Annotated in this window: 48 protein-coding genes (2 of these 48 cut by a window edge); 30 read left to right on the top strand and 18 right to left on the bottom strand. The window is 64.9% G+C overall.

The genetic code is table 11. From position 1 onward, the window contains the following. The 4 genes from ACRY_RS03180 to ACRY_RS03165 all read left to right on the top strand — a co-directional run. A protein-coding gene (locus ACRY_RS03180; RefSeq protein ID WP_011941312.1) for a DUF3971 domain-containing protein crosses the window boundary here: on the top strand, window positions 1–2,122 show its 3' portion. 953 nt of this gene lie to the left of the window's left edge; 2,122 of the gene's 3,075 nt are visible here — the last part of the coding sequence; its start codon lies beyond the left edge, outside the window; the stop codon is at window positions 2,120–2,122. Between the two features lie 104 nt (window positions 2,123–2,226). After that, window positions 2,227–2,976, top strand: coding sequence for an electron transfer flavoprotein subunit beta/FixA family protein (locus ACRY_RS03175; RefSeq protein WP_007422669.1), 750 nt, complete (start codon window positions 2,227–2,229; stop codon window positions 2,974–2,976). A 2-nt stretch (window positions 2,977–2,978) separates the two neighbouring features. Beyond that, the gene (locus ACRY_RS03170; RefSeq protein WP_007422670.1) at window positions 2,979–3,914 is read left to right on the top strand and encodes an FAD-binding protein; all 936 of its coding nucleotides are present in this window, start codon (window positions 2,979–2,981) and stop codon (window positions 3,912–3,914) included. A gap of 83 nt (window positions 3,915–3,997) precedes the next feature. Beyond that, entirely contained in the window at window positions 3,998–4,873 is an 876-nt protein-coding gene (locus ACRY_RS03165; RefSeq protein WP_011941311.1) for a 3-hydroxybutyryl-CoA dehydrogenase, read from the top strand. A 68-nt stretch (window positions 4,874–4,941) separates the two neighbouring features. On the opposite strand, the gene ACRY_RS03160 is transcribed toward ACRY_RS03165, so the two are convergent. The 8 genes from ACRY_RS03160 to ACRY_RS03125 form a co-directional block, all read right to left on the bottom strand. After that, window positions 4,942–5,832, bottom strand: a complete 891-nt coding sequence (locus ACRY_RS03160; RefSeq protein ID WP_231295324.1) for a DMT family transporter — start codon at window positions 5,830–5,832, stop codon at window positions 4,942–4,944. 45 nt (window positions 5,833–5,877) lie between these two features. Further along, complete coding sequence (locus ACRY_RS03155) at window positions 5,878–8,436, bottom strand: bifunctional acetyl coenzyme A synthetase (ADP forming), alpha domain/GNAT family N-acetyltransferase (RefSeq protein ID WP_011941309.1); 2,559 nt, start codon at window positions 8,434–8,436, stop codon at window positions 5,878–5,880. A 116-nt stretch (window positions 8,437–8,552) separates the two neighbouring features. Further along, entirely contained in the window at window positions 8,553–8,897 is a 345-nt protein-coding gene (locus ACRY_RS03150; protein WP_007422442.1) for a hypothetical protein, read from the bottom strand. Next, window positions 8,879–9,376 carry a hypothetical protein gene (locus ACRY_RS03145; protein ID WP_007422441.1) on the bottom strand — a complete coding sequence of 166 codons (498 nt, stop codon included), beginning with the start codon at window positions 9,374–9,376 and terminating at the stop codon, window positions 8,879–8,881. Before ACRY_RS03145 ends, ACRY_RS03150 begins: the two co-directional genes overlap by 19 nt. Before the next feature lie 5 nt (window positions 9,377–9,381). Next, window positions 9,382–11,274, bottom strand: coding sequence for a potassium transporter Kup (locus ACRY_RS03140; protein WP_007422440.1), 1,893 nt, complete (start codon window positions 11,272–11,274; stop codon window positions 9,382–9,384). Further along, a complete protein-coding gene (locus ACRY_RS03135) occupies window positions 11,271–12,062 on the bottom strand; it encodes a (Fe-S)-binding protein (RefSeq protein WP_007422439.1) in 792 nt (263 codons plus the stop codon). The genes ACRY_RS03140 and ACRY_RS03135 overlap by 4 nt, the downstream gene beginning before the upstream one ends. Next, on the bottom strand, window positions 12,059–13,261 hold the full coding sequence (locus tag ACRY_RS03130; protein WP_011941308.1) for a murein transglycosylase A: 1,203 nt from the start codon (window positions 13,259–13,261) through the stop codon (window positions 12,059–12,061). The genes ACRY_RS03135 and ACRY_RS03130 overlap by 4 nt, the downstream gene beginning before the upstream one ends. 3 nt (window positions 13,262–13,264) lie before the next feature. Then, window positions 13,265–13,930, bottom strand: a complete 666-nt coding sequence (locus ACRY_RS03125; protein ID WP_011941307.1) for a Tim44/TimA family putative adaptor protein — start codon at window positions 13,928–13,930, stop codon at window positions 13,265–13,267. Between the two features lie 126 nt (window positions 13,931–14,056). Between ACRY_RS03125 and ACRY_RS03120 the strand changes: the two genes are divergently transcribed. The 5 genes from ACRY_RS03120 to ACRY_RS03100 all read left to right on the top strand — a co-directional run bounded on the left by ACRY_RS03120 (window position 14,057) and on the right by ACRY_RS03100 (window position 23,601). Then, window positions 14,057–14,611, top strand: a complete 555-nt coding sequence (locus tag ACRY_RS03120) for a histidine phosphatase family protein (protein WP_007424623.1) — start codon at window positions 14,057–14,059, stop codon at window positions 14,609–14,611. Between the two features lie 130 nt (window positions 14,612–14,741). Further along, window positions 14,742–16,148 (top strand): efflux transporter outer membrane subunit, encoded by a 1,407-nt coding sequence (locus ACRY_RS03115; RefSeq protein WP_231295323.1) that lies wholly within the window; start codon window positions 14,742–14,744, stop codon window positions 16,146–16,148. A 2-nt stretch (window positions 16,149–16,150) separates the two neighbouring features. Further along, on the top strand, window positions 16,151–17,311 hold the full coding sequence (locus tag ACRY_RS03110) for an efflux RND transporter periplasmic adaptor subunit (protein WP_011941305.1): 1,161 nt from the start codon (window positions 16,151–16,153) through the stop codon (window positions 17,309–17,311). Then, entirely contained in the window at window positions 17,308–20,505 is a 3,198-nt protein-coding gene (locus tag ACRY_RS03105; RefSeq protein WP_011941304.1) for an efflux RND transporter permease subunit, read from the top strand. Before ACRY_RS03110 ends, ACRY_RS03105 begins: the two co-directional genes overlap by 4 nt. Before the next feature lie 3 nt (window positions 20,506–20,508). After that, window positions 20,509–23,601: an efflux RND transporter permease subunit gene (locus tag ACRY_RS03100; protein ID WP_011941303.1), complete on the top strand. Its 3,093-nt coding sequence runs from the start codon at window positions 20,509–20,511 to the stop codon at window positions 23,599–23,601. 7 nt (window positions 23,602–23,608) lie between these two features. On the opposite strand, the gene glgA is transcribed toward ACRY_RS03100, so the two are convergent. From glgA to tsaD, 4 genes are all read right to left on the bottom strand, one after another. Beyond that, window positions 23,609–25,048, bottom strand: coding sequence for a glycogen synthase GlgA (glgA, locus tag ACRY_RS03095; RefSeq protein WP_011941302.1), 1,440 nt, complete (start codon window positions 25,046–25,048; stop codon window positions 23,609–23,611). Window positions 25,049–25,050: 2 nt separating this feature from the next. Beyond that, a complete protein-coding gene (gene glgC / locus ACRY_RS03090; protein WP_011941301.1) occupies window positions 25,051–26,322 on the bottom strand; it encodes a glucose-1-phosphate adenylyltransferase in 1,272 nt (423 codons plus the stop codon). A gap of 58 nt (window positions 26,323–26,380) precedes the next feature. Further along, complete coding sequence (locus ACRY_RS03085; protein ID WP_011941300.1) at window positions 26,381–28,897, bottom strand: glycogen/starch/alpha-glucan phosphorylase; 2,517 nt, start codon at window positions 28,895–28,897, stop codon at window positions 26,381–26,383. 154 nt (window positions 28,898–29,051) lie between these two features. Continuing rightward, window positions 29,052–30,143, bottom strand: coding sequence for a tRNA (adenosine(37)-N6)-threonylcarbamoyltransferase complex transferase subunit TsaD (gene tsaD / locus ACRY_RS03080; protein ID WP_011941299.1), 1,092 nt, complete (start codon window positions 30,141–30,143; stop codon window positions 29,052–29,054). 23 nt (window positions 30,144–30,166) lie between these two features. Between tsaD and hemC the strand changes: the two genes are divergently transcribed. The 4 genes from hemC to ACRY_RS03060 are packed head-to-tail and all read left to right on the top strand — an operon-like array spanning window position 30,167 to window position 34,008. Continuing rightward, entirely contained in the window at window positions 30,167–31,168 is a 1,002-nt protein-coding gene (gene hemC, locus ACRY_RS03075; protein WP_011941298.1) for a hydroxymethylbilane synthase, read from the top strand. Further along, on the top strand, window positions 31,161–31,874 hold the full coding sequence (locus ACRY_RS03070) for a uroporphyrinogen-III synthase (protein ID WP_011941297.1): 714 nt from the start codon (window positions 31,161–31,163) through the stop codon (window positions 31,872–31,874). The genes hemC and ACRY_RS03070 overlap by 8 nt, the downstream gene beginning before the upstream one ends. Further along, window positions 31,871–32,824 carry a COG4223 family protein gene (locus tag ACRY_RS03065; RefSeq protein ID WP_007424612.1) on the top strand — a complete coding sequence of 318 codons (954 nt, stop codon included), beginning with the start codon at window positions 31,871–31,873 and terminating at the stop codon, window positions 32,822–32,824. Before ACRY_RS03070 ends, ACRY_RS03065 begins: the two co-directional genes overlap by 4 nt. Beyond that, complete coding sequence (locus tag ACRY_RS03060) at window positions 32,824–34,008, top strand: heme biosynthesis HemY N-terminal domain-containing protein (protein WP_007424611.1); 1,185 nt, start codon at window positions 32,824–32,826, stop codon at window positions 34,006–34,008. The genes ACRY_RS03065 and ACRY_RS03060 overlap by 1 nt, the downstream gene beginning before the upstream one ends. Here the strand turns inward: ACRY_RS03060 and ACRY_RS03055 are convergent. The 3 genes from ACRY_RS03055 to ACRY_RS03045 all read right to left on the bottom strand — a co-directional run bounded on the left by ACRY_RS03055 (window position 33,968) and on the right by ACRY_RS03045 (window position 36,509). Further along, window positions 33,968–35,149 carry an acyltransferase family protein gene (locus ACRY_RS03055; RefSeq protein WP_011941296.1) on the bottom strand — a complete coding sequence of 394 codons (1,182 nt, stop codon included), beginning with the start codon at window positions 35,147–35,149 and terminating at the stop codon, window positions 33,968–33,970. The two genes, ACRY_RS03060 and ACRY_RS03055, sit on opposite strands and share 41 nt — an antisense overlap. 43 nt (window positions 35,150–35,192) lie before the next feature. Further along, window positions 35,193–35,447 carry a GlsB/YeaQ/YmgE family stress response membrane protein gene (locus tag ACRY_RS03050; protein WP_007424610.1) on the bottom strand — a complete coding sequence of 85 codons (255 nt, stop codon included), beginning with the start codon at window positions 35,445–35,447 and terminating at the stop codon, window positions 35,193–35,195. A 69-nt stretch (window positions 35,448–35,516) separates the two neighbouring features. Continuing rightward, on the bottom strand, window positions 35,517–36,509 hold the full coding sequence (locus ACRY_RS03045) for a lysylphosphatidylglycerol synthase domain-containing protein (RefSeq protein WP_007424609.1): 993 nt from the start codon (window positions 36,507–36,509) through the stop codon (window positions 35,517–35,519). Window positions 36,510–36,722: 213 nt separating this feature from the next. Between ACRY_RS03045 and hpnA the strand changes: the two genes are divergently transcribed. The 5 genes from hpnA to hpnE are packed head-to-tail and all read left to right on the top strand — an operon-like array spanning window position 36,723 to window position 41,857. Further along, a complete protein-coding gene (gene hpnA, locus ACRY_RS03040) occupies window positions 36,723–37,799 on the top strand; it encodes a hopanoid-associated sugar epimerase (RefSeq protein ID WP_050751129.1) in 1,077 nt (358 codons plus the stop codon). Beyond that, a complete protein-coding gene (locus ACRY_RS03035; RefSeq protein WP_011941293.1) occupies window positions 37,796–38,923 on the top strand; it encodes a glycosyltransferase in 1,128 nt (375 codons plus the stop codon). Before hpnA ends, ACRY_RS03035 begins: the two co-directional genes overlap by 4 nt. After that, window positions 38,920–39,756 carry a squalene synthase HpnC gene (gene hpnC, locus ACRY_RS03030; protein WP_007424606.1) on the top strand — a complete coding sequence of 279 codons (837 nt, stop codon included), beginning with the start codon at window positions 38,920–38,922 and terminating at the stop codon, window positions 39,754–39,756. The genes ACRY_RS03035 and hpnC overlap by 4 nt, the downstream gene beginning before the upstream one ends. Next, window positions 39,756–40,628 (top strand): presqualene diphosphate synthase HpnD, encoded by an 873-nt coding sequence (gene hpnD / locus ACRY_RS03025; protein WP_011941292.1) that lies wholly within the window; start codon window positions 39,756–39,758, stop codon window positions 40,626–40,628. Before hpnC ends, hpnD begins: the two co-directional genes overlap by 1 nt. Continuing rightward, entirely contained in the window at window positions 40,625–41,857 is a 1,233-nt protein-coding gene (gene hpnE, locus ACRY_RS03020) for a hydroxysqualene dehydroxylase HpnE (protein ID WP_011941291.1), read from the top strand. The genes hpnD and hpnE overlap by 4 nt, the downstream gene beginning before the upstream one ends. A 355-nt stretch (window positions 41,858–42,212) precedes the next feature. Here hpnE and ACRY_RS03015 read toward each other — a convergent pair whose 3' ends face one another. Beyond that, window positions 42,213–43,460, bottom strand: a complete 1,248-nt coding sequence (locus tag ACRY_RS03015; protein WP_035186559.1) for an ROK family transcriptional regulator — start codon at window positions 43,458–43,460, stop codon at window positions 42,213–42,215. 403 nt (window positions 43,461–43,863) lie between these two features. Here ACRY_RS03015 and ACRY_RS03005 point away from each other — a divergent pair, with 403 nt between their 5' ends. Then, on the top strand, window positions 43,864–45,117 hold the full coding sequence (locus ACRY_RS03005) for an ISL3 family transposase (protein ID WP_011930454.1): 1,254 nt from the start codon (window positions 43,864–43,866) through the stop codon (window positions 45,115–45,117). 283 nt (window positions 45,118–45,400) lie between these two features. After that, on the top strand, window positions 45,401–46,852 hold the full coding sequence (locus ACRY_RS03000; protein WP_011941289.1) for a hypothetical protein: 1,452 nt from the start codon (window positions 45,401–45,403) through the stop codon (window positions 46,850–46,852). 93 nt (window positions 46,853–46,945) lie between these two features. Here the strand turns inward: ACRY_RS03000 and ACRY_RS02995 are convergent, their stop codons facing one another. Together ACRY_RS02995 and ACRY_RS20125 are read right to left on the bottom strand one after the other, a co-directional pair. Then, the gene (locus tag ACRY_RS02995) at window positions 46,946–47,707 is read right to left on the bottom strand and encodes a flagellar hook assembly protein FlgD (protein WP_007421308.1); all 762 of its coding nucleotides are present in this window, start codon (window positions 47,705–47,707) and stop codon (window positions 46,946–46,948) included. Window positions 47,708–47,755: 48 nt separating this feature from the next. Beyond that, the gene (locus ACRY_RS20125) at window positions 47,756–48,295 is read right to left on the bottom strand and encodes a flagellar hook-length control protein FliK (protein ID WP_231295322.1); all 540 of its coding nucleotides are present in this window, start codon (window positions 48,293–48,295) and stop codon (window positions 47,756–47,758) included. Between the two features lie 814 nt (window positions 48,296–49,109). Here ACRY_RS20125 and ACRY_RS20120 point away from each other — a divergent pair. The 10 genes from ACRY_RS20120 to ACRY_RS18865 all read left to right on the top strand — a co-directional run. After that, entirely contained in the window at window positions 49,110–49,565 is a 456-nt protein-coding gene (locus ACRY_RS20120) for a hypothetical protein (RefSeq protein WP_011941287.1), read from the top strand. 132 nt (window positions 49,566–49,697) lie between these two features. Next, complete coding sequence (gene flgE, locus ACRY_RS02985) at window positions 49,698–50,975, top strand: flagellar hook protein FlgE (RefSeq protein WP_011941286.1); 1,278 nt, start codon at window positions 49,698–49,700, stop codon at window positions 50,973–50,975. Window positions 50,976–51,017: 42 nt separating this feature from the next. Beyond that, entirely contained in the window at window positions 51,018–52,475 is a 1,458-nt protein-coding gene (gene flgK, locus ACRY_RS18890) for a flagellar hook-associated protein FlgK (protein WP_011941285.1), read from the top strand. Continuing rightward, window positions 52,472–53,533, top strand: coding sequence for a flagellin (locus tag ACRY_RS18885; RefSeq protein WP_081432863.1), 1,062 nt, complete (start codon window positions 52,472–52,474; stop codon window positions 53,531–53,533). The genes flgK and ACRY_RS18885 overlap by 4 nt, the downstream gene beginning before the upstream one ends. Before the next feature lie 95 nt (window positions 53,534–53,628). After that, window positions 53,629–54,513, top strand: a complete 885-nt coding sequence (locus tag ACRY_RS02975) for a flagellin (protein ID WP_011941284.1) — start codon at window positions 53,629–53,631, stop codon at window positions 54,511–54,513. Between the two features lie 71 nt (window positions 54,514–54,584). Next, window positions 54,585–54,983, top strand: a complete 399-nt coding sequence (locus ACRY_RS02970) for a flagellar biosynthesis repressor FlbT (protein WP_007423973.1) — start codon at window positions 54,585–54,587, stop codon at window positions 54,981–54,983. A 15-nt stretch (window positions 54,984–54,998) separates the two neighbouring features. Further along, window positions 54,999–55,340 carry a flagellar biosynthesis regulator FlaF gene (locus tag ACRY_RS18880; protein ID WP_081432862.1) on the top strand — a complete coding sequence of 114 codons (342 nt, stop codon included), beginning with the start codon at window positions 54,999–55,001 and terminating at the stop codon, window positions 55,338–55,340. A 16-nt stretch (window positions 55,341–55,356) separates the two neighbouring features. After that, window positions 55,357–56,229: a DUF1217 domain-containing protein gene (locus ACRY_RS18875; RefSeq protein ID WP_011941282.1), complete on the top strand. Its 873-nt coding sequence runs from the start codon at window positions 55,357–55,359 to the stop codon at window positions 56,227–56,229. 65 nt (window positions 56,230–56,294) lie between these two features. Further along, on the top strand, window positions 56,295–57,086 hold the full coding sequence (locus ACRY_RS18870) for a tetratricopeptide repeat protein (protein WP_011941281.1): 792 nt from the start codon (window positions 56,295–56,297) through the stop codon (window positions 57,084–57,086). Next, window positions 57,079–57,671, top strand: partial view of a tetratricopeptide repeat protein gene (locus ACRY_RS18865; protein ID WP_011941280.1) — the 5' end (the start) only. The gene runs 1,609 nt beyond the window's last position; the window shows 593 of its 2,202 coding nt (coding positions 1–593); it begins with the start codon at window positions 57,079–57,081; its stop codon lies off the right edge, out of view. Before ACRY_RS18870 ends, ACRY_RS18865 begins: the two co-directional genes overlap by 8 nt.

Here is a 57,671-nt window from a genome sequence, read left to right as displayed (position 1 = left end):
TGAGGTATTGCTGTCAGATGCGCGCATCGATCTTGCTGGACCGAACGGGACAGCGGGACCGGCGGTGCGGCTGCGGGGGCAGATCGCGCTGCGCGGCGCCCTGCCCGCCGCGATCGATGCGACGGTCGATCAGGTTTCGGCGACCGACCTGACGCGCTACTGGCCGCAGGGCCTGCTGCGCGACGCGCGGCACTATGTCACCCGGCACATCAAGGCGGGAGTGGCGCGGGACGGGCGGTTCCATGCTGTCTTCGACCTCGCGACCGGAAAACTGGCGCCGGGGGCGGTGACGGGCGAGTTCGCGGCCAGCGGCGTGACGCTCGACTGGTTTCCCGGTGCGCCGGCGATGACGGCCCTTGCCGGTAAACTGCATTTCGCAGCCGATGATTCGCTCGACATCGATGCGACCGCGGGGCGGCTCGACGGTCTCGCACTGCGTGGGAACATGCGGATCACCACGCTCAGCCGGCACGACCAGACGGCAACCATCGGCGCCCATGCCACAGGCGGGCTGGCCGACGCGCTGGGCCTGCTGCGCAAGCCGCCGCTACGGCTGAAGACGACCGCCCTGAAGCTCGACCGGGCAACGGGACAAATGGCGGCGACGATCCATGCGAGCGTGCCGCTGAAGCGCCGGCTGGCGCTCGCGGATATCGCGATCAGGGCCGATGCGGCTCTGACCGCCGTACATCTGCCGCTGCCGTTCGCGGGACTGGCACTCGAAGACGGCAGCGCGGCGCTGGAGGTCGATCCACACCATCTCGCCCTGCATGGCAACGGGCGCGTTGCGGCGACCGCGACGCGCTTCACGGCGGCGATGACGCTGCCTGGCGGGCCGCTCACGCTCGAGGCCAAGGCCAACGCCACACGTCTGGCTTTGGCGCGGATGGGCCTGCCGGTCGCCGCCTGGCGGTCGGGGGCGGCGCCGCTGACGGTGACCTATCGCGACCAGGCGGGCGGCGGTGTGTTGGAAATCGGCGCCGACCTGACCGGCGCGACGTTGGCCGCTCCCGCGTTCGGCTGGCACAAGGCGGCGGGGCAACCCGGCCGGGCGACGTTGCGGATCGGGTTGAGCGGTGGCGGCCCGTTCGGCGGGCTGGAAGCGGCGCATGTGGAGGCGCCGGGGCTGCTGTTCGACGGCGTGCGGCGGGCGGGGCGCTTCGCCGTTGCCATGGCACGGCTCGGCCGGTTGCGGGCGCGCGGCTCGGTGGCGCCGCCGGCCCGGCTCGGCGCGCCCTGGCGGATTTCGCTCTCCGGCGGAACGCTGGATCTTTCCGCGCTGATCGCGCAAGCCCGTGCGCAAGCCGGCACGGCGGCGGCCGCGCCGCGCCCGGCATCCGGCCCGGTCTGGGCGTTGAATGGAGCGTTCGCCCAGTTGCGGCTGCACGCCGCGCCAGCGCCGTTACTCGGCGCGACGCAACTCGCCGCGACCGGGGATGGCGACCGCCTCACCGGGCTCGAGGCGACACTTGCCCAGGGGCCGCGGCAAACCGGGCGGCTGACCTATCGCCGCGCCGGCGGGTTGACGCGGATCCGCCTCGACGCGCCGGACGCGGGGGCGCTGCTGGCGGCGACGGGTGCTACCGGAGGTGTGAACGGCGGCACGCTCACGCTCGATGCAACACGGCAGGGGGGTCTTACGAAAGGGCGCCTTGGCATCGACGATTTCCGCCTGACCGAGGTGCCGGTGATGGCAAAGGTGCTGCAGGCGCTGACCATCTACGGCATGCCGGCGGCGACCTCCGGGCCGGGACTCGCCTTCACCCGACTGGTGGCGCCGTTCACCATGTCAGGCGAGGTGGTGACGCTCGGCGGGGCGCGGGCATGGTCGCCCTCGCTCGGCTTCACCACCACGGGGCAGATCGACCTTGCGCGGAAGCGCTACGACCTGTCCGGGACGATCGTGCCCGCCTATGCGCTGAACACCCTGCCCGGCCGGATTCCGCTGATCGGCCGGCTGTTCAGCCCGGAGAAAGGCGGCGGGCTGTTCGCCGCGCGCTATACCGTGGTCGGGCCATTTGGCGCGCCAAGGGTCGTGGTCAATCCGGTTTCCGCACTGGCGCCGGGATTCATCCGCGACCTGTTCGGCATCGGGCCGCCGGAAGCGCCGGCGAAACCATGACGCAAACGTCAGGAAGCGTCCGCAAAGATTGACTTGCCGAACGACGCCCCATAGATCATCCAGCAAACGACAGCGACGCGAAACGCCAAACCTGTGGAGTGACCATGAAGCTGCTGGTGCCTGTAAAGCGTGTGGTTGATTACAATGTGAAGGTCCGGGTGAAATCGGATGGCAGCGGGGTCGAGCTTGCCGGCGTGAAGATGTCGATGAACCCGTTCGACGAAATCGCGGTCGAGGAGGCGGTGCGGCTCAAGGAAAAGGGCGTGGCAACCGAGATCGTCGCGGTGTCGATGGGGGTGAGCGCCTGCCAGGAGACGATCCGCACGGCGCTGGCGATGGGGGCCGACCGGGGCATCCTGGTCGAGACCGAGGCCGAACTGCAGCCGCTGGCGGTGGCGAAGATGCTCAAGGCGCTGGTGACGCGCGAGCAGGCCGACCTCGTGATCATGGGCAAGCAGGCGATCGACGACGACATGAACGCCACCGGCCAGATGCTCGCCGCTCTGCTCGGCTGGCCGCAGGGCACCTTCGCCAGCAAGGTCGCGATCGCCGACGGCACGGTGACGGTGACGCGTGAGGTGGATGGCGGGCTGGAGACGGTCGCGCTGAAGCTGCCGGCGGTGGTGACGGCGGATCTGCGGCTGAACGAGCCGCGCTACGCCTCGCTGCCGAACATCATGAAAGCGCGCAAGAAGCCGATCGAGACGGTGAAGCCGGAAGATCTCGGCGTCGACCCGGCGCCACGGCTGACCACGCTGAAGGTGGCCGAGCCGCCGCAGCGCAAGGCCGGGGTCAAGGTCGGCTCGGTGGCCGAACTCGTCGAGAAACTGCGCAACGAAGCGAAGGTGATCTGATCATGGCAGAGGTTCTGGTTCTCATCGAGCACGACGGCGCGCATGTGAAGCAGCCGGCGCGCAGCGCGGTTGCGGCGGCGGCGAAGCTCGGCACGGTGCATGCGCTGGTCGCTGGCGAAAACGTGGGGGGCGCAGCGCAGGAAGCCGCCGCGATCGCCGGGGTGGACAAGGTGCTGGTCGCGGACAGCAAGGCGCTGGCGCACGCGCTGGCCGAGCCGCTGGCCGACCTGATCGTGAAACTCGCCGGCAATTACACGCATGTCCTCGCCGCCTCCACCGCGACCGGCAAGAACGTGATGCCCCGCGCCGCAGCCCTGCTCGACGTGCAGCCGATCAGCGACATCGCCGGGGTGGTGGATGCCGACACCTTCGTCCGCCCGATCTATGCCGGCAACGCGATGGCAACGGTGAAATCCGCCGACGCGAAGAAGCTCATCACCGTGCGCGCGGCGAGCTTCGATCCCGCACCGGCCGAAGGCGGAGCGGCGGCGATCGAGACGATCGAGGTCGGGGTCGACGCCGGTGGTTCGAGCTTCGTCGGCGCCGAGCTTTCGAAGAGCGAGCGGCCGGAGCTGACGGCGGCGCGGATCGTGGTTTCCGGCGGGCGCGGCATGCAGAACGGCGAGAATTTCGGCAAGCTGCTCGACCCGATCGCCGACCGGCTGGGGGCCGCGGTGGGCGCCTCGCGTGCGGCGGTCGATGCCGGGTTCGTGCCGAACGACTACCAGGTGGGGCAGACCGGCAAGATCGTCGCCCCCGACCTCTACATGGCGGTCGGCATTTCCGGCGCGATCCAGCATCTCGCGGGCATGAAGGATTCCAAGGTCATCGTCGCGATCAACAAGGACGAGGACGCGCCGATCTTCCAGGTGGCCGATTACGGCCTGGTGGGCGACCTGTTCACAGTGCTGCCGGAGTTGCAGAAGGAGCTCGGCTGAGCCCTGCGGGCTTGAGCGACATCAAGGCGCCGGGCGGCCATAAAGGCTAGCCCGGCCTGTGTTTCAGGCGGAAGGAAAAGTAGATGGAGATCAGGACTCTCGGCGTGCTCGGCGCGGGCGCGATGGGCAACGGCATCGCGCATGTCGCCGCCCTGTCCGGGCTCGATGTCGTGCTCGTCGACACCGCGCAGGCGGTGCTGGAGAAGAGCATGGCGACCATGCGGAAGAACCTCGAGCGCCAGGTGCAGAAGGGCACGATCGACGCGGCGGCCGAGGCAGCCGCCCTCGCCCGCGTCTCGCCCATGACCACGCATGACGCTTTTGCGAAATGCGACATGGTGATCGAGGCGGTGCCGGAGCGCGAGGAGATCAAGCGCGCGGTCTATGCCCAGGTGATCCCGCATCTCGCGCCGCACGCGATCCTCGCCTCGAACACCTCGTCGATTTCGATCACGAAGCTCGGCCGGGCGTCGGGGATCGCGGAGCGGTTCGTCGGCATGCATTTCTTCAACCCGGTGCCGATGATGAAGCTTGTCGAGGTGATAAGCGGGCTGGAGACGGCGGATGCGACGGTTGCCGCGGTCGAAGACCTGGCAAAGCGGATGGGCAAGATCACCATCGCAGCACAGGACATGCCGGGCTTCATCGTCAATCGCATCCTGGTGCCGATGCTCAACGAGGCGATCTTCGCGCTGCACGAGGGGATCGGCGACGTGGTCTCGATCGACAACGGCATGAAGCTCGGTGCCGGGCATCCGATGGGGCCGCTGACGCTGTGCGATCTGGTCGGGCTCGATGTCGCGCTGGAAGTGATGCGCGTGCTGCATGCCGGGCTCGGCGAGGACAAGTATCGCCCCTGCCCGCTGCTGGTGAACTATGTCGAGGCCGGCTGGCTTGGCCGCAAGACCGGGCGCGGCTTCTACGACTATTCCACCAACCCGCCGACGCCGACGCGCTGAGGCTTGACTTTCAAGGGAAGACCCGGCGCCGCCCGGTGCCGGGTTTTTTGCGCTTACGGGGCGCGGCTTCAGGATTTCCACTGGCTGAGCACCACGCTGGCGATGATCAGCACGCCACCGAGCACCTGGGCAGGGGCAAATATCTCGCCAAAGGCAGCACCCACAAGCCCGGCCCAGACCGGCTCCAGCGTGTAGATCAGCGTCGCCCGGTTGGCCGGGATGCTGCGCTGCGCCCAGTTCTGCGCGACCAGGACGAAGGCGGTGGCGAGGCCCATGCCGGTCATCGCCGCGAAGGGAAAGGCACGGGTGGTGATCATGATGCCGCCGCGCACCGCCTCGACGGCGAAGGAGATCACGCTGACGGTGGCCAGTTGGACGATGGCGATACGGCGCGGATCGGCGGCGAGCGCGCTATGGCCGATCAGCACGATTTCGAGCGCCGCCCCCAGCGCGCCGCCGAGGGTGAGCCACTGGCCGCGGTCGAAGGCGAGCGACAGGCCGGTCATGCCGGAGACCAGGACGAGGCCGACGAAGGCGAGCACGAGGCCAGCTGTCGCGAACAGGCCGGGACGGCGGCGGAAGATCAGGAATTCGAGCAGCGGGACCATCGGCACGTAGAGCGCGGTAAGGAAGGCGGATTCGCCGCTCGCCACGGTGCGCAGCCCGTCCGCCTGCAGACCGTAGCCGAGGAAGAGAACAAGACCGATGGTGATGCCGCCGGTGATCTCCATCCGGTTGAAGCTCGCCGGATGCGGGCGGGTGACGAGCACGACGGCGAGTGCGGCAACGCCGAAGCGCCAGCCGACAAAGGCATACGGCCCGATGAAGAGCAGCGACAGGCGGGTGAGCAGGAACGTCCAGCCCCAGATCACGGTCACCGAAAGCAGGACGAGGACCGGGGCGTTCGGACGTGACAGGAAGCCGGAGACCGGCGATGACGGACGGGCGATGTCGCTCATGGCCTCCATCAACGCGATAAGCGGACCGGCGGCAAGCCCGCGCGATCAGGTGAGACGCAGCCTTGCTTCCACGACATCCTCCTCGCCGGGAACATGGGCGATCGCGAAGCCGAGATGACGGATGAAGGCGAGCATCGGGTGGTTGTCGGCCAGAACCTGACCGATGATGTCGACAACACCCTCGTCGCGCGCCCAGTCGATCAGGTCGCGCATCAGCGCCGAGCCGAGGCCGACGCCCTTCGCCGCACCCTCGACGAGGACGGCGAACTCGCCCTCGGTGCCGTCGGTATCGGAGCGGACCAGGCGGGCGACGCCGACTGTCTCGCCGGTGGCGGTTTCGACTGCGATCAGGGCGAGTTCGCGGCCGTAATCGACCTCGGTGAGGCGGACCACCTGCTCGGGCGTAAGCTGGCGCACGGCAGAGAAGAACCGGAAGCGGACATCCTCCGGCGTGAGGCGGGAGAACAGGCGCTGATGGGCGGCGGCGTCTTCCGGGCGGATCGGGCGGATCTGGAAGCCCCTGCCTTTCAGCGTCATCGTGTGGGCGAGATGGGCGGGATAGGGCGTGATCGGCAGCGGCTGGCGACGCTCGCCGGGCGCGTGCAGCGTGATCCGCACATTGGCGGCGATGACGCCGGCGCCGGTGGCGAAGAGCGGGTCGATTTCCAGGCGCTCGATTTCCGGCCAGTCGACGACGAGCTGGCTGATGCGGACCAGGGTGCCGGCGACCGCGGCGCGATCCGCCTCGTCCAGGCCGCGGGCGGGGCGCAGCAGCGCGTTGCCGCCGGCGCGGAGGATCAGTCCCTCGGCCAGTTTCAGGTTGAGGGGCGGGAGATCGAAGGCGAGGCGTGAGGTATCGGCGGCGTCGCCACCACCGGGGCCGAAGCCGATGGTGGGGCCGACGAAGGGCTGCTCGCCGACCAGGATGCGCAGCTCTCGGGCGCGAGGAAGCTGGCGCTGGACGAGGAAGCGCGCCCCCTCGGGAAATTCGCCCCTGCGGCGCAGGCGGGCGGTGATCAGCGTGGCGGCCGCGCTAGCGGAAGCGGCGTCCGGTAGGTCAAGCGAGACGCTGCCTTCGGGGCGGCGCCGCGCGAGATCGGGGTGGGAGACCTTCACCACCACCGGAAAGCCGAGCGACGAGGCCGCCGCCGCCACATGTTCCGGCGTGTCGACGATGCGTGTTGCGGCGGTTTCGATGCCATAGGCCCGCAGAATGGCGAAGCCGGCATCCTGCGGCAGGGCGGTGCGGCCACCATTGCGGGCGAGAGAAAGGGCGGCATGGACGGCGGCCCGGTCGGGGGCGACATCGAGCACCGCGGAGGGCGGCAGTTCGCGGGCGGCGGCGCGGATGGCGCGGTGGCGGAGCAGGTCGCCGAACCCTTCGACGGCACGTTCCGGCGTGGCGAAGGCGGCGACCCCGGCCTCGGCCAGCCGGCGGCGCTGCGGGGCGGCGGTGGTCTCGCCGAGCACGGCGGCGAGCAGCGGCGCCTTGATGCTGCCGGAACAGGCAATCAGCCCGGCGATCGCGGCATCGTCCGCCGGGCCGGAGGGGGCATGGATGACCAGCACGCCACCCACCTCGGGGGAAGCGGCCAGCATGGCGGCGACGTCGGCAAGGCGGGTGCCGGGTGCGTCCTGTAGCGCGATCGGCCCGGCTGGCTCGGGTGAAGCGCCGAGCAGCAGGCCGAGCACACGGCGGGTTTCGTCGGACAGCGCTGCAAGGCCGATGCCGGCGGCGAGCGCGGTGTCGGCGGCGAGGCGACAGGCGCCAACACTGTTGCCGATGATCGCAAGACTGTCGCTGCGGGCCGGACGGGCGCGGGTGAGCGTTTCGGCGGCTGCAAGAAATTCGCCGAGGCTGGTGGTCAGCATCACGCCAGCACGGCGCAGCGCGGCCTCGAACCCGGCGAGCGCGATGCCGCTTGGATCGCCAAGCCGGGCGCCGGGAACGATGGCGACGATGGGACGCAGGCGCGCCGCCGCGCGGGCGGCCGAGAGGAACAGGCGCGGATCACGCAGGCCGGCGATTTCCATCAGGATCGGGCCGGTGCCGGGGTCGCGCGAGAGATGGTCGAGCACCCGGCCGAAGCCGATATCCGCATTGCCGCCGATGCCGACGACATGGGAGAAGCCGATGCCGTTGGGCGCCGCCCAGTCGATCACCGCGCGGGCTAGCGCGGGGGACTGGCCGAGCAGCGCGACCCGACCGGGCGGCGGCGGTATGTGGCTGCGCAAGGCGTTCAGCCGCGCCCCGGGTGCGGCGATGCCGAAGGAACGCGGGCCGACGACCCGCACTCGGGCGGCCAGCGCTGCCTCCCGCAATCCGTCGACCGCGGCGTAGACCACTGCCGCCCCGCGGAGGCGGCCGGCGAGGCCGGCGATGACGCCGGGCACCGCCTCGGGCGGATCGGCGATCAGCGCAAGATCGACAGTTTGCGCGCCCTCCCCCGGTTCCCTGACGTCGCCCGGAAAGCCGGCGGCGTCCAGCGAGGCGCGCAGCGATCGGCCGACTGCCGTGTCGCCGCCCGAGAGCATGATGGTCTTCGGGGCAAACAGGGCCTCGGGGTCGAAGCGATTGACGATGGAATAGCCAAGCGGCTTCATCGCGGCTCCTCCTGATCTTCGGCGGCGCGCGGCAGACTAGATCGGTTTGGCGCCAACCGGAACCGCCCTGGGGTGACGATACCGCGTCATCCGATCGGACGAGGTGCGGCCCGGCGCTACCGGGCGGGGCCGACAATCGTGGGTTCGGGCAGGGCGGCGCCGCTGCCGACATAGGCCGGATTCGCATTGCGCACGCAGCGCGAGATCATGTCCCGCCGAGCGTGGATCTCTGCAAGGCGGTCGAACCGGGAGCCCTGGTCGGGCGTGCCCTGGAACGGGGTGGCGAACTGGTCGGTGCGCGAGAGATAGGCATAGTCGTGCGCGCGCTCATAGGCATTGGCCTGCTGGGTGCAGGCCGCGATGTCGGCCTGCTCGGCGGGCGAGGCGGGCGGCGGCGCGCCGAAGGTGCAGGCGGCGAGCGGCAGGATCAGCAGGGCCAGGGTCAGGATGGGGCGCGGCATGGCGGGTTTTCCTCGGATTCGCGCGGGAGCAGCTGTGCGCGCAGGGCGTTCTCGTCGAGAGCGCCCGTATCGGTCAAGCCAGTGCGGGCCGCGGCGCCGAGCAGCGCACCGTCGAGCTCTGCGGCTCCACGGTCGAACCGCACGAAACGGGCGGTCCAGCCGCCACCGGCGAGCAGGGCGACGAGGCCGAGCAGGCGGAGGCAGACGGAGACGCCATGCGCCGTCGAGAGATCGGCGATATGGTCGACCGAGGAGGCCCAGACCCTGGCATCGCGGTCGCGCAGCACGACATCGGGGCCGCCGGCGAAGCGGAAGCCGCGGCGCGGCCCCTCGGCGCCGGCGCGGGCGGCGCGGTGCGCGGCTTCCCAGGCCTGTTCAAGATCTCGCTTCTGCACGCGTGGCAGGCGTGCCGGCGGGATCGGCACGAGATGCAGTTCGGTGCCGTCGGCAGCGACGGCGCGGGGAATGGCGACGGCCATGCCCTTCAGATGGCGATCCGCACGCCGAGTTCCACGACGCGGTCGGACGGGATCTTGAAGAATTCGGTGGCCGATATCGCGTTGCGCAGCATGAACAGGAAGATCGCCCTGCGGATGAAGCCGAGCTTGGGCACGGTCGCGGCGACAATGGTCTCGCGGCCGAGGAAATAGCTGATCTGCATCGGGTTGAAGGGCAGCCCCTGCTCTCGCAGCAGGTCGAGCGCTCGGGGGATGTTGGGGCTTTCCATGAAACCGAAGGAAAGCAGCACGCGATAGACGCCCTCGGAGAGTTCCTCGACCTTGGCGCGCCGCGCATCGCCCACGAAGGGGACGCCGGGATTGCGCACGGTGACGAAGACCACAGTTTCGTGCAGTACCTTGTTGTGCTTGAGGTTATGCAGCAGCGAGGACGGCGTATATTCGGGGTTTCCGGTCATGAAGACGGCGACGCCGGGAACACGGACGATGCGCGATTGCGGCAGCCGGCCGAGGAACGAGGCGAGCGGCAGGCTATCCTGCTGCCAGCGCTGGTGAAGCAGGGCGCGGCCGCGGCGCCAGGTGGTCATGACGGTGATGAGGCTGAAGCCGATGGCAAGCGGTACCCAGCCGCCATCGAACACTTTCAGCACGTTGGAGCTGAAGAAGGCGAAATCAACCAGCCCGATGGCGCCGAAGACCAGCACGGTGCGGCGAAGCGGCCAGTTGAAATGCCGGCAATAGACGAAGGCAGCCAGCGCGTTCGTCGACAGGAAGGTGCCGGTGACGGCGATGCCGTAGGCCGAGGCGAGGGCGGAAGACGAGCCGAAACCGAGGACCAGCAGCACGACGACGACGAACAGGAAGCTGTTGACCGGCGGGACATAGATCTGCCCCTGCTCGGTCTCGTTGGTGTAGCGGATCGGCATGCGCGGCAGCAGGCCGAGCTGGGTGCTCTGCCGGGCAACCGAATAGGCGCCGGAGATCACGGCTTGACTGGCGATCACTGTCGCGATGGTCGCCAATATGACCATCGGCACCACCAGAGCATGCGGCAGCAGGAAGAAGAACGGGTTGCTCGCGGCGTGCGGATCGCGGATCACGAGGGCGCCCTGGCCGAAATAGTTGAGCAGCAGGCATGGAAGGACGAAGAACAGCCAGGAGACGCGTATCGGCTTCGCGCCGAAATGCCCCATATCCGCGTAAAGCGCCTCGGCGCCGGTGACCGCCAGCACGACCGAGCCGAGCGCGATGAAGGCGAGAAGATCGTGCCGCATGATGAACGCGGCGCCGTAGACAGGAACCAGCGCGCGCAAGACATTCGGATGAATGAAGATCTGGTGAAGACCAAGCGCGCCGATCACCACGAACCAGATCACCATGATCGGGCCGAACGCACCGCCCACCCGCGCCGTGCCGAACCGCTGGACGAAAAACAGCACAAGAATGACCGCGATGGCGATCGGGAGCACGAATTCCTTGAGCCCCGGGGAGACCACCTCCATGCCCTCGACGGCGGAGAGCACGGAAATGGCGGGGGTGATTGTCGCATCGCCGAAGAAGAGGCCGGCACCGCAGATGCCGATGATGCCGATGATCCATTTCGTCCGGTCGGACTGGGTGACGCGCTGGGCGAGCGCCATCAGCGAGAGCGTGCCGCCCTCGCCCTCGTTGTCGGCGCGCATGATCAGCAGGACGTATTTGATGGTGACGGTTATGATCAGCGCCCAGAAGATGAGCGAGAGCAGACCAAGGACGTCGGATTCCTGGAGTTTATTGCCAGGGAAATATGACAGCGAGGCCTGCACCGCGTAGAGCGGCGAGGTGCCGATATCGCCGTAGACGACACCGAGCACGCCGATCAGGCCAGCGAGACGGAGCTTCTCGCCGGGAGAGCCGTGTGGGGTCGCGCTTTCGCTCAAGCGGCGCTCCCGTCCCGGCCGCGGCCGATCGGCGCCACCTCGCCGGTCATGCCGGCGAGCACCTCGGCGACGTGGCGCACGGCAACCGGCTTGCCCTCGCGGGTCAGGCGGCCGGCCATGTTCAGCAGGCAGCCGAGATCACCGGCGAGCAGCAGCTCGGCGCCGGTCGCGGCGATGTCGGCGGTCTTGTCGGAGACCATGCGGGCGGAAATGTCGGGATGCTTGACACAGAACGTGCCGCCGAAGCCGCAACAGACCTCGGGCGTGTCCATTTCCACGATTTCCAGCCCCTCGACGCGGGAGAGCAGCACGCGGGGCTGGTCCTTGACGCCGAGTTCGCGCAGCCCGGCGCAGGAATCGTGATAGGTGGCGCGCTGCGGCAGGGCGACATCGAGCCCGGCAAAACCCATCACGTCGACCAGGAAGCTGGTGAGTTCGAAGGTTTTCGCGGCGATGACGTCGGCCTTGAAGCGCAGGTCGGGGTCGGCCTCGAACAGGCCGGGCATGTGCTTGCGAAGCATGCCGGCGCACGAGCCCGAGGGGGCGACGACGTAATCGTAGCCCGCGAGGGCGGTGAGCAGGCCCTCGGCCAGGGCGCGGGCGGTTTCATGATCGCCGGAATTGTAGGCGGGCTGGCCGCAGCAGGTCTGCGCCCGCGGCACCTCGACCGTGCAGCCGGCGGCCTCAAGCAGGCGGATGGCGGCGAAGCCGACGCTCGGCCGGTAGAGATCGGCGAGGCAGGTGACGAACAGGGCGACGCGCGGTGCGGCCGCGGCGGATTCACTCATGAGGACGCTCCCTTGGCGGATGTCGGCGCGGCGGCGGGCTGGCGGGGCAGGAAGATGAAGATCCGGCCTGTGCCGTCCTGGGCACTCGCCTGCGCCGCGGCCTCGTTGCCGATTCCGAAGAAGATCTGCGCGGCGGAGGTGCCGTGGGCACCGACATCGATGTCCTGCGCGGTGGTCAGCCGGGCGAGCGACTTCGTCGCGACATAGACGGGCGCGCCGAGCGGAATCGCCTTCTCGTCCACCGCGATCGAGCCTTCCGGCGCCAGCGGCACGTCAAGCGCGCCGGGTGTGCCGAGATCGTCGGGCACGCCGCGGATGCGCTTGAAGAACACGTAGTTCTTGTTCGCATCCATCAGGCCGCGCGCCTCGACGGGATGGGCGAGCAGCCACGCGCGGATCGAGGTGATCGAGACCTGGTCGGGCTTCAAATAGCCCTTCTCGACCATCAGCTTGCCGATCGGCGTGTAGGTGCGGCCGTTGGTGCCGTCGAAGCCGAGATCGATGAGCGTGCCGTCCGGCAGACGCAGGCGCGCGGCGCCCTGGAGCTGGATCATGTAGGCGTCGACCGGATTCTTGACCCAGGCAACTACCTTGGCCTCGCGGTTGATCTCGCCGGCCTCGATCTGGGCGCGGGTGTAATAGGGCACCATTGTGCCGTAGCGCAGGCGGCCGACGATACGGCGCTTGCCGGAGGAGTCGCGGAAGGCGGACAGGTTGGCGTTCACGAGATTGCGCGGACGACCGTAGATCGGGACATCGTAGCCGCGCTCGCGGATTTCCGAGCCGGGATAGACCGGCTCGTAATATCCGGTGATCCGCGTGGCGCCGGACGCTGCATAGGGCACCATCCATGCCTCGAAGAAATGCTGGGCCGCGGCCGCGTCGTCCGGCGGGACGGCTTCGGCGGCAGCACAGGCAGCGCGCCACTGGCCGGCCTTGCCGCCGAGCGCGCCAGCCACGCCGGCGCCGCCCAGCGTCTGGTCGACCGGCATGACCGCGATCACCTTGCATGACCTCTGGAAACTCGGCAGGCCGGCGACGGCAGCCTCAACGCTCCAGCCGGGGAGCGTAGCGAAGGGCACAGGGGTGAGGCCGGCATGATCGGCCTGGGGCGCGCCGGCGGGCGGCAAGGCACAGCCGGCGAGCAGGGTGATGGCGGTGAACGGCGCGGCAAGGCCGCGCAAGGTGGATCGGTGCATGGATCAGCCGCTGCGCGCCGCCGCCAGCCGCCAGGTCGGGTCGGCCGCGCCGAGGGATTTCTCGAAACTCCAGAGGTCGACGATCTCGGTCATCGCCTCGGTGCCAGCGATAACCTGCCCCTGTCGATCACGCGTGTAGTTCTGCTGGTCGGAGACGAAGCGGACGACGATCACGGCCTCGCCGCCGAGGAGTTCGGCCTCGTCGATCGTCGCCTCGACAATACGGACGATCTCGGTGTGCTGGGTTTCGCCAGCCTCGGCGCGCTGGGCCACCGCCTGCTCGAAGGTCGCGAACACGCCAGGCGTGAGCAGCGGCCGCAGGGCCGCGAGGTCGCCTGCGGCGAAGGCAAGCACGATGCGGCGGAAGCTGGCCTCGGCGCCGTCGAGAAACCGGGCCGGATCGAAGCCGCGCTCGGCCTGGGCGATGCGCGCGAGCGTCTGCCCGACGACGGTGTGAGGCGCGGGCACCGGGCGGGTGGACCGCGGCGGCTCGGCAACCCCCTCGATCACCGGGCCGCCGGGACGCTGCATGCCGCCGGCCGCAGTCGGCTCGGGCATGGGCGGCCGCTCGTAGCCGGTGCGACGGCCCAGCACGCTGCGCAAGCGCAGCACCAAGAAGCCCGCGACGAGCGCGAGAAGGACGATATCGACGGGAAATCCGGTATGCATGACGCTAAGACACCTGTTCTCGGGGCAAGCCCGCCCTCGTGATAGGCCGAGCGCGGCGCGCCCGCAACCGCGGCATGCCCGACGCGCGGTTTGCCGAAGCCCCCGGCGCAGGGTATCGCTGAAGGCATGATCCTGCTTCGCCACGGCCAGAGCGAGTTCAACCTCCACTTCACCGCGACGCGGCGTGACCCTGGAATCGAGGATCCCGGACTGACCGAACACGGGCACGCGCAGGCGGAGGCCGCGGCTTCGGCGCTTGAAGGGCACTCGCTGCGGCGGCTGATCGTCTCGCCCTATACCCGTACGCTGCAGACGGCAGCGCCGGTGCTGGCGCGGCGGCCCCTCGATGTCGAAATCTCGGCGGAGATCCGCGAGCGGTTCCACTTCACCTGCGATATCGGCAGCCCACCGGATCGCCTTGCCGAGAGGTTCCCGGATCACGATTTCGCGCACCTGCCGACTCGCTGGTGGCCTGACGAAACCGAGACGGAGGAGGCGGTGATCGAACGCGCGAATCGGTTCCGCGCGGCGATGGCGGCGCGGCCGGATTGGCGGGAGACGCTGGTGGTCAGCCATTGGGCCTTCATCCTGGCACTCACCGGACAGTCACTGACCAACGGTTCATGGATCAACTATGATCCGACCTCGCCGCCGCCGTCCGCCTTGCGCTGGCGTCCCTGACCGCGGCCGGCGCAGGAGGTCTTGAATCGTGCGTCAGACATCAAAAAATACGTCAGGCCTGAAGTCGTATCGGGACGAGAAGACGGGCGCGGAAAGGCCAGAGGCGCGTGACACGACGACCAATCACCGCATGAGGCGCCTCCGCCTCGCCGCCGCCGCGCTGCTGACGCCGGGACTTGCAGGCTGCGCCGTCGGTCCCGCGTTCCACATGCCGCAGACCAATGTGCCGGCGCGGTTTTCGGCCACCGCGGACGCAAAGCCGGCCTGGCCGAAGCCCGGATGGTGGCGCCATTTCGGCTCGCCGGAGCTCGACCGGCTGGTGGAAGCGGCGAAGGCACACAATTTCTCGGTGATCGAGGCGATCGACCAGCTCGAGGCGGCCAACGCGCAGGCACAGATCGCCGGCGCGCCACTGCTGCCAGCGATCACGGGCAGCGGCAGCGGGTCATTCCAGCAGATCCAGGCGAATGCCGGCAACGGGCTGCAGGCGGTGGATACGCGCAGCTTCACCGCGACGTTCCAGGCCTCCTACCAGCTCGATTTCTGGGGCAAGAACTATGACGCGCTGCGCGCGGCGCAGGCGAACGCGGCGGCGGCGGAATTCAACGCGGCGACGGTGGCACTGACCGCCGAAGCCTCGGTCGCCACCGTCTATTTCCAGGTACTGGCGTACCAGGACCAGCTGGGAATTGCGCAACGCAATCTGAAGGCGGCGGAGGGGCTGCTCGCACAGTTGCGGGCGGAACTGCGGGCCGGGATCGTCGATGCACCGACGGTGGCGCAGCAGGCTGCGCTGGTTGCGTCTGAGCGGGCGAACATTCCCAACCTGGTCTCGCAGATGCGCCAGGAGGCGATCGGCCTCGGCATCCTGACGGGGCGGGCGCCGGAATTCCTGCGCGTGCGGGGCGGCTCGCTCGGCGCGCTGACGGTGCCGGCGCTGGCGCCGGGACTGCCGGCCGGGCTGCTGGAGCGCCGGCCCGACATCGCGGAGGCGAAGGCCAACCTGATCGCCGCCAACGCCAATGTGCGTGGCGCGATCGCGGCGTTCTTCCCGTCGATCACGCTGACCGGCTCGGGCGGCTGGCAGAGCAAGGCGCTGAACCTTCTCTTTGCGCCAGGCTCGACACTGATCTCGGCGGCAACCTCGATCGCCCAGCCGATCTTCGAGGGCGGTGCACTGACCGGGCAGCTGCGGGTGAGCCGCGCGACCTATCGGGAAGATGTCGCAAAATACGAGCAGGCGGTGGTGCAGGCTTTCACCGATGTCGAGACCGCGATGACCGCGCTGCGCTACGCCACCGACCAGGAAGCGCTGCAGCAGGTTGCGGTCGCACGCGCCCGAGCCGCGCTGGATGGCGCCAGGGCGCAGCTCAGGGCCGGCGTGGTCGATATCGGCACGGTGCTGAACGCCGAGCAGACCCTGCTGTCGGACGAGACGACGCTGGTGACGACGCGGCTCACCCGGCTCGATGCCGCGGTCAATCTCTACAAGGCGATGGGCGGTGGCTGGACGGCCGGCGCCGGCAAGGATCACTGACGATGGCGAAACGGCGCGGACGGATCATTTTCGGGCTGGTGGCGCTCGCCCTTGTCGGCGCGGTGGCGTACCGGCTGGCGCACCGGACGAAACCCGCGCACGGCGGCGGGGCAACGGCGATTCCTGTGGAGGTGGCGAAGGCGACGCGGCAGAACGTGCCCGTCTACCTCGATGCGCTCGGCACCGTCGTCGCCTACCACACGGTGACGGTGCAGCCGATGATCACCGGGCCGCTCACCAGAATCCTGTTCACGCCCGGCCAGTTCGTGAAGAAGGGCGATCTTCTCGCGGAGATCGATCCCGCGCCCTATCGCGCGACACTCGACCAGGCGGAGGCGAAGCTTGCGCAGGACAAGGCGAGTCTCGCCAACGCGGAAATGCAGGCGCGACAATACGCCTCGCTGGTCAAGCAGAACTACACCTCGAAACTGCAGGCGGCGACGGCGCTCGCCACCGCCGCCGAGGATCGGGCGCTGGTGAAGCAGGACGAGGCCAGCATCGAGACCGACCGGATCAATCTCGGCTATACGCGGATCACCGCGCCGATTTCCGGACGCACCGGCATCCTGCAGGTGAATGCCGGCAATATCGTCAGCCCAAGCACTACCAGCGGCATCGTGGTGATCAACACGCTGCAGCCGATCTCGGTGCAGTTCAGCCTGCCGCAGCAGGATCTGCCGGCGATCATCGCCGCGATGAAGCGTGGCAAGGTTGACCTGCTCGCCACCGAGGAGGGCGATCCGCAGACCGCGAAGGTGCTCGACCACGGCACGCTCGCCGTTCTCGACAACACGGTGAATGCGAACACGGGAACGCTGACGCTGAAGGGCACGTTTGCAAATCCGGACCTCACGCTGTGGCCCGGCGCCTATGTGAACGTCCGCACGCTGGTCCGGACGATCGACAATGCGGTGACCGTGCCACCGGTCGCGGTGCAGCAGGGACCTTCCGGTAGCTTCGTCTTTCTCGTGAAGCCGCCGGCCAAGAAGGGGGGATCGTTCACCGTGATTGACCAGAAAGTGACGCTCGGCGTGCAGACGGCGCGCGTCGTGGTCGTCACCAGCGGACTTGTCCCTGGCGACGAGGTGGTGACCGAGGGCAATTCGCGCCTGAAGGGCGGATCGGCGATCCACATCGTCACGGGTTCCGCCGGCGCGCCGTGAACATTTCCGCCCCGTTCATCGCCCGGCCGGTCGCGACATCGCTGCTCGCGATCGCGCTGCTGCTGATCGGCGCGATGGGCTATCGGGCACTGCCGGTCTCCTCGCTGCCACAGGTCGATTTTCCGACGATCCAGGTGGTGACCAAGCTTCCCGGCGCCTCGCCGGATACCGCCTCGAAACTGCTGACCGCGCCGCTCGAGCGGCAGTTCGGGCAGATCGCGGGGCTGGCGGCGATGAGTTCGATCTCGAGCCAGGGGACCAGCGCGATCACGCTCCGGTTCGACCTCTCGATGCCGATGACGACGGCCGCCCAGGACGTTCAGGCCGCGATCAACGCCGCCTCGGGCACGCTGCCACCAAACCTGCAATATCCGCCGACCTATTCCGAGGTGAATCCAGCGGACGCACCGATCCTGACGCTGGCGCTGACCTCGCGCACGCTGCCGCTCGACGCCATCGCGGATGCGGCTCAGACCCGGCTTGTGCCCAAGCTCTCGCAGGTGAAGGGAGTGGGCAAGGTGACGGTCGAGGGCGGGCTGACCAAGGCAATCCGCATTGAGGTGAACCCGGCGCGGCTCGCTGCCTATGGCGTGTCGCTCGAGGATGTGCGCAACGCCATCGCCAATGCCAACCAGTCCGGCGCCAAGGGCGCGCTGGACGGGCATAATCAGGCCTACACGATCGGCGCCAACGACCAGATTACCATGCCGGCGCAGTATCGCGACCTGATCATCGCCTATCGCAATGGCGCGCCGGTGCGGCTGTCGGCGGTGGGGACGGTGAGCCCTGGCCTCGAGAACGACCTGCAGAGCGCGAGTTATGACGGCACGCCGGCGGTGGTGGTCGATATCCAGCGCCAGCCCGGGGCGAACATCGTCAGCACGGTGGCGGATGTGCGGGCTGCGCTGGCGGGGCTGCGCGCGGCGATGCCGCCGGGCATCGATGTGAAAGTCGTCGCCGACCGGACGGGGACGATCCGTGCCTCGGTGCGGGACGTGCAGATCACGCTGATCACCGCAGCCCTTCTCGTCGTGCTGGTGATCTTCCTGTTTCTGCCCAATCCGCGCGCGGTCCTGGTGCCGGCGGTGGCGCTGCCGCTCTCGATCGTCGCGACCTTCGCGGTGATGAACGAACTTGGTTTCCAGCTCGACAATCTCTCGCTGATGGCGCTTACCGTCGCTTCGGGCTTCGTGGTCGACGACGCGATCGTGATGATCGAGAACATCGTCCGCTTCATCGAACAGGGCGAGTCGCCGCTGAGGGCCGCCTATCTCGGCAGCGCGCAGATCGGCTTCACCATCGTGTCGCTCACCGTGTCTCTGGTCGCGGTATTCATTCCACTGCTGTTCATGCCGGGAGTGATCGGGCGGCTGTTCTCGGAATTCGCGGTAACGCTGTCGATCGCGGTGGTGATCTCGGCGGTGGTGTCGCTCACGCTGACGCCGATGATGAGCGCGCGGCTGCTGCGCGGCGCCGAGGCCTCGCAGCCGGGACGGATCGCGCGCGCGGCGGAGGCGGCGCTGGCGAGCGTGCGGGAGCGCTACCGCGCCGGCCTGGCCTGGAGCCTGCGGCACCAGCGGCTGATGCTCGCCACCTTCGGGGCGACGGTCGTGGCCACCGGCATCCTGTTCGCGATCATCCCGAAGGCGTTGCTGCCGCAGGAGGATACCGGCGCGATCGTCGCCGTGACGGAAGGCGCGCAGAGCATTTCGCTCGATGCAATGACGCGGCTGCAGGACCGGGCGATCAGGGCGATACGCGCCGACCCGGCGGTGGCGGGCGTCACTTCGCTGCTGGGGTCCGGCCTGACCAACCCGACGCCGAATACCGGCCGGCTCGGCATCACGCTCAAGCCGATCGGCCAGCGCCCCGCGATCGACACGGTGATGTCGCGGCTGCAGGCGCGGCTGGCCGGGATTCCAGGACTGCATGCCTACATGCAGCCGGTGCAGGACATCACGCTTTCCTCGCGTGTCTCGCCCACGCAATATCAATACACGCTCACCGACGCCGACCAGACGGAACTTGACGCATGGGCGCCGAAGATCCGCGCCGCCCTAGCCGCCCTGCCGCAGATTACCGACCTCGCCAGCGACCAGCAGAACCAGGGGCTGGAGACCTATATCGACGTCAACCGCGCCGCGGCGGCACGGCTTGGCATTTCGATGGCGACGATCGAGGCGACGCTCTACGACGCGTTCGGCCAGCGGCAGGTCAGCACGATCTATACGCAGAACGCGCAGTATCGCGTGGTGCTCGGCGTGGATCCCGCCTATGCACGATCGCCGCAGGCGCTGGCCAGCATCTATGTGCCAACCGGCAGTCTTTCGGCGAGCGTCTCGTCCACGGCGCTCGGCCCCGGCGGATCGGTGAGCGGAAACAGCACGACGGCAACGGGGGCCGCGGGCAGCGTCAGCACGTCGGTAGCCGGCGAAGTGCCGCTGCTGGAGGTGGCGAAGATCGACCAGCGCTACGGACCGCTCGCAATCACCCGGGAAGACCAGTTTCCCTCGGTGACGCTCAGCTTCAATCTCGCGAAGGGCGCGTCACTCGGCGCGGCCGAGAGCGCGATACGCAGTGCGGAGCAAAAACTCGGCGTGCCGGATACCATCAGCGGACGGTTCTCGGGGGCGGCGGCCGAGTTCGAAACCTCGCTCGCGCAGGAGCCGTGGCTGATTTTCGCGGCCCTCGTCGTCATCTACATCGTGCTCGGGGTGCTTTACGAAAGTACGATCCATCCGGTGACGATCCTCTCCACCCTGCCCTCGGCGGGGATCGGCGCGCTGCTCGCGCTGATGCTCTTCGGCGCGGATTTCACCCTGGTGGCGCTGGTCGGCATCGTGCTGCTGATGGGCATCGTGAAGAAGAACGGCATCATCATGGTCGATTTCGCGATCGAGGCTGAGCGCACGCGGGGGCTGAGCCCGGAGGCGGCGATCACCGAGGCGGCGATCCTGCGGTTCCGCCCGATCATGATGACGACGATGGCGGCCCTGCTCGGCGCGGTGCCGCTGGTGCTGGAAGGCGGCGCGGGCGCGGAACTACGCGCGCCGCTCGGCATCACCATCATTGGCGGATTGCTGGTCAGCCAGTTGCTCACGCTGTTCACGACACCGGTGATCTACCTCGCGATGGACCGGCTGCGGCCGGCACGGCGGGAAGCGCCGGCGGCACAGACTGGCCCGGCGGAATAGGCGGTGAACGTCTCATCGATCTTCATCCGGCGGCCGATCGGGACGACGCTGCTTGCCCTTGGCATCCTGATCGCCGGCGCGCTGGCCTATCTGCAACTGCCGGTCGCACCGGTGCCGAGCATTCCGATTCCCGCAATCGTCGTCTTCGCTTCCGATCCGGGGGCCTCGCCGGCGATCATGGCGAGCACCGTTGCGGCCCCGCTGGAACACGCGCTGGGCACGATTCCGGGGGTGAACGACATCCGCTCACAGAATTCGGTGGGTTCGACATCGGTCGTGCTGTTGTTCAATCCAGGGCCGGATATCAGCGTCTATGCCCACGCGGTGCAGGCCGCGATCAACGCCGCGCTGCCCAACCTGCCCGCCTCGATGCCACGACGGCCCTATTACAAGGAATTCAATCCGGCGTCGCGCCCGGTGATGTCGCTGGCACTGACCTCGGACACGATGAGCCTAGCGCAGATCTATAACGTTGCCGACACGGTGCTGGACCAGAGGCTGGCGCAGGTACCCGGGGTGGCGCAGGTCGGCATCTATGGCGGCGGATCGCCGGCCGTCAGGATCCGGCTGAACACACAGGCACTCGCCGCGGCCGGACTGACCAGCGCCGATGTCTACAACGCAGTACGCAGCGCCAATGTCACACAGCCGCTCGGCGTGATCGAAGGACCGCACCGAGCCTGGACGCTGGTTGCCAACGGACAGCTCACCAGCGCAACGCAATATCGCGACATCGTGCTCAAATCGGCGTCGGGCGCGCTGCTACGACTATCGGACGTGGCCTCCGTGATCGACGGCGTTGCCAACACGCAGCTTGCCGCGAGCGCGAACGGCAAGCCGGCGATCACCATCGAGATCACCAAGACCGCCGACGCCAACGTGATCAAGACGGTCGAGGGCGTGAGGAAACTGCTGCCAGACATCCGCACCTGGCTGCCGCCGTCGGTGAAGCTGTCGATCCTGAACGACCGCACGACAACTATCCGCGCGAGTGTGGCCGACATCCAGATCACGCTGCTGATCACCATCCTGCTCGTGCTCGCGGTGGTCACGCTGTTCATGCGCCGCATGACGCCGACCATCGCCGCCGGTGTCACGGTGCCGCTCTCGCTGGCCGGGACCGTGGGCGTGATGTGGGCACTGGGTTTCACGCTCGACAATTTTTCCCTGCTGGCGCTGACCATCTGCGTGGGCTTCGTGGTCGATGACGCGATCGTGATGATCGAGAATATTGTGACACAGCATGAGCGAGGCCTGAGCGGCATCGAGGCGGCTCTGGTTGGAGCGCGGCAAATCGGTTTCACCGTCATCTCGATCACGATCTCGCTCGTCGTCGTGTTCCTCCCGCTCACGCTGATGGGCGGTGTCATCGGCGACCTGTTCTACGAGTTCGCGATGACGCTTTCGGTGGCCATCCTGATCTCGGGCGCAATCTCGCTCACGGTCACGCCGATGGTTTGCGGGCATTTCATGGGGCGGACTCCGAAAGTGGGGCGTGACTCGCGGATCGCGCGTGGGATCGACCGGCTCTACCGGCGCAGCCTCGATGCCTACGCGCGCAGCCTAGACTGGGCGCTCGCGCATCGCTGGCTGATGCTGGCGAGCTTCGCGCTCACCGTAGCCCTGACCATCTTCCTCTACATCAAGGTACCCAAGGCGTTCATTCCCGAGCAGGATTCGGGGCTGATCATCAGCCATACGATGGCACCGTCAGACGTGTCATTCTCGCGGATGAAACGGCTGGAAGCGCGCGTTGTTGCTGCGATCCTGAAAAATCCCGCCGTGGATACGGTGAGTTCGCGCATCGGCGTCGCCAACGGATTCTCCACCGCCAATCGCGGTCAGATGTTCATCCAGCTCAAGCCGCTATCCGAGCGCACGGCGTCGGCACAGGAGGTCGTGCGCCAGCTTCAAGCGCGACTCGCGCGGATTCCGGGAATCACCACGTTCATGTTTGTGGCGCAGGACCTGTTTTTTGGAGGACAGTCGAATGGCGGAGAATACAGCTTCTCGGTCGTCGATCCCTCTCTTGCGGGATTGGATCAGGTTACAACAGAGATCGAACGGAAGCTGCGCACGCTAAAGCAGGTCGACAATATCTCGACCGATCAGAACAAGGCACAGACCCAGATCACGGTCGAAATAGACCGCAACGCGGCTGCGCGTCTCGGCGTCTCGATTGCGGCGATCGACGGCGTGCTGCAGAACGCCTTCGCGCAGCAGCAGATTTCTCGGATTTACGAGGCCGAGAACCAGTATTCAGTGATCCTGAAGGTGCCGGAGGGATTGGATCGCTCACCCGTCGATCTCCAGCATATCTATGTCGCCGGCACGAAAGAGCCGCTGCCGCTTTCGGCTGTCGCGCATTATGTCCGGGCGACGGCACCGCTCTCCGTCACGCATCTCGACGGCTTGCCAGCCGGGACGATCAGCTTCAATGTCGCAAAGGGAACGTCTCTCGGGCAGGCGATCACCGCGGTGAAACAGGCCATTGCCTCACTTCCGCTGCCCGCTTCCGTGAAGATCAGTTTTGGCGGTAACGCGCGTTATTTCATGAAGTCGGTGAACGACGAGCCGCTCCTGATCCTCGCGGCGCTGATCGCGATCTACATCGTGCTAGGCGTACTCTATGAAAGCCTCGTCCAGCCGCTGACCATTCTCTCCACGCTGCCGTCAGCCGGCGTTGGCGCCCTGCTCGCCTTGCTGGTGACCGGCACACCGCTCTCGGTCATCGGCATTATCGGCATTTTCCTGCTGATGGGGATCGTCAAGAAGAATGGCATCATGCTGGTCGATTTCGCGCTGAATGCCGAGCGTGAACATGACATGACGCCGGCCGAGGCGATCCGCGCCGCCTGCCTCGAACGCTTCCGGCCCATCATGATGACGTCACTTGCCGCCGCCCTCGGGGCGCTGCCCCTCGCCTTCGCAGTCGGCACGGGCGAACAGCTCCGCCGGCCACTCGGTATCGCGGTGATCGGCGGACTAATCGTTTGCCAGGCATTGACGCTCTACACCACGCCCGTGATCTATCTAGCGCTGACCGGGTTCGGCCGCCGCCGGGCCCGAAGGCTGGCGACCCTGCCGGCGGAATGAGCGTTATCTAACGCGACGTCAGGGACCGATAGAGAGCCGCATAGTTTCGCGCTGGCTCGGTCCAGGAAACGTCGAGCGCCATCGCGTTGCGCTGCATACGGCTCCACTTGTCGGGATCCGCATATAGTGCCGCGGTGCGTCGGAGGCCGTCCGAGAGGCCGGCCTCGCTTACAGGCCCGAACTGGATTCCCGTGGCGACACCGGCGGATATGGCGACGGGATTGGCGTCGATCACGGTGTCGACCAGGCCGCCGACCAGCGAGACCACGGGAATTGCGCCATAGCGCTGGGCCGCCAGTTGCGTAAGGCCGCAGGGCTCGAACCGTGACGGCACGAGAATCGCGTCGGCACCGCCCTGAATGAGATGCGAGAGCGATTCCTCGAAGCCGATGATCGCGGCAACGCGGCCCGGCCGAGCCGCTACCGCCTCGCGCAGCGAAGCCTCGATCCCGGTTTCGCCAGTACCGAGCACCGCGAGCTGCGCCCCCAGCGCGTCGAGAACGGGCAGGGCTTCGATGATCAGGTCGATCCCCTTCTGCCCGGCCAGGCGGCTGACCACGCCGAACAGCAGCGCGCGCGGATCCGGCGCGAGGCCCATCCGCGCCTGTACTGCGCGCTTGTTCACCGCCCGCGCAGCAAGATTTGCGACATCATAACGCGCGGCAAGATGTTCATCGGTAGCAGGATTCCACGTTGCCGTATCGAGGCCATTGAGAATGCCATGCACTGCGCTGCCACGCTTGCGAAGCAACCCGTCGAGCCCCATGCCGCCATCCTGCGTCGCGATCTCGGTGGCATAGCGGGGCGAGACGGTGGTGATGGCGTCGGCGAATTGCAGACCGGCCTTGAGGAAGCCGATGCCGCCGAAATATTCCACACCGTCGATGACGAAGGCGCTGGCCGGCAGACCGAGCGCGCCGAGAAGATGGGCAGGAAACCAGCCCTGAAATGCAAGGTTGTGAACGGTGAATACGCAGGGCGGCGCGGCATGACCTTCATAATGAAGATAGGCGGGCACGAGACCGGCCTGCCAATCATGCGCATGGAGCAGATCGGGCACGAAACCACCGACGGCACCGCGGGCGAGGAGCGCGCCCGCCCGGCAAAGCGCCGCGAAGCGCTGCGCGTTGTCGGACCAATCGACGCCGTTCGAGGCGATGTAGGGATTTCCCGGGCGCGCATAGAGATGCGGTGCATCCAGCACGAAGAGATCGTGCCTGCCAGCGGCCGCGGCGCGAATCTCCGCTGCACCGCCGAAGAGGTCGGGAATCCGCAGGACGGATTCCGCGCGATCGAGCGCGGCGGTGACGGCTGGATAGCCCGGCACCAGCGACCGCACCGTGATTCCTTCGGACGACAGGGCCGCCGGGAGCGCGCCCATCACGTCGGCGAGGCCGCCGGTCTTGACGAGCGGGTAGATTTCCGATCCGACCGAGAGGACGCGCATGATCAGGCGGTCATCAGCCGGTCGAGCATCGGCTGGGTGATCAGACACACCCCCTGCGCGGTGCGGCGGAACCGCCGCGCGTCGTCCTCGGGATCCTCTCCCACGACCAGCCCTTCCGGAATCCGCACGCCGCGATCGATCACCACATTGGCAAGCCGAGCATGGCGGCCGATATCGGCACCCGGCAGGATCACCGCGTCACTGACCTGCGAGAAGGAATTCACGCGTACTCCGGTGAATAGCAGCGAGCGGCGCAGCGACGCCCCGGAGACAATGCAGCCGCCAGAGACGAGCGACGATATCGCCTGGCCGCGCCGGCCCTCCTCATCATGGATGAATTTCGCGGGCGGCGTGCCTTCGGTGTGGGTCCAGATCGGCCAGGTGCGGTCATAGATGTCGAGCGCAGGCACGAAATCGGTCAGGTCGATGTTGGCCTCCCAATAAGCATCGATCGTGCCGACATCGCGCCAGTAGGGCTCCGGCTCCTGCGCCGAACGGACGCAGGAACGCGCAAAGTGATGTGCACAGGCGCGGCCTTCGCGCACCAGCGCCGGGATGATGTCGCCGCCGAAGTCATGTTTCGAATGGGGATCATCGGCATCGCGTCGCAGCACGTCGAACAGGAAGTCCCGCTGGAAGACATAGATACCCATGCTCGCCAGCGCGACTCCCTCGCGACCCGGAATCGGCGGCGGGTTCGCCGGCTTTTCGAGAAAGTCGATGATGCGGTCGGATTCGTCGACATGCATGACGCCGAAGCCCCGGGCGTCGGCAAGCGGGACTTCCACGCAGGCGATGGTGACATCTGCCTGCTGGGCAACATGCTGCTGGAGCAGCACCTCATAGTCCATCTTGTAGATGTGGTCGCCGGCGAGGATGATGATGTATTCAGGTCCAATGCTTTCGATGATGTCGATGTTCTGGTAGACGGCGTCGGCGGTGCCGAGATACCAGTTCTGTTCGGAAATCCGCTGGCTGGCGGGGAGGATATCGAAACTCTCGTTGCGCTCGCGCCGGAAGAACGCCCAGCCGAGCTGAAGATGACGAATGAGGCTGTGGGCCTTGTATTGAGTGGCGACGCCGATATGGCGGATGCCGGAATTCAGGGCATTGGAGAGAGCGAAATCAATGATGCGCCACTTGCCGCCGAACTGCACCGCCGGCTTGGCTCGCCGGTCGGTCAGTTCGTGAAGACGTGAGCCACGGCCGCCGGCAAGCACATAAGCCATGGCGCTGCGCGACAGCGGTGTGGTCCGTTCGGTGCGTCCGTTCATTGTTTTTCCTCCCTCATGCCGCCGGGACGTCTGGCGGACTTGTTTCAGTTGTATCGGCTCATCTCTCCAAGCCTGTTACATGCCAAATCTTTTCCGCGTATTCGCCGATCGCACGATCGGACGAAAACGGCCCCATGCCCGCCGTATTGAGCACCGCGGCACGCCACCAGGCGTCGCGATCGCGCCATAGCGCGGCGACGCGGCGCTGGGCCTCGGCGTAGGAATCGAAGTCGGCGGTGACAAGGAAGCGGTCGGTACGGCGCAACTCGTCGACGATCGGGGCGAAGCGCGTATCCTCGCCGGGTGAGAAGGTGCCGCGACCGATCGCCTCGATTGCGCCGGCCAGCGCGGGCGAGGCGACGATCGAGCATTCCGGATGCCAGCCGTCGAGCCGGCGCACAGCAACCTCTGCTGCGGTAAGGCCGAAGATGAAGATATTGTCAGCGCCCACGTGATCGCGGATCTCGATATTCGCTCCGTCGAGCGTGCCGATGGTGAGCGCGCCGTTCAACGCGAATTTCATGTTGCCGGTGCCGGAAGCTTCCATGCCGGCCGTCGAGATCTGCTCGGACAGATCGGCGGCGGGAATGATGATCTCCGCGAGACTGACATTGAAGTTCGGCAGGAATACGACCTTGAGCAAGTCGCTGGTGACTGGATCGTTATTGATCACGCTCGCGACGTCGTTGATCAGCCTGATGATCAGCCGCGCCTGCGCGTAGCTCGCCGCGGCCTTGCCGGCGAAGATCTTCACACGCGGCACCCACCCCGCCGCGGGTCGGGCGCGGATCGCCTGCCAGAGCGACACCGCTTCGAGAATGTTGAGCAGTTGCCGTTTATACTCGTGAAGGCGCTTGACGTGGACATCGAACAGCGCGTCGGGATCCAGGCCGATACCGAGTTGCTCGCCGACCAGGTTCGAGAGCGCCACCTTGTTAGCGCGCCGGCAGGCGATGAGCCGGGCGCGGAGACCGGGATCGCCGGCCAGCCCGCGCAGACCGGCAAGGACTGAGGGATCGTCGAGGACGGCGTCGCCAAGCACATCGACCAGCAGGCCGGTCAGTCGCGGGTTGGCCTCGAACAGCCAGCGGCGAAAGGTGATTCCGTTGGTGACGTTGGTGATCCGGTCGGGATGGAGCACGTGCAGGTCGTGAAAGACGGTCTCGCGCATCAGGCCGGTGTGCAGCGCGGAGACGCCGTTGACACGGTGCGAGCCGACAAAGGCAAGCGTGCCCATACGCACGCGGCGGCCCTGGGTCTCGTCGATCATGGACAGGCTTGCCTGCAGCGAGTCCGAAGCCGCCCCCTTCGCGCGGGCCGCTTCGAGATGGTCGGCATTGAGTCGGTAGATGATCTGCATGTGTCGCGGCAGCAGACGCTCCATCAGCGCGACTGGCCAGGTCTCCAACGCCTCGGGCAGCAGCGTGTGGTTGGTGTAGGAAAAGCAGCCACAGGTGATGCGCCAGGCTTCATTCCAGGCGGTTCCGTGCCGGTCGACAAGCAGGCGCATCATCTCGGCGATCGCGATCGCGGGGTGGGTGTCGTTGAGCTGGATCGCCGCCATGTCCGGCAGTCGGGAGAGATCGTAGCCTTCGGCGAGATGGCGGCGGAGGATGTCATGCAGTGAGGCAGCGGAAAAAAAATATTCCTGGCGGAGCCTGAGTTCCTGGCCAGCCGGCGTCGTATCCGACGGGTAGAGGACACGCGAGACTGATCGCGCCCGCACGTCGTCGGCGACGGCGCCGAGGTAGTCGCCAGCGTTGAAGGCGTCGAGTCGCAGCGGCGCGACGGCCCGCGCGGACCAGAGGCGAAGCCGGTTCGCATGCCGTGCCCGCCAGCCGATGACCGGCGTATCATGGGCAACGGCACGCACGAGTTCGGCGGGATGCCAGACGCAGCGGGTGGCACCATCATCGTCGCCAACCTGCTCGACATGGCCACCGAAGCCGATATCGCAGTCCCGCTCCGGCCGGCGGATTTCCCAGGGATTGCCGGCGGCGAGCCAGTCTTCCGGTAATTCGACCTGAACGCCGTTGCGGATCTCCTGACGGAACAATCCGTTCTCGTATCGGATTCCATAACCGCAGGTCGGGATCGCAAGACTGGCCGCACTCTCCATGAAACAGGCGGCGAGCCGACCGAGCCCGCCATTACCGAGGGCAGCATCGGGCTCGGCGGCTCGGACGCGCTCGAAATCTGCACCGAGTTCGCCAAGGGCCGCGCGCGTCAGGCCGGTCATGTCGAGATTGGTCAGGGTGTCCACCAGCAAGCGGCCGACCAGGAACTCAAGTGAGAGATAATAGACGCGCTTGTGCCCGGCCACGCGGGTGAGATCGTCCGAATCGAGGGCGTGCGCAACCACGCGGTCGCGCAGGGCAAGAGCGAGCGCCTCGAACCAGTCGCGATCGCTGGCCGTGCGTTGGTCCCTGCCAAGGGCATAGACCAGCTTCGCAAGAATTGCGTCCCGCCAGTCGGCAACGGAACGGATGGGAGCGAGCGCCAGCGGAACGGCAGGGCCCGGCGCGCGGCCGGATGCGGGAAGATCGGAGTGATCCCGCGTAGACACGTTACTCATCGGGAGCGCCTCTGTTTCCGGTTTTCATGTATGGCGCACTTCCCGATCTGTGGGGTCGGATACCGAGCGCCATCAGTCTGAAAGAGCGAGTATCCTGATCCGGTCAGATGAGGTCATTCGATCGGATTATGTACTAGCGTGGCACGAAACCCGCTCAGCCTGCAATCTGCATGTTCCGCACATGCTCCAGCGGCCAGCGCGGCCGGCAGCGCACGCCGAGCGGATCGGCGGCGTCGCCAGCGCGCAGGCGCTCGATCGCCGCCCAGGCGACCATGACCGCATTGTCGGTGCAGAGGCGGAGCGGCGGTGCGGCGAGGGGAAGGCCTGCGCCGGCAGCAATATCGGCCAGCGCGGCGCGCACCGCCTTGTTGGCGGCGACCCCGCCGGCGACGACCACCGCTGTCGCGCCGGGCAGCATCGCCAGGGCATGGCGCAGCCGATCGGCCAGGGCCGCGACCACCGCGCTCTGGAAGGCGAAGGCGAGATCGGCTGCGAAATCGCGCGGCAGACCGCCTTCCGGCTGCCGGGCGACAAGTTGAGCAACGGCGGTCTTCAGGCCGGAGAAGGAAAAGTCGCAGCCGGGCCGGCCAAGCATCGGCCGCGGCAGGTCGAATCGGCCGCCCTGCCCTTCGGCGGCAAGACGCTCCAGCGCCGGACCGCCGGGATAGGGCAGGCCAAGCAGTTTCGCGACCTTGTCGAAGGCCTCGCCGGCCGCATCGTCCAGCGTGGTGCCAAGCCGGCGATAGCGTCCGACCCCCTCCACCGCGATGAGCGCCGTGTGCCCGCCGGAGACAAGCAGCAACAGATAGGGGAAGTTCGGCGGGTTGCCGCCGGTGTCCGGCAGACGCGCGGTGAGCGCATGGGCTTCGAGATGGTTGATCGCGATGAATGGCACGTCGGCTGCTAGCGCCATCCCTCTGGCCGTATTGGCGCCGACAATAAGGCCGCCGATCAGGCCTGGGCCGGCCGTGGCGGCAATCGCGACAAGGCCGGACGGCGTAGTGCCGGCCGCCGCCAGCGCGCGGTGGATCATGTCCGGCAGCAATGCGAGATGGGTGCGCGCGGCAATTTCCGGCACCACGCCGCCGAAGGGCGCGTGGTCGGCGATCTGGCTGGCGACGAACTCGGCACGGATCCGCCCCGCGCCGTCGAGCACGGCGCAGGCTGTTTCGTCGCACGAACTCTCGATACCGAGGATCAGCGAGTCGTGGCCCAACGCGTCGCCGCTTGCGGCTTTTCTTTCCATCGCGATCCTTTTAAGCAGTGAAGATGCACCAGGAAAGCTCGTCGGGCAGCAAAGTCGCCCCCCATTCCGGCCGCCGGCTGCCGCTACGAGTCGGCACCCGCGGGTCGCCGCTAGCCCTCCGGCAGACCGACATGTTCCTCGCGGCGCTGCGCGAGATCTGCCCGGCCCTCGGTTTCGCGCCGGATGCCTTCGCGCCCGAGATCATCAGCACGACCGGTGACCGGGTGACCGACCGCCCCCTCGCCGAAATCGGCGGCAAGGGGCTGTTCGCCAAGGAAATCCATGAGGCGCTGCTCGACGGGCGGATCGACTTCGCAGTGCACAGCCTCAAGGATCTCGAGACCGCATTGCCGGACGGCATCATCCTCGCCTGCACGATGAAGCGCGAGGACGCCCGCGACGCGCTGATCCTTGCCGACGGGCTCGGGCCGGTGAACGACGGCGATATCTGGTCGAGCCTGCCGAAGGGCGCGCGGGTCGGCACCTCGTCGGTGCGGCGGCAGGCGCAACTGCTGCATGCCCGGCCCGACCTACAGATCGGCCTGCTGCGCGGCAATGTCCGCACCAGGCTGGATGCGGCACGCATTGGCACGTTCGATGCAACCTTGCTCGCTCTCGCCGGGCTGCGGCGGCTTGGATTCGAGGAGGAGGTGGCCGCAGCCATCGACCCGGAAGCGATGGTGCCAGCCGCCTGCCAGGGGATTGTCGGGATTACCGTGCGGGCGGCAGACAGCCGGCTCGCCGAACTGCTCGCGGCGATCGAGAATCACGAGGCGAAGGCAGTCTCCAAGGCAGAGCGGGCATTGCTCGCTGCGCTTGACGGTTCCTGCCGCACGCCGATCGGCGGACATGCACGGCTGCTGCCGGATGGCAATCTGCACCTGACAGGGCTCACAGCGCGTCCGGATGGCAGTTTCCTGCTGAAGCGCAGCGAGGTGGCGAACGCCGCCGATGCGGTGCGACTGGGGGCGGAACTCGGTGCCTCGCTGCGGCGCGACAGCCCGGCCGACATCTTTCTTGACTGACCCCGGTGCGACAGAGCCGCTCACCGTCCTGGTGACGCGCCCCGAACCGGGCGGCAGCGCCACCGCCGCCGCCCTCCGCGCGGCAGGATATGTGCCGGTTCTCGCACCCTGTCTTGAGATCGAACCATTGCCGGGGGCTTTGCCAACGCTGGTGGATGGAATCGTGATCGCCAGCACCCAGGCGCTGCCCGGCCTGCCACCGGCACTGCGGGCCGTGCCGCTGTTCGCGGTGGGTGATGCCACCGCCGCCCGCGCGCGGGCAGCCGGGTTCATCGACGTCGCGAGCGCCGCCGGAACGGCACGGGAACTGGCGGCGCTGTTGGGTGAGCGGCTCGATCCCGGCGCACGGCTGCTGCTGGCCTGTGGTGCGGGGCACAGTATGGATCTCGCTGCTGATCTTCGCGGCCGCGGCTTCCGGGTGACACGTCGGGTGGTATACCGCTCGCGCCCGGCCCGGCAGCTCGACGCGGCAGCCCAGGCGGCGCTGGAGGCAGGCGAAATCGACCGGGTGATGGTATTCTCACCAGCCAGTGCGCGGCGTTTCGTGACCCTCATCACTGAGGCGGGGCTCGACGGGGCGCTGGCCGGGGCGATTGCCGTGGCAATCAGCCCGGCGGCTGCGGCCCCGCTCACGCGCCTGCCCTTCCGCGACATCCGCAGCGCGGTTTCGCCCGATCAGGATCACATGATAACGATACTGGCATGACCGAGCACGACCCGAACCAGACCCCGACCGCTCCCTCCGCCACCGGCGAACCGGCGCTAGCCGCCGCGCCAGAGCCTCAGGCTGCCGACCCCGCGACCGCACAGGCCGCGACGGACGTGCCCCGGCACAGGCGCACGGCGCTCGGCCTCGTGACCGTCGCCATTCTCGCGCTTGCTGTCGGCGAGGTCTTTCTGCTTCGCGCCCAGTTCGACGCGGCGGGGCAGTCAGCCCGGATCGCGCAGCTGTCAACCCGGATCGGCGCGCTGCGAAATCGGGTGGCATCGCTGGAGCAGAAACTGACCACTGTTGCCGCGGAGGCGAAAAAGCCAGTGCCCGCCGAACCGGCGCCCGCCCTGCCCGCCGATCTCGCAGCGCGGATCGGCAAGATCGAGTCCAGCATCGCGGCGCTGTCGACCACCACCCTCGCCGATCACGCCGCGGTGACGCGGCTGCGGCAGCAGAGCGGCGACCTGCCCGCACTCGCGGCAAAGGCGAAGACCCTGGCTCTGATCGCGCAGGCGAGCCTGAATCTGCAGAACGGACTGCCGCTCGGCAATATTCCCGGCGCACCGGCTGCCCTCGCCGCCTACGCCACCGCAAAGCCACCGACGCTTGCCGGGCTGAAGGCAAGCTTCCCGACCTATGCGGAAGCCGCCACACACGCTGCCGGTGACGCCGCGCCGCAAGGCGGGTTCTGGCAGAGGACGAAAGCGCGGGTGGAAAGCCTCGTCACCGTGCGGCATGGCGACAAGGTCCTGATCGGCAGCCTGGCCGAGGGCATTCTCGGCAAGGCGCAGGCCGCGCTTGGACGGGATGATCTGAAGGCAACCCTCGCTGTCCTCGCGAAACTTCCGCCGGACGCAGCCACGGCAATGAAGCCTTGGACCGAAAAAGCCAGCGGGCTTCTTGCGGCGCGAACGGCGCTTGCCGGAATGGCGGAGAAGGCCTGATGCTGCGCGCCTTCCGCTTCGCCCTCGTCGCGATCACCCTGCTGGGCATCGCCTGGTTTCTTGCCGGCCTGCAAGGGCATGTGACTGTCGAGATCGGGACCTATGCCGCCACCGCATCGACGCCGGTGGCTATCCTGCTGCTGGTTCTGCTGATTGTTGTCGTTGTCCTGGTACTTGGCTTGCTGCGCGGGGCACTCAGCCTGCCCAGGCGGATATCGGTGAGGCGCGGCCGCGCGCGGCGTGATGCCGCCGATTCCGCCGCGCTGCGCGCGCTTTCGGCGCTCGCAGCGGGCGACACCGAAGCTGCCGCCGGCCATGCGCGAACCGCACGGCGGCATGCACCAGAGGCGCCGCTCACGCTTTATGTGAGCGCCGAAACGGCGCGACAGGCGGGCGACGCTGCGGGGGCCGAGGCGCTGTTCTCCAACCTGGCGAAACATGGCGATGCCGGATTCCTCGGTTGGCGCGGCCTGCTGACCGCACGCCCACTGCCCCAGGATGACCCAGACAGGCTGGCGCGCTCGGCAGAACAGGCCCGCCAGGCGGCGGCATCTTATCCTAATTCGGCGTGGTTGCGCGAGCAGCGGGTGCGGATCGCGCTGGGACAGGGACGGTTCAGCGAGGCGGCGCGGCTGGCGACCGATCCGGCGGCGCGCGCGGCGCTGGCTATCATGGCCTCACGCGAGGTGGCTGGCGAACCGCTGGCGATCGACTGGGCGCGGGACGCCGTGCGCTTGGCACCGGGCCTGCCGGAAGCGCATCTCGCACTTTTCGAGGCGCGTGCGAAGGCTGGCCAGGCCTGGCGGGCAAAGCGGGCGCTGAAGCGGGGCTGGCGGATCGCGCCGCATCCCGACCTTGCCGATGCCTGGCTGGCGGCGCTGACATCGCCGCTGGAACGGGCGACGGCAGCGGCCAAACTCGCCGAACTCAACCCCGGGCATCCGGAGAGCGAGGCGTTACTGGCGCGCACGGCCCGCGCTGCGAACCTGGTCGGCGAGGCCGAACGGCACGAACGGCACGGCGGCGGCAAAGGCGTATGGGTCTGCGCGACCTGCGACACCGAACACGAGGCGTGGCAGCCGACCTGCCGCAAATGTGGGGCAATCGGTTCGCTCGGCTGGTTGCGCCGGACGAATCCCGAGTCTACGCCCCGCCTGTTGCCGGCACCGCAACCGGCGGCCTGACAATCCGCCGGCGGCGCAGGAACCGGCGCTCGATGCCGTAGTGCAGCATAGCGGCCAGGATGATCGACCCAGCCACCGTCGCCCCGCCCCAGCAGAGCCCGAACAGGAGGGGGCTGCCGGATAGAATCGGGCCAAGCGCCAAGGCGAGCGCGCGGCCGACAGGTTCGTTCACCAGATAGAGTGGATAGGAAATCAGCCCAAGCCAAAGCACGGGCGGCGATCCGAGACATCGCGCCAGTAGCCTGAACGGCCGCCATGCGGGTACGCGCTGGGCGGCAACCGCAATCGCCCAGGCAAGAGGCGGCAAGAGCTTGGCAAGCCGCCCCCAACCCGCGCCGTGACTGGCGCCGAGTGCCATCGTCATGATGAGCATGATCACGAACAACCTCCACGCCCCTACCCGATCGCCGGACCAGAACCGCGAGGCAGCGACGCCGAGCGCGAAATAGGCGGCTTCGTTCGGCAGAAAGGCCCTGCTGAACCGCCAGGGAGCCGGGATACAGGCGGCATAGATCCGGGCAAGAACGGCCAGTCCGATGAGAGCCAGCGAAAGACGCACAAGGGTGCCATCGCGACCATCGCACCGGAGAGCGACAAGCGCGATTACCGCATAGAACTGCCATTCGGTCGAAAGGCTCCAGGCCGGGCCGAGGAGGGCGAAGGGGCCGTCCGGCAGCAAGCGGTGCGGCAACGCCCCGTGCAGGAAGACCAGATGAGCCAGTATCTCGAAGACAGGGTGCTGCGGCGGGCCAGCCGGCCAGATATCGGCCGCCGGGTCGCCGGGCGCGAGCCATGGCATGGTTGCGAAAGGCGAGCCCCCCTTGAGCATCAACAGAGTCGAGCCGACCAGTACAATCATATAGACGGGCAGAAGCCGGCGTGCGCGGGCGACGAGGAACGATCCCGGGCGGCGACCGAACCGGGTCATGGACTGCACGATCACCAGCCCGGACAGGGCAAAGAACAGGTCGACCGCAGCGAGACCGTGGCTCACAAGCCCTTGCGCAGCCCACATGGCCAGCGGCGGCAATGGCAGGAACGGTACCAGATGGCCGACCAGCACATATATCGCGAGAACGCCGCGCAATCCGTCAAGCCGGATCAGCCGGCCTATTGCAGAACCTTCCTCCCGCGCCACCATGGCGCGGAGAATATCACAACTTCAAATTGTATTGAACAGAATATTACAATCGGCGACGACCGAGCAGGGCATGATAGGCAACGAGTATGATCACCGCGCCGACGACCGAGACGAACAGGCTGTAGAGAAAGCCGCCACCGGGCGCGAAGCCAAGCGCAAGGAAAATCTGGCCGCCGACTAGCGCGCCGACGATGCCGAGTACGATATCGAGGATCGGTCCCTTGCCGCCGTTATCGACGATCTGGCTGGCGATCCAGCCCGCGATCAGGCCAAGAATGATAAAACCTATCAGGTGCATTCCCCGAATCCCTCTTTCGTTCGTGAGACAAGAGATGGGGGACCGCCTCAGTGCGGACAAGGCCGCCTGTCAGCCCAGGTCGCCGGAGACGGGCTGAAGCCGGCGCGCCTCGATGCCCTGCCAGGCAAGCAGGACGGGTACAGCGATCAGAAGGTCGCGCGCGCGCCGCAGCAGCGAGACCGAAAGCGCAATGTCGGGCGGAATGCCGAATACGGCGCCGAGCAATGTATAGGCCGCCTCCTGCACGCCGAGTCGGCCGGGAACGAAGAAGCCGGTGGACAGGATCGCGTGCAGAAGTGCCTCGATCGCCAGGGCATCGCGGAGCGAGATATTCTGGCCCAGCGCGCGAAAGGCGACGAAGGAGGCGACGCCGGTGCCGAACCAGCACAGAAGGTGCATCGCGCCGGCGGCGATGAGCCGCCCGCGGCGGGCATAGATCGTATCGAGCGCGGATTGCAGGCGCTGGATCCCGATCGAGGCGGCATCGGCCGATTGCCCGGCGATCCGCATCGCCAGCCCACTGAAAAGGCGGCTCATCCCCTTCTGCATCAGCAGGAAGGACAGGCCGGCGACCAGCGCCATGGCGAGGCCGATGCTCATCGGCAGCACCAGAGCGCTGTCCGGCACCAAGGCTACCAGCAGAATCACGCCGATGCCGACGAAGACGAGTTCGGCAAGGAATTCGAGAGTTACGTCGGCCAGCGTCGAGGCCGCCGCGTCGGCGAAGGCGACCCCACCCAGGGCGATGGCCCGGCCGCCGATCACGAACCCGCCGACATGCGAGAAGGGCAGAAATTCGCCGGCCGAGTCGCGCACCATCCGGCCCCAGTAGAGCAGGAGGAAGCTTCCGCCATAGCGGCGGCGCAGCAAAAGCCGCCAGGCCAACGCGAGTCCGGCGATGATCACCATCTGCACGCCGAGATAGGCGATGAAGCCGGGCAGGCTGATCCGTTCGAGCGCGCGAATCACATCGCCCCAGCCGAGCCATGCGATCGTGCCGGTGAAGAGGAGGAGTCCGACCAGCGCGAACACGGCCGGCCAGATGCCGAGACGGCGGATCACGACACGGCGCTCAGCAAGGAGAGACGGGCAGGATAAGATCCCAACACTTGATTTCACTCACTCCGCAAGCCGGAAAAAGGGCGCGGCCTGACACCACTGGTTCGCCCTTAGCAGATCGCGCGGGTCCGGGGTATTGCCATCGCCGGGGGGCCTGCACTTTGCCTCGGCGCCGGCAATCAAGTATGCCCTCGGCAGGATTTTTCCATGGCAGGCATGAGCAGCGATTCTTCTTCTCCGCTCGAGACGGTTGCGCGCCCCATCGCCGACGACCGGCCGGTTCTTGTCACCGGCGCGACCGGCTTCGTCGGCGCCGCCGTGGCCCGAGCGCTGGTCCGGCACGGTTTCAGGCTGCGGCTGATGCACCGCGCTTCGAGCGACATGCGCAATCTCGCGCAACTGCCCGGCGAGCGGGTGGTCGGTGACCTCACCGATCCAAACTCGTTGGCGCAAGCGGTCGAGGGCTGCGCGCACATCTTTCACGTGGCCGCCGATTATCGTCTCTACGTGCCCGATCCGACGGCGATGCGGGCGGTGAATATCGACGGCACCATTGCCCTGTTCCGCGCGGCACAGGCGGACGGGGCGTGCCGGATGGTCTATACCAGCAGCGTCGCCGCTCTCGGCCTGACTCACGATGGCAGCCCGGCCGACGAGGCGACGCCGCATGCGGCGGAGGATCATGTCGGCCCCTACAAGCGGTCGAAATACGAGGCCGAGTTGGCGGTGAAGAAGCTTGTCGCCGAGGGGTTGGATATCGTCATCGTCAATCCGGCCGCCCCGGTTGGACCAGGCGACATCAAGCCGACGCCGACCGGCCGCATGGTGCTGGACGCCGCTCGCGGCCATATGCCAGCCTATGTCGAGACCGGCATGAACATCGTGCATGTGGATGACGTCGCCGAGGGTCATGTGCTTGCTCTGACGCGGGGACGGCGCGGCGAGAGCTATATTCTCGGTGGCGAGAATCTCATGCTCTCCGAAATCGGGCGAATGATCACACGGCTGGCCGGCAAGCCGCCGCCACGGGTAAAATTGCCGATCGGCCCGCTGATGCCGGTTGCGGCGCTCATGGAAGCCTGGGCGCGGATCTCGGGCCATGAGCCGCTGATGACGCGCGACATGCTGACCATGGCGCGAAAGCGGATGTTCTATTCTTCGGAGAAGGCCGTTCGGGAACTCGGCTATCATGCCCGCCCGGCAGAGGAAGCGATGCGCGATGCGCTCGCCGATTTCTGCCGCCGCGGCCTACTGCCGAGCCTCGCCTTCGAGCCGGATGGAGCGACCGCATGACCCTGCTTGCCCTGCTCGCGCTGCTGGCTTGGATCTACCTATATCTGCTGCACGGCCAGTTCTGGCAGAGCGGCCCGGAACTCGCCCCGGCGCGGCCGGCAACCGCGGTTCCGGTAGACATCATCGTGCCGGCGCGCGACGAGGCGGAAACGATCGGGGCGGTCGTGCAATCGCTGCTGGCTCAGGATTATGCCGGGCCGTTCCGGGTGATCCTGGTCGACGATGGCAGTACGGATCGTACAGGCGACATCGCGATCCGGGCGGCGAACGGCGATCCGCGCTTTGCCCTGCTGCGCGGCGGCGAAAAGCCAGCCGGCTGGTCGGGCAAACTCTGGGCATTGGAGCAGGGAGTGGCGCACGGCGCGGCGCCAGTGCTGCTGTTCACCGATGCCGATATTGTTCACGATCCGCGGCATCTGGCGACGCTGGCCGCGAGGTTGGTGACACCGGAGCGCGGCGCGCGGCTCGACATGGTTTCGGAAATGGTGCGTCTGAACTGCGAAAGCGCCGCCGAACGCGCGCTGGTGCCGGCTTTCGTCTACTTCTTCCAGATGCTCTACCCGTTCGCCCGCGTGAACGATCCGCTCGACGGCACCGCCGCCGCGGCCGGCGGCACGGTGCTGATCCGGCGCGAGGCGCTGGAGCGGGCTGGCGGGCTCGCGGCGATGCACGGCGCGCTGATCGACGACGTCACGCTGGCCGGCCGGGTCAAGCGCGGCGGCGCCGTGTTCCTCGGGCATTCCGGCCTCGCTCGCTCGATCCGCCCCTATCCGCGGCTTGCCGACATCAGGGCGATGATCTCGCGCACTGCCTTTACCCAGCTGCATTATTCCGGGCTGCTGCTCGCGCTCACGCTGGCTGGGCTGGCGGTCGTCTGGCTGGTGCCGCCGCTTGCCCTCGTTTTCGGGCATGAAGTCGCGGCCTTGTGCGGGCTGATTGCCTCGCTGCTCGCGGTGCTGAGCTATCAGCCGACGCTGCGGCGCTACGGACGCGGCTGGTATTGGGGGCTGGCACTACCGCTGATCGCGCTTGTCTATATGGAGGCGACGTTGGCCTCCGCACTGCGCTATTGGCGTGGCACGGGGGCTGCCTGGAAAAGCCGCGATTATGGAGCCGACGCATGAGTGCCGCCGCGAGCATCGAACACGCTTCTGGCAAGGACCGCGGTGACGAGAATTTCCCGGTCGGCTCTTGGCTGATTCGCGCCGGGCTGCGCCGGCACGTGCATGCCTATTACGCGTTCGCGCGCAATGCCGACGACATCGCCGATCATCCCGATCTTGCTCCGGCGGAAAAGATCGCCCGCCTCGATGCAATGGAAGCGGTGCTGGACGGCGACGATCCGACGCGTTCGCCTTCGGCGGCACGGCTTCGCGAGAGCCTGGCGGAGACCAACGTCGATCCGGTCCATGCGCGCGAATTGCTCGTTGCCTTCCGGCAGGATGCGACCAAGACACGCTATGCGAGTTGGGACGAGTTGATGCGCTATTGTCGCTATTCGGCGGCGCCGGTCGGACGTTACGTGCTCGATCTGCACGGCGAGAGCCGCCAGAGTTGGCCTGCCTCCGACGCGCTGTGCGCCAGCCTGCAGGTGCTCAACCACCTTCAGGATTGCGCGAAGGATTTCGACACCCTCGACCGGTCCTACATCCCCGGTGACTGGTTGCAGGCGGTCGGGCTCGGGCCGGACGCCGTCACCGCGAAGGCGACTCCCCCGGCACTGCGCTCGGTGTTCGATGCGATGCTGAAAAGGACGGCGGAGTTAAACGCGAAGGCGGCGCGTCTTCCGGGATTCGTGGTCGCCCGCGGGTTGCGGGTGGAGACGGCGATCATCGTTGGCCTCGCCCGCCGGCTGCACCGCCGCCTACTGCGGGAGGATCCGCTGGCCGGGCGCGTGAAGCTGCGCCGTAACGACGCCATCAGCGCCGTACTCGCCGGCCTTCCACGCCTGCTCTGATGTTCATTCCCGCCAACGCCGCGCGCTTCGCCGATGACGCCGCAACCGTCGCCGCCGCGACGCGCGCCGCCGGCACGTCCTTCTATCGCGGCATGAGTGTTCTCCCTGCGCCGCGCCGCACCGCGATGTATGCAATCTACACGTTCTGCCGGATCGTGGACGATATCGCCGACGAAGAGGCGCCGCTTGCGGCGAAGCGCGAAGGGCTCGATGCCTGGCGCCGGCGGATCGACGCGCTGCCCGAAGGCGGTGATGACCCGGTCACCCGCCTGCTGCGCGATGCCTCGCTGCGCTACGCGTTGCGGCGGGAGGATTTCCACGCGATCATCGACGGGATGGAGATGGATGCCGGCGCGCCGATCATCGCGCCGGACATGGCCACGCTCGATCTTTATTGCGACCGTGTGGCCTCGGCAGTGGGCCGGCTGTCGATCCGGGTGTTCGGCGAGGTTTCGGCACAGGGCGACAGGGTGGCACATCATCTCGGCCGGGCGTTGCAACTCACCAACATCCTGCGCGATGTCGGCGAGGATGCGGCGCGGGGGCGAATATATCTCCCGCGCGAGGCGCTGGAGGCTGCCGATGCTGCTGCCAATCCGGCAACGCTGCTGGCCGATCCGGGACTGAAGCGGGCAATGGCCGAGATCGCCGGGCTGGCCGAGCAACATTTCGCTGAGGCCGCTGCCGCGATGCGCGGCTGCGACCGCCGCGCCGTGCTGCCGGCACGAATGATGGCGGATGCCTATCGGCCGTTGCTGGGGGTGATGCGCGCGGCGGGTTTCGCCCATCCCGAGCGCCGGCTCAGCCTGCCAGCCTGGCGCAAGCTGCGCCTTGCCGCCGAGCTTCTCATCCGGACTGACCGGCACCGATGACCCGCGTCCATGTGATCGGCGCCGGCATGGCCGGGCTGTCCGCGGCGACAACCCTCGCCGCGCGGGGGTGCCGGGTGGTGCTGTACGAGGCGGCGAAATGGGCCGGTGGGCGCTGCCGCTCCTATCACGACGCCGCACTTGGCTGCCGCATCGACAATGGCAACCACCTTCTGCTGTCGGGCAACCGCAGCACGATGGCCTATCTGCGGCGGATCGGCGCCGAGGAAACACTGACCGGGCCGAGCCGCCCGCTTTTTCCGTTCATCGACCTTATTTCCGGCGATGCCTGGACGCTGCGGCTCAACCGCGGCAGGCTGCCTTGGTGGGTGCTGCGCCGGGATTGGCGCGTGCCTGGCACTGACGCGCTGGACTATCTCGCGCTGCGCCGGCTCGAACGCGCGGCGGTAACAGACACAGTGGCCGGGATGCTTGGCGGATTGGGCACGTTGTATGATCGGCTGCTCGAACCGCTGGCGATCGCGGCGCTCAACACGAAACCGGAGACGGCCTCCGCTGCGCCGCTGGCCGCGGTTGTCCGGGAAAGCCTCGCGCGCGGAGGCGCCGCGACCATACCGCGTATGCCGAAGATCGGGCTTTCGGAGAGCCTTGTCGATCCCGCCCTCGCCTTTCTGCGCGCAAGCGGGGCCGAATTGCGCTTCGGTGCGCGGATCGCCGGACTGACGATGACCGATGCGCGGGTGACCGGCCTGGTCGGCCCCAATGTCGATGAGATCGTCGGGTCCGACGAACGGGTCATCTTGGCCACTCCACCCTGGGTCGCGGCCGAACTGCTGCCCGGCCTCACCGTGCCCGACGCTCACGAGGCGATCATCAACCTGCATTTCCGTGCCGGCATCGATCCGGGGCCGGCCGGCTTCTACGGCCTGATCGGCGGTACCGCCGAATGGGTGTTCGAGAAACCCGAAGTGGTTTCCGTGACCATCAGCGCGGCGAATGACCGTCTCGAGCAGGAGACCGATCGCCTTGCCGCCGAAGTGTGGTCCGATCTGCGCCGTGGTTTCGGTCTGCCACGCGCCATGCCTCCGTGGCGCGTTGTGAAGGAGAAGCGTGCAACCTTCGCTGCGACACCGGAACAGCTTGCGCGCCGACCGGGCTCAAGCACCCGGCTCGTCAACCTGCGCCTCGCCGGGGACTATACCGCGACCGGCCTGCCCTCGACCATTGAAGGGGCGATCCGATCAGGCGAATCTGCAGCGCAGCATATCTGACGCCATAACTTTCGACATCGCCGAAACTCGAAACCAGATTGCCCGTTGACCTCTTCCACGCATTGGGCCAACGCCTCATTTCTGGAGGAAAATCAGACATCTGGAACAATCTCGATGCCTTCTTGCAACCTTCAAATTTCCTGCCGCCAGGTTTGGCAAATCTGCAACACTCTTCATTAGTTGCTCGCCAGCCGACGCAATTCTGTTATTTACACTTGACCCACCTGCCTGCACCCGGAAAAACTGCCCAAAATATGTAAGAGTCATGCGGCGCTCGGCTCGGGTGCCGTCAACTGGGAGGCAACTGAACGGCGACATGCTGGGTTTTTGCGTGGCCGGAGAGTCGATCGGGATTTCAGGGCGAAGGCGTGGGGCGCGCGCGATCGAGGCGAACCGGCGGATCATCGAGAAATTGCTGGAGCGCGAGGGCTATGCCGCCCATCGCCGCCGCACTGCCGCTCATCTCGGAGACGACGATCTCGACATCTCTATAGATCGCCGCAAGCGCATTGGCTTCCAGCGTCTCCATCGCCGCGGGCAGCAGGAACGGCGCGAGCTGCGCGAGGCTGCCGCCGAGTACGATACGGCGCGGACTGATAATGTTGATCAGGTTCGCCAGGGCGAGCCCGAGATGACGCCCGGCCTCGGCGAGCACGGCGCGTGCCACGGGGTCGCCAGCCTCGCAGGCCTTGCGAACGGAAGCGACATCTCTCGCCCCGTGGCCTCGGGCGGCGAGATCGCTCAGGATTGCCTTTTCGGATACATAGGCTTCGAAGCAGCCCTGACCACCGCAACCACAGGCACGTCCGCCGGGCACAATCTTCATGTGGCCGATTTCGCCAGCCAGTCCATGAGGGCCGCGGTAAAGCTCACCCATCAAATAGAGCCCGCCGCCGATGCCCGAACGACCCATCACGTAAACGAAATCGGCTATGTCGCGGCTTGCTCCGAAGAGGTGCTCCGCCAAGGCTGCCGCCTTCACGTCGTTCTCGACACGGACCGGCACCTTCAGTTTCTGGGCGAGATTTTCGGCGACATCGAGATCACGCCACCCGATATTGGGCGCGAAGACGATACGCCCGCCGGTCGAGACGAGCGCCGGCATGGCGACTCCCGCGGCAAGAAGCGTGGCACGCGTGGCGCGCAACGAGCGCAAGGCCGCGGTAACGCCGCTGCGGGCGGCGGCGATTGCAGCCTCTGGCGCCGTGCTGCCGGGCACCGCGAGATCGGCGCAGGCGGTACCGTCGATGGTCGAGATCACGATGCGGATGGCGTCCGGTTCGACGCTGATACCCGCGAGATATCCGGCTCGCGGATCAAGGCTCAGCGCCGTGGTTGGCCGCCCGGCTCGGCCGGTCGGCGCATCAGTGTCGCGCCGAACAATGCCGCCCGATTCAAGATTGTTGATGATGATCGAAATGGTCGCAGGATCGATACCGGAAATCTGCGAAAGCTTCTGCTGCGAGATGCCTGGATTCTGGCGGATCATGTGGAACAGCCGCGCCGAATTGATGCGCCGCACCAAGGCAGAATTCACGCGCGCGCGGGTCATCCGCGCCCCCTCGCCGGCCGAATCATCGCGCCGTCCGAGCCGCGACGCCACCGATATGAATCTTTCTTGACATTGAAAACGCTCCTCTCTAGTGGTTTCTTAAAGAGTAAAAATAAGCCTCCTCGACGCCGCGAGTGGAACTTCGGCGGTTCCTGAAAGTGGCGTGACCACCACCGCAGGTAGCAGCCCTGCCACGCTGGGGCCAGTTTCTTGGTTCGGCTGGAGTGCCGTTTCTTCGTCCCGGCCTGATCGTGCGCGGGGCGTCGTGCACAGCCGCGGTCAAGAATGGCCGCAGGCCATCGCGTAGCGACGCGCAGCGTTCTTGACGGCGGCGAGCACGGCGCCAGTCTTGAGGCAGACGGGCCGAGCAGCCGCATCCCGCAGTCCGATCGCGCATTGGCGCGGCATGCGGTGCCAGCCCGCACGGGACACTCTGATTGCGCGGAGCACCGCCATGGCAAGCAGCGACATCTTCACCCTCGGCCTCGGACTGACCCCACCCTGGCGCGTGGTCGACCAGCGGTTGGAAACCGACTACCAGCCGCATGAGTTGCATCTGGCCGTCGCCGCCGACCCAGGCGCCCGCTTCCCCTGCCCAACCTGCGGCCGGCTGTGCAAACCGCACGACTGGAAGGAACTGAGCTGGCGGCACCTCAACTTCTTTCAGCACGCCTGCATCATCGAGGCCCGTGTGCCACGCACCGACTGTCCGGAGCACGGCGTACTCCGCATTGCTGTGCCTTGGGCACGTCCCGACAGCGGCTTCACGCTGTTGTTCGAGCAGGCCGCGCTGGCTCTGATGCGCGAGATGCCGGTTGCCGCTGCCGCGCGCATCATCGGCGTCACCGACCAGCGGCTGTGGCGCATTCTGCGGTACTATGTCGGCCGGGCGATCGAGCGGCTCGATCTCAGCGGGGTCGAGGCGATCGCACTCGACGAAACCGCGGCCAAGCGAGGCCACAGCTACGTCACCGTGTTCATTGACCTCGATGCGGCCGAGCGCCCGGTGCTGTTCGTCACCCCCGGAAAGGGTAAGGAATGCATGACCGCCTTCCGGGCCTTCCTGGCGGAGCACGGCGGCGAGGCCCGCCGCATCGCCGAGGTGGTGTGTGACATGTCGGCGGCCTTCCTTGCTGCTGCGGCGGAGAGCTTCCCGCAGGCCTCGGTCACCGTGGACTGGTTCCACGTCGTGCAGATCTTCACCACCGCGGTCGAGCAGGTGCGGCGCGCCGAGGCGCATCAGCACAACCTGCCCAAGGGGGTACGCTGGGCCACGTTGAAGCGACCGGAAAACCTGACCATGGCCCAGCGGCAGGCGCTCGACCAGTTGGAGAACAGCGGCTTCGCCACAGCCGAAGCCTATCGCGCCAAGGAGATGCTGCGCTGGGTTCGCCTGGCCGCAACGCCACAGGCCGCGCGCTGGCGGCTGACCAACTTCCTCAACCACGTCACCGCCCGGCTGGACGATCCCGACCACCTGCTCGATCCTGTTCGACAGGCCGTCGATACCGTACGGCGCAATGCCAAGCGGATCATTCGACGCTGGAAGTCAGGCCATTCCAATGCCCGCCTCGAAGCGCTCAATGGGCTGTTCCAGGCAGCCCGCGCTCGCGCCCGAGGCTATCGCAACACCGCTACCTTCGCGTGCATCATCTACCTGCTCGGCGCGCCCATCAACGCCATGCTCGACGTCTTCCATTCCACTTGAGACGTCGAAGAGCCAAAAATAATTCGTGCAAGCGAGCTCGGGGCAGCGCGGCACAGAAATCAAACGGGGACGGAACAATGCCGACGTCGGCGACTGAAGCACATCATCCAGTTTGCACAATTTCGCGCGCGACGCAGTTTCCGCGCGTCTTCCACGTGGCGTGGCCCGGCGCGGTCAATGCCCCCGTCTACCCGTTGCAGATGGCGAAGCAGCGGGCAGGATCTGCGCGCAAGGCGCGGATTTCGCCAGCAAAAAAGTCTTTCAACATGGAGGTTCAACCATAATGCGAAACATTAGCAACCAGGCGGGCGACGTCCCGGCCCGGTCTGCGACGCGGAAGCTGCGCCGCGCAGCATGCGCCGCAGGCGTGATCAGCCTTTTCGGCCTCGCACCGCTCGCGCACGCGCAGAGCCTGGGCGACGCACTGCGGCAGACCACCTTCCAGGGCATGATCGGGGCGATTCACTTCGATTATGCAAATAATGGTCACACTTCGAAGAGCACTCACTCCTTCGCGATCGGCGGGCATCTGATTGCCCACACCGGATCGTTCAACGGGTTCAGTGTTGGCCTTGGCGGTTACACGGCGCAGTCGCTCGGCCTCTACAGCAAGAACGACACACACTACGACAGCGAACTGACCGGTTCGTATTTTGGCATCCAGTCGTTCCGGCAGGCTTATCTGCAGTATCAGACGCCGAAAGTGGAAATCCGTTTCGGCCGTCAGCTGATCCAGACGCCCTACGCCAATCAGGACTACTACACGTTCAACCCGCGCGCCTTCATGGGCGTTGCCGGTGTTGTGAACGTGCTTGGCAATGGCTCCGACAAGGTCGATGCGGGCGCGCTGAGTCTCGAAGATAATCCCGCTGCGTTCAGCGTCTTCATGACCCGGATGTTTGATTACGAAAGCCGCTACAGCAGCTCATTTACTGCAGCCAACCGCTACTCCGGCACGAAGCCGACCAACGGCTTTATCGCCATCGGCGCCCGGTATCACGGCGACGTCGGCTCTATGCAGTTGACCGCGCAGGCCTGGTATTATGATTTCTATCAGTACGCGCAGATGGTTTATGGCCAACTCGACGTAGTGCAACCCTTGAGCAATGGCCAGGCCATCTTCGGCGCAGTCCAGGCCCTGACGGAAGGCAATTCCGCTGGAAATTCTAACAATATCGCCGCTCTGACGAATAATAATGTTGGTAGCGTCAATGCACATGTCTATGGTGCAAAATTAGGATATTCCTTCGGCGATGGTAGCATTGCGCTGGTTGGCGACTACGCGCCGACCGAGTACAATTCGTTCCACCATGGCGGTGTTGTGCACCCGTACAACGATAATACCGGCACTTCCTTTACAGATACCATGCAAACCGGCATCGCGAATCTGGGGCCAGGCTATGCATATGGTGTGACGACGAGCTACGCTTTCCTCAACAAGAAGCTGAAGGTTGACGTCTCGTACATTCGCTACCTTGCACGCTATGGGTTCGGCGGCGACTCCAGAAACTATACGTATGGTGGCGCTTACGGTTTCTCGAGCACGAACTATATTCCGAACCAGCAACTTTGGGCACTTGATGCTAGCGCATCGTATGATCTCTCATCGGTGCTGAAAGGGCTCTCGGTCGCCGAGGATACCGATATAGCGCAAGCAGAAAACCGGGCTGGCTACACGCAATACAATCATAATCCCTATTTCAGCAGCCGCTTCTATCTCGAATATAACTTCTGAGACAGTCGGCCACTAAAAATGCGCGCCCTGGCATCGTTCCCGGGCGCGCTTCTTTTTGTGCGTCGATCCTCAGCCGTAAGCGCCGGCCGACCGTTACTTTGTGACGTTGGTAACCGCGGTGAAAGGTACCGAAACGCCGCCCATCTGGAGAGAGACGCTGTTCGACCCGCTGGTGACACCGGTCGCGGTTCCGGTGACCGTGAACGGCAGGGTCGTCGTGCTGCCATTCGCGCCTCCTTCGACCACCGCAACCTTGTAGGCACCGTCCGGCACCGTAGTGCCGCTTGCATCCTTGCCATTCCAGGTCCAGGAATTGCTGCCGGCTGTCGCGTTCATCGACGTATCGAGAATCTGTTGCCCCGCACCGTTATACACCGCGATGGCGACCGGCCCCGAAGTCGGCGCGGTGAAATTGAGCGTCCCGGTTCCGTTCTGCAGCGGCAACTGGCTCGATGTAGCGGTCACCTTGCTTCCCAGCATCGAACTCGCCTGGGTCAGGTCGCCGGCCTGGGTCAGCTGCAATAGCTGGGTCAGGCTCTGGTTCGTGCTGATCTGCTGTTCGACCTGAGAGAACTGTACGAGTTCCGAGGTGAACTGGCTTGAACTCATCGGACTGGTTGGATCCTGGTTCTGCAACTGGGTCGTGAGCATGGTCAGGAAGTCATTGTAGTTCGACGACAGGGCGCCGAGCGCGCTCGTCGTGGAATTGCCACTCGTGCCGGATGTGCTGCTCGTGCCAGACGCACCACTCGTACCGCTTGATGACGTCGACGAGCCGATGCCTGCAGCGGCGGCATTCGCGGCTGCCGTGAGCTGACTCTGCTGATAGGCAACTGATGCGACGCTGCTGGTCATGAAGATCTCCTTTTGGATTGAATTCGGCGCTGCAAATGAAGATTTGGGTCAGGCCACGACGTTCACGCCGAAGCGACGCAACGTCACGGCCGGAACGGATGATACCGTGTCCACGGCTGGTGCAATGCCAGCTGCGGCAGCGGGACTCCGTACGTAGACGGGCAACCGGCCACTTCCCTCGCTACCCGATGAACCACCGTTAGGCCCGCCTCCGGCAAGGGAGAAGCCGCCACCAAATCCGTTCGCACCGGCGCCAACGCTAGCCTGATGCGAACCAGAAGCGTCTGCGTGCGGCGCAATCAGGTCGAACGTAACTGTTCGATGGGTGTCCGGCAGACCGGCCTGCGTCAGGACCTGATTTAGAGTATTTCGATCGTTCTGCAGTTGCTGGAGGGTGTCAGCATGCGATGCGCCGATCGCAACAGTCAAACTCCCATCAGCATGGCGGTCGATCTGAAGCGTTACGGTTCCGATGGCAGGGGGCGCCAAAGCGATGGTGAGACGTGTGCCTGGCGTCGCGCTTGAGCTGCCCTGAGGCGGCTGGATCTGGCTGACGCCGACCAACGCGGCCGCGATCTGTCCCGACACGGAATTCGAAGAGGCGCTACTGGCCGCACCATTCGTCTCCCCTCCCCCTGGAAGTGCCGGAACTGCAGATGACGAGATACTCACCACTGGAGCCGGTCCTGCCGACGACATTGCCGGTTGAACCTGTCTTGCAACCGTCGAATTGGCTGATGTCGCAGATATCCGTGTCTCGGCACTCGCATGAGCGGTCGCGGATGATGACGGACCGGCAGCAGCCGTGTGGTGGGCCTGCCCGCCTGCCGCCGATTGGAGACGGCCGATGGCCTCACGGGCCAGGGAGTCGATTGTTGAATGGGGGACGCCCGAGGTCGTGCTTCCTGAAGATGCCGCCAGTTGAGACGACGACCCGGTAGTGGCTGACCCGGGCGAGCCTGCGGAACCCTCAACAGGGACCGACTGTGCCTTGGCGTCGGTAGCCGGTGTCACTTGCCTCGCCAAACCGGGCACCACGGGCGCATGAGAGTCAGACTGTGGAGCAATATCGGCGACCTGATGCGAAGACAATGCTTGGACGGCCAACGCGGCGGAGGCCTGAGCCGATAGGCCTGCCGATACGGGCGTTGGCTGCGAGGTCTGCACAGCCTGCGCCTGCTGCGCCTGGCCCGAAGAGGGCCCCGCGTTGGCCCGGGCAAGATCATGATGGCCGCTCTTATTCGGCGCCTTGCCGTGTTCCGTGGCGACTGGAGCCATGCCCTGCGCATTGGCATAAGCAGCGCCCGGCGGTGATGCCGTCCGATCGCGCATCAGGGCGGCGGATGACGTTCCATTGCCGTTGCCATGATGAGCATGTGGATCGGACGCAGATTTCGCGTCCGTGGCCGAGCTTGGTGACTGGGACGCATTTCCCGCCGCGTGCTGGGACGATGATGCCGATGCGCCGGCGAGAGCCGCGCTAAACGAGCCTGAAGCGGCCTTACCGGCACCGCAATCCGCACTCCCCTGCCCCGCGCTTATGGTGCGAGTACCTGAAACACTCGCGGGCCCGGACGAATCCGACGTCGGCACGGCGCTTGTCGACGCCGGCGCTGCAGTTCCGCATCCTGAAGTCGCGCCGGCGGCTGCGCTCGCAGTCGACGTAGCCGGCACGGCGGAAATGGCGGTTCCAATGCTCATGCCGCCCCACATGCAAGATATCGGCCAAACAAAAATACGCGACGAAAGGCGGCTGGCGCTGCATTCTCGGAGGCAAGCCGGCAAAATTTGCAGGGCTATATCCATGAAACCCGGCCGATTCTGCCGGGTAGGCAATTTCAACTATGGGACCGAATGACTGCAAAACTCAGTTCCCACACTTGGCACGCTTCGTGCAAGACGGTCAGCGAACGGATACAGCCCGTTGCGGCACAAGACATGTGCGATAGTGCCACGGGCAAGCCCCCAACCCTATGGAGCTGAGGACAGGATGTCGATTTTCGGTGCTTTGGATACTTCGGTCAGCGGCCTTCAGGCCCAGTCCAGCGCGTTCACCAATATCAGTGATAACATCGCGAACTCCCAGACCATCGGCTACAAGGGCGTCAATACTCACTTCACCAACTACCTTGTTCAGAGTACGGCCTCCAATAATGGACCCGATTCCGTTGTTGCCAATCCCGAATACACAAATACGGTTGAGGGGACGATAACGCAGTCGAGCAATCCACTCTCTCTGGCAATAAACGGCAATGGATACTTCAACGTCAGTCTCCCAGGCCCGACCACAACGACGGCCGGAAAGACAACGCAGACATTCGACGCTCAGCAATATTACACTCGCGCAGGCGATTTTACCCTGAATTCATCCGGATACCTTGTAAACGGCGCCGGCGCCTATCTTGACGGGTGGTCCGTCAACCCGACGACAGGCACCGTCAACACTTCGTCGCTCGCACCGATCCAGGTTTCGCAGGGGGCGTCTCCGCCGGTTCCGACCTCCAATGTTACACTTTCGGCCACGTTGCCAACCACACCGAGTTCGACCCCCGTCACCACTCAGGTTGATGTCTACGACTCGCTTGGCAACATGCAGCCACTCAACCTAAGCTGGTCTCCGGTCACTGGTTCGGCAAATACGTGGACACTGAACGTCTCCTCACCGAACGCGACACCCTCGACTGTGGGTTCCGCAACTATGGCTTTCAATACGAACGGAACGCTGAGTTCGATCACAGCGGGCACTGGGACAACGTCCCCTGCTGCCGGGCAACTACAGATCTCGCCGAGCTATAATGGCAGCGCGCAACCCATCACGCTGGATTTTGGAGCGCCCGGGAGCACCGCCGGCCTCACCCAATACGCCGGCACGAGTCTGAATCTCCAGGGCGTAAGCCAGAATGGCTCACCTTCCGGTGCATTCAGCAACCTGTCGATCGACACACAAGGCAATATCACCGCAAACTATACAAACGGCTTCTCCAAGCAGATCGCCCAGATTCCCCTCGCCTCCTTCGCGTCACCCGACGCGCTGCAAAACAAGAGCGGACAGATCGAGACGGCCACCCAAGCCTCCGGAGCCGCGACAATCAATGCAGTAGGTGGCAGCGGAGGCGCTCTGGTCACCGGCTCCGTCGAGAACTCAAACGTCGACATCGCCACACAGTTTACCGATCTAATCAACGCCCAACAGGCATATACGGCAAATACCAAGGTCGTCACCGCTGCACAGCAGATCCTCACGACCACTGTGAATATGGTTCAGTAACAATTTACCCTTCCGTAATTTTTTCACGGGATCATACAACGCATGAGTGTGGGCACGGGACTCGCGATCGCAAGCAGCGGCCTAAGTGCGATCGATCAGCAATTGGCCGTAGTTTCGCAAAACATTGCGAACGCGAATACGTCCGGCTATTCAGTTGAAACCGCAAATCTGTCCGCCGCGACAGCGGGCGGCCAAGGTTCCGGCGTGATCAGCGCCCCGGCGACCCGTCAGGTCAACACCAGCATACAGACACAGGTCAACAACTCGATCGCTCAGCAATCATATCAAGCCGTCATATCAACGACACTATCGGGCATTGATCAGGTAATGGGCACGCCAGGTCAAGGCAACGACCTGCCAAGCCTGCTCGCCAATGTCCAGTCTGGCTTCCAGACCTTGATGACCGACCCATCGAATGTCGTACAGCAGAACACGGTCGTAAGTGCAGCAAAGACACTGACGGGGCAGATCAACTCAATTGCCAGTACCTTGCAATCGGCTGGCCAATCTGCGGCAAGTACGATTACAGCGGATATCAAGAAACTGAATTCGACTCTCGGCACGATTGGGTCGCTGAATGCGCAGATCGTCAATCTTGCGCAGCAGAACAAAAGTACAGCCGACCTAGCAAATCAGCGTGACGCAGCCATCCAAACCATCGCATCGCTCACCGGCGCCAAAGCACTTACGCAGACGAACGGCTCCATAGCCCTGTTCACGGTGAACGGAATACAATTTCCACTTAATGGGTCATCACCGATCACGGCAACCACCACAACAAATAACACGTCGTATTCGATTGGCGGAACCCCAGTTACTTTTGGCGGCGAGTTGGGCGGCGCGCAGCAACTTATTAACGCCACACTCCCACAAATCCAAGCTGGACTAGATTCATTCTCACAGGCATTGTCGAGTCGGTTCGCTGGAGCAGGCCTCAGCTTGTTTACAGACCCTATTGGCAATGTGCCAACGGCCGCAACAAAAGGTCTTTCTGCGGTAATTACAGTAAATCCGGCAGTCATTTCAAATCCCGCCCTGGTCCGAGATGGTAATGTTACCGTCACGAACGCCTCCGGAACACCAATTCCACCGAATCCTGCCGGTGGCCCTGCTGGCTACACGGCATTGATCCAAAATGTACTGAACTCCGCGTTCGGCACAACCACAGTGGGAGGGAGCGCTCAACCTCCTGCAATCACTGCTTACACCGACGCAACCGGCACCGTGTCCCTTCCCTACTCCGGGTCTGGGTCGCTGTCGGCAATCGCGACCAACTTCACGGCAAATGAAGCCTCGATAAGCAGCGCTGCTCTGACCCAGGTTTCAAATGTCGGCAACTTGGTTACCGCACTCAAGGCTCAAGCCTCCTCAACCAGTGGCGTCAATATTGACCAACAGATGAGTCTTCTGGTCACACTACAAAACGCATACGCCGCAAACGCAAAGACAGTGACGATTGCACAGCAAATGTGGCAAGCCGTCCAAGCGATGGTCCAATGAGCACATCAATTGCCAGCCTATCCACTGGCAACTTCGGTCTGATCCAGCAACTGGCAGCAGATTCGAGCAAAACTAGTCAGAAACTGGCGCAACTAACCATACAATCGCAGACCGGATATGTCGCAACGACGTATGCTGGTCTCGAAACTGCTCAGCCCGGATCCGCCGGTCAAACGCTCATCTTGAACTCGTCAATCGCCACACTTAACAATACAATTTCGAACCTGAAGATTGCACAGGGCCAGATGGGCGTGCAACAGAATGCAATACAGACGATCAGCGATATTGCATCCAAAGCGTTAACGCAGTTCGAAGGTGTCAACTCCCTAAGTGGGAGCGCATTGAGTACGGCAGCAGCCACAGCGCGTAGCGCGGTCACGCAGATCGCTAGCCTTCTCAATAGTCAGGATGGAACTCGATACATCTTTTCCGGTCAGGACAGTACTGTTCCGCCTGTGCCGAATGCAACCAGTTTCACGAGTGCCGCGTTCTATGTCAGCATTCAGAGCGCTACCAACAGCCTTTCGGTCTCTGGAGTGTTCGCGGCGGCAAGTAACACTACGAACAGCCCATTCTCAAGCACTCTTGCTAGTAATCCCGGCGTCCCAAGTGTTCTGGGTGCCGGCGGAGTCCCGATTACAACCGGTATCGCCGCAAATGCCAACCAGTTTATCGGTCCTAGCGTGGGAATGAATACTACCGGATCTTATATGACGGATATTCTGGCCACTCTTTCGGCTATCGGCAGCCTGCAGCCTGGGCAACTTTCAAATTCGGGCTTCACAAATTTCGCCAATGCGATCTCAACCAGCCTCGGTAACGCAATCAATACAATGGCACAGGACGCCGGCGCTCTGGGAAACAACCAGGCACTGGTGAATACGCAAATCACAGATCTCCAGCAGACGTCAAACGCATTCACCAACCAGGTTGCTGGGTTCGATCAAGTCGATATGACCAAGACCCTTTCCCAGTTGTCCGCCACCCAAACGCAACTCCAGGCTTCGTATCAGCTTATCGCCGCGGTGAAGACAATGAGCCTTACCCAATATATCTGAGGCGGGCTTCATCTGGCGTTAACGACTTCGACGTAAAATACGTCTTCTCCGCAAAACGCGGACCACAGACTAAATTATAGCCAAGGATACAAAGCATGTCCGGCGTTGTTAGCTCGATCATCACCAACTCGGCCGCGATGGTCGGCGTTGAAACTCTCAACTCAATCAATACTTCTCTGAACAACGTTCAGAACCAGATCTCCACTGGCTACTCTGTCAGCAGCGCGGTTGACAATGGTGCTGCTTTCGCTGTCGCCCAGTCGGTTCGCACAAATATGGCGGGCCTCACTGCCGCGAACCAGCAGCTCGGCGATACCCAGGGACTTCTTGCAACCACTAACACGGCACTGACCAATATCTCCAATCTTATGCAGAGCATGGATGCGACACTGGTCAATCTGTCGAGCTCAACGATTTCTACAAGCCAGAAGTCCCAGTACGTTGCGCAGTTTTCGTCGCAACTTCAGAATTTACAATACTACATCAAAGGCGCGAGCTATAATGGTAAGGCGCTGATCGGTGCTTCGTCGGGCACCCTGGCCAGTTCGTCATCTTCGTTTACGAGCAAGGCCCTGCAAGTCTCTTCGGATGCCTCCGGCGGGCAGATTAAAATCGCAGCACAGAGCATGACCACTGTTTATCTTGCTCTAAGCAAAATTGGAACGTCGCTTGGCACGGCCTCCGCAGGTTCCACCACAATTACAAACTGGATGACTGCTGGTGGTACATTCAGTACCCAGGTTTCCAATGTCGGTTCGTATCTTAACACCTACGGTAACCTGACCAACCAGGTTGATGCGCAGATAACCTATAACCAGAACAAAATGGACGCGCTCAGCAATGGCCTCGGCGCGCTCGTTGATGCCAATATGGCGGCGGAGTCCGCAAAGTTGCAGTCGCTACAGATCCAGCAGCAGTTGGCAACATCTGCCCTCTCCATAGCGAACCAGCAGCCGTCGATCCTCACCAAGCTGATCTGATTCATCCGCCGTAACCCGGCCTGCTTCAATAGCAGGCCGGGCCTACTAGTCGCGTTACGAAGGATAAATATATGTCGGTTCTGGTGCTGGAGCTTCGCCAAGGCGATATCATGATACTGAACGGCGCACCGATCCGGTTCCGCACGAAGTCACGCATCGAGTTGACGGCGAAGGCACGCTTCATGTTCGGCAAACAAATACTGCGGCCAGACGAGGTCAACACGCCTGCGAAGCAGATCTATTTTGCTCTCCAGACGGCCTATATCGGAACGGACGAAGAACGCCAATCCGCGCTAGTCCGTGCCCGCGAACTGATAGAGCAGTTCAAGGAAGCGACAACTTCGGCGCTCGCCCGCGAGATCCTCGACCGAGCGCTGGAATGTGCAAAATCGGATGATTGTTATGAAGCCCTTAAGCTTTCGCGGCGAATTATGCGCCACGAAGCAGCCGTTCTGCAGTCATGTCAGTGATCAAAAGGATCGTAAATGTCTCATTCAGCAAAGGCCTTCAAGGCCTATGAATCCGCCAATCAACTGCGAGGTCAGCGTGAGCAGGATGCCGAAGTGTTCCGCACTGTGAGTTCTATGCTCCGTGCGGCCGACGATGATCTGAGTCGTACACGAGCACTGGCAACTGCCCGCAGGCTCTGGCAGACGATTCTCGCTACAAATCTCGATCCACTCAATCCGTTGCCGGCACCACTTCGGGCGCAGATCGTTTCTGTTGCGAATAACATTCTTCAGCAGACAAATGATCAAAGTCCCGATCTTGAAGTGATCGCGATAATCGGCGACAATTTTGCCGAAGGACTTAGCGGGCGAGCATAGATCTCGGAGACATTTGATGTCGTCTACTCTATCGCCAAATATTGCCACTCTCTTTACAAGCTCCGTAAATACAACTTCGTCAAGTATTGCGTCAATTCTAGAAGCGAGTTACGGCGGAGCGACGAGCGGAACTGTCACGAGTTCTCAAAATCCGATTATTGCGCTCCGAATCGCCCAGCAGAATGAAACAAAAGATATTCAGGCAGAAGCAAAATCGCCACAAGTACAGCGGGATATTGCCGCGTTCACAAAAGCTGTGAACAGCGCGAAGACTGCGAAGCAGCTTCTTCAAAATCCAACCGTTCTTAAAGTTCTTCTTACTGCTAACGGGCTAGGGTCTCAGGTCGGATTTCCAGCGTTGGCTCAAAAGGCGCTTCTGTCAAATCCGAGCGATCCAAACGGGCTTGCCAATCAATTGTCGTCCACTAATTCGCAGTGGCTTTCGACCGCCCAGATTTATCAATTTGCAACCAAAGGGTTATCTATAATACAAAAGCCATCAAGTATAAGTACCCTCACTAATGCATATGCTGAAGTTCTTTGGCGTCAGTCACTTGATAAACAGACTCCCGGGCTTTCAAACGCACTATATTTCATTCAGAACGCTCAAAAATTCACGAATGCCACTCAAATTCTCGGTGATTCTGTTATGCGCTCGGTCGTCACGACCGCATTGGGAGTTCCTCAACAAATCGCATTTCAGCCGCTGCTTGCGCAAGAGCAGGCCATCACCAGTCGACTTGATGTATCAAAATTTCAGAACAAGCAGTTTGTTCAATCGTTCGCGGATCGATTCCTTGCAGTCACACAAGCAAGCAACATGAACGCTTATGGCTCGAGTTCCAGTCTCGTTGGGCTAGCTGCACAAGCTAGATCTCTCATCGCATAAGCTATAGCAATCTCGCGCGCTGACCGGAGAATTGGTCCGCACCACCGTTCAAAAGGAACCTGACTATGTCCGATCTCCACTCGAATTCTCAATTGCAACCTGCCGTGCGGGGCGACAATTCAAGTGTAAATCGCGTGCTTTTTGCGCGCGTGCGGCAGTTAATCGATCAGGGGCAGGTCAACGCTGCCTCGCTCCTACTCCCTACCCTCGAGAAGCGCGGTGAGAATCCTGGGACGATCGTTGCGCTGTCAGCGGCAATCGAATTTGTCAAAGGCAGGCACGCTCGTGCAAAGGAAATAGTGTCGGACGGCTTAGCTGCATTTCCTGAGAATTCGATTATTCTTTGTTTTAGTGCCGAGATTAGCCTTGAGGAAAAGAATTGGGTTGAAGCGGCGAAGGCCGCTTCCGAGGCGGTCGTTGCAGACCCAAGGAATTCAACGGCTAAGTCGATATTAGGAAGAGCTCTCTTGGAGCTAGGGCATATCGACGACGCTGCGACCTGCTTGCGTGAGGTCCTTGACGAGATGCCTGCTAACTTCCTTGCGCTCGCCGGGCTATGCCGCTCTGCGCCGGCGGAGGCGGAGGACACCTTGCGCAATATATTGCGGGACGGTGATGAAGAGCATTCCGACCGTCCTCAAGATGACCTGAGGCTTCGCCATCTTCTTATCTCGGTACTGATTGAACGGGGAGCCTATACAGAGGCAACTGACCAAATCCGGCGACTTGTAGCCGAAGGTCGCGCTGATCTCGACACGAGTCTCCTAGCCGTCCAAGCAGCCGTAGGAACAGGAAATTGGGACGAGGCCACATTGCTGTTTAGCGACAATACGCGCAGTTTGCCACGCCATGCTTGATCAGGTTGCTAGCGCCCCAGCGTTACACGAAAATATGACGAACGCGGCCGACGTCATAGCGGCGGGGGTGGCTCTTGATGCCGGTAACACCCGCGAGTGCGCAAGGAAGCTTTTCCAGCAAGCGAGTGAGCTGGCTCCATCATGGGATGAGCCGTTGATTAGGCTCGCCCAGAGTTATCGTGCTGATGGTCATGTGGCTGAGGCCAAAGAGCTCTATATCCAAGCTAGCATACGTAATCGTTGGCGGATTGAACCTTTGCTTGCTTATGGAATATTGGCACTACAAAGCAACGACCCGCACGACGCAGTGGGATATCTTTCGCGAGCTACCGATCTTAATCCCACCAACCATCAGGCTTGGCATGGACTTGCGCTTGCGCTCGGTGCGCTCGGACTTCAGGGTGCCGCATTGCGCGCGATGGCCAACGCCGGAAATCTTGCACCTGATATACTTCATTATGCAATTACGTATAATGAACTACGCGACACGGTTGATCATGATCTGATTTTGCAGATCCGAGAGCCGAAGTGGACCACTGCCATTGAGCTCTGTCTTGAAGCCAATGCAGCTCTTAGGCGCGGTGG

Origin of the sequence: Acidiphilium cryptum JF-5 (genome assembly GCF_000016725.1) — a bacterium.
GTDB classification, from domain to species: domain Bacteria; phylum Pseudomonadota; class Alphaproteobacteria; order Acetobacterales; family Acetobacteraceae; genus Acidiphilium; species Acidiphilium multivorum.
The sequence above is the reverse complement of the archived record's forward strand: the minus strand, read 5'-3'. Positions and strand labels throughout refer to the sequence as shown.

What these genes read in the sequence shown, in the direction of transcription:
- ACRY_RS03050 (WP_007424610.1), bottom strand. Translation starts at nt 35,447, where the DNA reads ATGCACCTGATAGGTTTTATCATTCTTGGCCTGATCGCGGGCTGGATC.
- ACRY_RS03065 (WP_007424612.1), top strand. Translation starts at nt 31,871, where the DNA reads ATGACCGAGCACGACCCGAACCAGACCCCGACCGCTCCCTCCGCCACC.
- flgE (WP_011941286.1), top strand. Translation starts at nt 49,698, where the DNA reads ATGTCGATTTTCGGTGCTTTGGATACTTCGGTCAGCGGCCTTCAGGCC.
- ACRY_RS02975 (WP_011941284.1), top strand. Translation starts at nt 53,629, where the DNA reads ATGTCCGGCGTTGTTAGCTCGATCATCACCAACTCGGCCGCGATGGTC.
- ACRY_RS18885 (WP_081432863.1), top strand. Translation starts at nt 52,472, where the DNA reads ATGAGCACATCAATTGCCAGCCTATCCACTGGCAACTTCGGTCTGATC.
- ACRY_RS18875 (WP_011941282.1), top strand. Translation starts at nt 55,357, where the DNA reads ATGTCGTCTACTCTATCGCCAAATATTGCCACTCTCTTTACAAGCTCC.
- ACRY_RS03060 (WP_007424611.1), top strand. Translation starts at nt 32,824, where the DNA reads ATGCTGCGCGCCTTCCGCTTCGCCCTCGTCGCGATCACCCTGCTGGGC.
- ACRY_RS03110 (WP_011941305.1), top strand. Translation starts at nt 16,151, where the DNA reads ATGGCGAAACGGCGCGGACGGATCATTTTCGGGCTGGTGGCGCTCGCC.
- hpnC (WP_007424606.1), top strand. Translation starts at nt 38,920, where the DNA reads ATGAGTGCCGCCGCGAGCATCGAACACGCTTCTGGCAAGGACCGCGGT.
- ACRY_RS03175 (WP_007422669.1), top strand. Translation starts at nt 2,227, where the DNA reads ATGAAGCTGCTGGTGCCTGTAAAGCGTGTGGTTGATTACAATGTGAAG.
- ACRY_RS03165 (WP_011941311.1), top strand. Translation starts at nt 3,998, where the DNA reads ATGGAGATCAGGACTCTCGGCGTGCTCGGCGCGGGCGCGATGGGCAAC.
- ACRY_RS03000 (WP_011941289.1), top strand. Translation starts at nt 45,401, where the DNA reads ATGCGAAACATTAGCAACCAGGCGGGCGACGTCCCGGCCCGGTCTGCG.
- hpnA (WP_050751129.1), top strand. Translation starts at nt 36,723, where the DNA reads ATGAGCAGCGATTCTTCTTCTCCGCTCGAGACGGTTGCGCGCCCCATC.
- ACRY_RS03135 (WP_007422439.1), bottom strand. Translation starts at nt 12,062, where the DNA reads ATGAGTGAATCCGCCGCGGCCGCACCGCGCGTCGCCCTGTTCGTCACC.
- hpnE (WP_011941291.1), top strand. Translation starts at nt 40,625, where the DNA reads ATGACCCGCGTCCATGTGATCGGCGCCGGCATGGCCGGGCTGTCCGCG.
- ACRY_RS02995 (WP_007421308.1), bottom strand. Translation starts at nt 47,707, where the DNA reads ATGACCAGCAGCGTCGCATCAGTTGCCTATCAGCAGAGTCAGCTCACG.
- ACRY_RS03145 (WP_007422441.1), bottom strand. Translation starts at nt 9,376, where the DNA reads ATGGCCGTCGCCATTCCCCGCGCCGTCGCTGCCGACGGCACCGAACTG.
- ACRY_RS03085 (WP_011941300.1), bottom strand. Translation starts at nt 28,897, where the DNA reads ATGAGTAACGTGTCTACGCGGGATCACTCCGATCTTCCCGCATCCGGC.
- glgC (WP_011941301.1), bottom strand. Translation starts at nt 26,322, where the DNA reads ATGAACGGACGCACCGAACGGACCACACCGCTGTCGCGCAGCGCCATG.
- ACRY_RS03125 (WP_011941307.1), bottom strand. Translation starts at nt 13,930, where the DNA reads ATGCATACCGGATTTCCCGTCGATATCGTCCTTCTCGCGCTCGTCGCG.
- tsaD (WP_011941299.1), bottom strand. Translation starts at nt 30,143, where the DNA reads ATGGAAAGAAAAGCCGCAAGCGGCGACGCGTTGGGCCACGACTCGCTG.
- ACRY_RS03150 (WP_007422442.1), bottom strand. Translation starts at nt 8,897, where the DNA reads ATGCCGCGCCCCATCCTGACCCTGGCCCTGCTGATCCTGCCGCTCGCC.
- ACRY_RS03120 (WP_007424623.1), top strand. Translation starts at nt 14,057, where the DNA reads ATGATCCTGCTTCGCCACGGCCAGAGCGAGTTCAACCTCCACTTCACC.
- ACRY_RS18880 (WP_081432862.1), top strand. Translation starts at nt 54,999, where the DNA reads ATGTCTCATTCAGCAAAGGCCTTCAAGGCCTATGAATCCGCCAATCAA.
- ACRY_RS03005 (WP_011930454.1), top strand. Translation starts at nt 43,864, where the DNA reads ATGGCAAGCAGCGACATCTTCACCCTCGGCCTCGGACTGACCCCACCC.
- hemC (WP_011941298.1), top strand. Translation starts at nt 30,167, where the DNA reads ATGCACCAGGAAAGCTCGTCGGGCAGCAAAGTCGCCCCCCATTCCGGC.
- flgK (WP_011941285.1), top strand. Translation starts at nt 51,018, where the DNA reads ATGAGTGTGGGCACGGGACTCGCGATCGCAAGCAGCGGCCTAAGTGCG.
- ACRY_RS03170 (WP_007422670.1), top strand. Translation starts at nt 2,979, where the DNA reads ATGGCAGAGGTTCTGGTTCTCATCGAGCACGACGGCGCGCATGTGAAG.
- hpnD (WP_011941292.1), top strand. Translation starts at nt 39,756, where the DNA reads ATGTTCATTCCCGCCAACGCCGCGCGCTTCGCCGATGACGCCGCAACC.
- ACRY_RS18870 (WP_011941281.1), top strand. Translation starts at nt 56,295, where the DNA reads ATGTCCGATCTCCACTCGAATTCTCAATTGCAACCTGCCGTGCGGGGC.
- glgA (WP_011941302.1), bottom strand. Translation starts at nt 25,048, where the DNA reads ATGCGCGTCCTCTCGGTCGGATCGGAAATCTACCCGCTCGTCAAGACC.
- ACRY_RS03115 (WP_231295323.1), top strand. Translation starts at nt 14,742, where the DNA reads ATGAGGCGCCTCCGCCTCGCCGCCGCCGCGCTGCTGACGCCGGGACTT.
- ACRY_RS03130 (WP_011941308.1), bottom strand. Translation starts at nt 13,261, where the DNA reads ATGCACCGATCCACCTTGCGCGGCCTTGCCGCGCCGTTCACCGCCATC.
- ACRY_RS03055 (WP_011941296.1), bottom strand. Translation starts at nt 35,149, where the DNA reads ATGGTGGCGCGGGAGGAAGGTTCTGCAATAGGCCGGCTGATCCGGCTT.
- ACRY_RS03155 (WP_011941309.1), bottom strand. Translation starts at nt 8,436, where the DNA reads ATGAAGCCGCTTGGCTATTCCATCGTCAATCGCTTCGACCCCGAGGCC.
- ACRY_RS03035 (WP_011941293.1), top strand. Translation starts at nt 37,796, where the DNA reads ATGACCCTGCTTGCCCTGCTCGCGCTGCTGGCTTGGATCTACCTATAT.
- ACRY_RS02970 (WP_007423973.1), top strand. Translation starts at nt 54,585, where the DNA reads ATGTCGGTTCTGGTGCTGGAGCTTCGCCAAGGCGATATCATGATACTG.
- ACRY_RS03160 (WP_231295324.1), bottom strand. Translation starts at nt 5,832, where the DNA reads ATGAGCGACATCGCCCGTCCGTCATCGCCGGTCTCCGGCTTCCTGTCA.